Source organism: Burkholderia sp. Bp9099 (assembly GCF_003857805.1).
In the GTDB taxonomy this organism is placed as follows: domain Bacteria; phylum Pseudomonadota; class Gammaproteobacteria; order Burkholderiales; family Burkholderiaceae; genus Burkholderia.
In genome coordinates this window covers 171,714-228,023 of the sequence record NZ_QTPU01000006.1, presented here as the reverse complement: position 1 = coordinate 228,023, position 56,310 = coordinate 171,714, and the positions used below count along the sequence as shown (strand labels likewise).

At 68.0% G+C, this 56,310-nt stretch carries 57 protein-coding genes (2 of these 57 running past the window's edge); 37 read left to right on the top strand and 20 right to left on the bottom strand.

What is annotated here, in order from left to right:
- The 4 genes from DIE17_RS08865 to DIE17_RS08845 all read left to right on the top strand — a co-directional run.
- Window positions 1–474: the 3' portion of a ribonucleoside-diphosphate reductase subunit alpha gene (locus DIE17_RS08865; RefSeq protein WP_124520011.1), read on the top strand. It extends 2,523 nt beyond the left edge of the window; the window shows 474 of its 2,997 coding nt (coding positions 2,524–2,997); its start codon lies beyond the left edge, outside the window; the stop codon is at window positions 472–474.
- A 363-nt stretch (window positions 475–837) separates the two neighbouring features.
- Complete coding sequence (locus tag DIE17_RS08855) at window positions 838–2,049, top strand: ribonucleotide-diphosphate reductase subunit beta (RefSeq protein ID WP_044844206.1); 1,212 nt, start codon at window positions 838–840, stop codon at window positions 2,047–2,049.
- Between the two features lie 83 nt (window positions 2,050–2,132).
- On the top strand, window positions 2,133–2,459 hold the full coding sequence (locus DIE17_RS08850; protein ID WP_082088468.1) for a hypothetical protein: 327 nt from the start codon (window positions 2,133–2,135) through the stop codon (window positions 2,457–2,459).
- Between the two features lie 28 nt (window positions 2,460–2,487).
- Complete coding sequence (locus tag DIE17_RS08845; protein WP_124520267.1) at window positions 2,488–3,195, top strand: histone H1-like DNA-binding protein; 708 nt, start codon at window positions 2,488–2,490, stop codon at window positions 3,193–3,195.
- A gap of 215 nt (window positions 3,196–3,410) precedes the next feature.
- Here the strand turns inward: DIE17_RS08845 and DIE17_RS08835 are convergent, their stop codons facing one another.
- From DIE17_RS08835 to DIE17_RS08790, 10 genes are all read right to left on the bottom strand, one after another.
- Window positions 3,411–3,884 (bottom strand): glycine zipper 2TM domain-containing protein, encoded by a 474-nt coding sequence (locus DIE17_RS08835; RefSeq protein ID WP_011883213.1) that lies wholly within the window; start codon window positions 3,882–3,884, stop codon window positions 3,411–3,413.
- Window positions 3,885–3,903: 19 nt separating this feature from the next.
- Complete coding sequence (locus tag DIE17_RS08830) at window positions 3,904–4,842, bottom strand: carbohydrate kinase family protein (RefSeq protein WP_044844204.1); 939 nt, start codon at window positions 4,840–4,842, stop codon at window positions 3,904–3,906.
- A gap of 94 nt (window positions 4,843–4,936) precedes the next feature.
- Complete coding sequence (tpx, locus tag DIE17_RS08825) at window positions 4,937–5,440, bottom strand: thiol peroxidase (protein ID WP_044844203.1); 504 nt, start codon at window positions 5,438–5,440, stop codon at window positions 4,937–4,939.
- A 72-nt stretch (window positions 5,441–5,512) separates the two neighbouring features.
- Entirely contained in the window at window positions 5,513–6,904 is a 1,392-nt protein-coding gene (locus DIE17_RS08820) for a DUF3426 domain-containing protein (RefSeq protein WP_124520007.1), read from the bottom strand.
- A gap of 45 nt (window positions 6,905–6,949) precedes the next feature.
- Window positions 6,950–7,852 carry a 50S ribosomal protein L11 methyltransferase gene (prmA, locus tag DIE17_RS08815; protein ID WP_124488236.1) on the bottom strand — a complete coding sequence of 301 codons (903 nt, stop codon included), beginning with the start codon at window positions 7,850–7,852 and terminating at the stop codon, window positions 6,950–6,952.
- 2 nt (window positions 7,853–7,854) lie between these two features.
- Window positions 7,855–9,222 (bottom strand): acetyl-CoA carboxylase biotin carboxylase subunit, encoded by a 1,368-nt coding sequence (accC, locus tag DIE17_RS08810; RefSeq protein WP_044844200.1) that lies wholly within the window; start codon window positions 9,220–9,222, stop codon window positions 7,855–7,857.
- Between the two features lie 85 nt (window positions 9,223–9,307).
- The gene (accB, locus tag DIE17_RS08805) at window positions 9,308–9,781 is read right to left on the bottom strand and encodes an acetyl-CoA carboxylase biotin carboxyl carrier protein (protein ID WP_044844199.1); all 474 of its coding nucleotides are present in this window, start codon (window positions 9,779–9,781) and stop codon (window positions 9,308–9,310) included.
- Window positions 9,782–9,845: 64 nt separating this feature from the next.
- Window positions 9,846–10,298, bottom strand: coding sequence for a type II 3-dehydroquinate dehydratase (aroQ, locus tag DIE17_RS08800; RefSeq protein WP_040143361.1), 453 nt, complete (start codon window positions 10,296–10,298; stop codon window positions 9,846–9,848).
- Between the two features lie 194 nt (window positions 10,299–10,492).
- Entirely contained in the window at window positions 10,493–11,047 is a 555-nt protein-coding gene (locus DIE17_RS08795) for a TlpA disulfide reductase family protein (RefSeq protein ID WP_124488238.1), read from the bottom strand.
- A gap of 7 nt (window positions 11,048–11,054) precedes the next feature.
- Entirely contained in the window at window positions 11,055–11,699 is a 645-nt protein-coding gene (locus tag DIE17_RS08790) for a UDP-N-acetylmuramate--alanine ligase (protein ID WP_124488239.1), read from the bottom strand.
- Between the two features lie 232 nt (window positions 11,700–11,931).
- On the opposite strand from DIE17_RS08790, the gene mpl reads away from it, so the two are divergent.
- From mpl to DIE17_RS08695, 18 genes are all read left to right on the top strand, one after another.
- A complete protein-coding gene (mpl, locus tag DIE17_RS08785) occupies window positions 11,932–13,317 on the top strand; it encodes a UDP-N-acetylmuramate:L-alanyl-gamma-D-glutamyl-meso-diaminopimelate ligase (RefSeq protein WP_059689100.1) in 1,386 nt (461 codons plus the stop codon).
- The gene (locus DIE17_RS08780; protein WP_044844196.1) at window positions 13,314–13,883 is read left to right on the top strand and encodes a YqiA/YcfP family alpha/beta fold hydrolase; all 570 of its coding nucleotides are present in this window, start codon (window positions 13,314–13,316) and stop codon (window positions 13,881–13,883) included. Before mpl ends, DIE17_RS08780 begins: the two co-directional genes overlap by 4 nt.
- Before the next feature lie 81 nt (window positions 13,884–13,964).
- On the top strand, window positions 13,965–16,055 hold the full coding sequence (locus DIE17_RS08775) for an RNB domain-containing ribonuclease (protein WP_124520005.1): 2,091 nt from the start codon (window positions 13,965–13,967) through the stop codon (window positions 16,053–16,055).
- Window positions 16,052–16,918 (top strand): shikimate dehydrogenase, encoded by an 867-nt coding sequence (gene aroE / locus DIE17_RS08770; RefSeq protein ID WP_124488241.1) that lies wholly within the window; start codon window positions 16,052–16,054, stop codon window positions 16,916–16,918. The genes DIE17_RS08775 and aroE overlap by 4 nt, the downstream gene beginning before the upstream one ends.
- A gap of 14 nt (window positions 16,919–16,932) precedes the next feature.
- The gene (gene mtgA, locus DIE17_RS08765; RefSeq protein WP_124520003.1) at window positions 16,933–17,670 is read left to right on the top strand and encodes a monofunctional biosynthetic peptidoglycan transglycosylase; all 738 of its coding nucleotides are present in this window, start codon (window positions 16,933–16,935) and stop codon (window positions 17,668–17,670) included.
- A 428-nt stretch (window positions 17,671–18,098) separates the two neighbouring features.
- Window positions 18,099–19,709: a S10 family peptidase gene (locus DIE17_RS08760; RefSeq protein WP_124520001.1), complete on the top strand. Its 1,611-nt coding sequence runs from the start codon at window positions 18,099–18,101 to the stop codon at window positions 19,707–19,709.
- 84 nt (window positions 19,710–19,793) lie between these two features.
- The gene (locus tag DIE17_RS08755) at window positions 19,794–20,198 is read left to right on the top strand and encodes a hypothetical protein (protein ID WP_044844191.1); all 405 of its coding nucleotides are present in this window, start codon (window positions 19,794–19,796) and stop codon (window positions 20,196–20,198) included.
- 347 nt (window positions 20,199–20,545) lie between these two features.
- A complete protein-coding gene (locus DIE17_RS08745; protein WP_044844190.1) occupies window positions 20,546–21,445 on the top strand; it encodes an IclR family transcriptional regulator in 900 nt (299 codons plus the stop codon).
- Window positions 21,442–22,467 (top strand): 2-dehydro-3-deoxygalactonokinase, encoded by a 1,026-nt coding sequence (locus tag DIE17_RS08740; protein ID WP_124519999.1) that lies wholly within the window; start codon window positions 21,442–21,444, stop codon window positions 22,465–22,467. The genes DIE17_RS08745 and DIE17_RS08740 overlap by 4 nt, the downstream gene beginning before the upstream one ends.
- Window positions 22,468–22,489: 22 nt before the next feature.
- On the top strand, window positions 22,490–23,167 hold the full coding sequence (locus DIE17_RS08735; RefSeq protein WP_044844188.1) for a 2-dehydro-3-deoxy-6-phosphogalactonate aldolase: 678 nt from the start codon (window positions 22,490–22,492) through the stop codon (window positions 23,165–23,167).
- Window positions 23,167–23,946, top strand: a complete 780-nt coding sequence (locus DIE17_RS08730) for an SDR family oxidoreductase (RefSeq protein WP_124520043.1) — start codon at window positions 23,167–23,169, stop codon at window positions 23,944–23,946. Before DIE17_RS08735 ends, DIE17_RS08730 begins: the two co-directional genes overlap by 1 nt.
- Window positions 23,947–24,048: 102 nt before the next feature.
- Window positions 24,049–25,044 (top strand): arabinose ABC transporter substrate-binding protein, encoded by a 996-nt coding sequence (locus DIE17_RS08725; RefSeq protein ID WP_044844187.1) that lies wholly within the window; start codon window positions 24,049–24,051, stop codon window positions 25,042–25,044.
- 67 nt (window positions 25,045–25,111) lie between these two features.
- Entirely contained in the window at window positions 25,112–26,632 is a 1,521-nt protein-coding gene (gene araG / locus DIE17_RS08720; RefSeq protein WP_044844186.1) for an L-arabinose ABC transporter ATP-binding protein AraG, read from the top strand.
- An 80-nt stretch (window positions 26,633–26,712) separates the two neighbouring features.
- Complete coding sequence (gene araH / locus DIE17_RS08715) at window positions 26,713–27,729, top strand: L-arabinose ABC transporter permease AraH (protein WP_044844185.1); 1,017 nt, start codon at window positions 26,713–26,715, stop codon at window positions 27,727–27,729.
- Window positions 27,730–27,752: 23 nt separating this feature from the next.
- Window positions 27,753–28,568 carry an SDR family NAD(P)-dependent oxidoreductase gene (locus tag DIE17_RS08710; protein WP_124488247.1) on the top strand — a complete coding sequence of 272 codons (816 nt, stop codon included), beginning with the start codon at window positions 27,753–27,755 and terminating at the stop codon, window positions 28,566–28,568.
- Window positions 28,569–28,642: 74 nt separating this feature from the next.
- Window positions 28,643–29,707, top strand: coding sequence for an aldose 1-epimerase (locus DIE17_RS08705; RefSeq protein ID WP_124519997.1), 1,065 nt, complete (start codon window positions 28,643–28,645; stop codon window positions 29,705–29,707).
- A 39-nt stretch (window positions 29,708–29,746) separates the two neighbouring features.
- A complete protein-coding gene (pyrF, locus tag DIE17_RS08700; RefSeq protein ID WP_124488249.1) occupies window positions 29,747–30,574 on the top strand; it encodes an orotidine-5'-phosphate decarboxylase in 828 nt (275 codons plus the stop codon).
- Window positions 30,575–30,782: 208 nt separating this feature from the next.
- Window positions 30,783–31,841, top strand: a complete 1,059-nt coding sequence (locus tag DIE17_RS08695) for a haloacid dehalogenase-like hydrolase (protein WP_124519995.1) — start codon at window positions 30,783–30,785, stop codon at window positions 31,839–31,841.
- Between the two features lie 42 nt (window positions 31,842–31,883).
- Here DIE17_RS08695 and DIE17_RS08690 read toward each other — a convergent pair whose 3' ends face one another.
- From DIE17_RS08690 to thiL, 3 genes are read right to left on the bottom strand one after another with little or no spacing between them, the layout of a single operon-like run.
- Complete coding sequence (locus DIE17_RS08690; protein ID WP_044844180.1) at window positions 31,884–32,384, bottom strand: CinA family protein; 501 nt, start codon at window positions 32,382–32,384, stop codon at window positions 31,884–31,886.
- Window positions 32,385–32,415: 31 nt separating this feature from the next.
- Window positions 32,416–32,961: a phosphatidylglycerophosphatase A gene (locus DIE17_RS08685; RefSeq protein WP_124488251.1), complete on the bottom strand. Its 546-nt coding sequence runs from the start codon at window positions 32,959–32,961 to the stop codon at window positions 32,416–32,418.
- Entirely contained in the window at window positions 32,951–33,985 is a 1,035-nt protein-coding gene (gene thiL / locus DIE17_RS08680) for a thiamine-phosphate kinase (RefSeq protein ID WP_124519993.1), read from the bottom strand. The genes DIE17_RS08685 and thiL overlap by 11 nt, the downstream gene beginning before the upstream one ends.
- A gap of 100 nt (window positions 33,986–34,085) precedes the next feature.
- On the opposite strand from thiL, the gene DIE17_RS08675 reads away from it, so the two are divergent.
- From DIE17_RS08675 to DIE17_RS08665, 3 genes are all read left to right on the top strand, one after another.
- On the top strand, window positions 34,086–36,428 hold the full coding sequence (locus DIE17_RS08675; RefSeq protein WP_311766318.1) for an NADP-dependent malic enzyme: 2,343 nt from the start codon (window positions 34,086–34,088) through the stop codon (window positions 36,426–36,428).
- 375 nt (window positions 36,429–36,803) lie between these two features.
- Window positions 36,804–37,235: a ribonuclease gene (locus tag DIE17_RS08670; protein ID WP_124519991.1), complete on the top strand. Its 432-nt coding sequence runs from the start codon at window positions 36,804–36,806 to the stop codon at window positions 37,233–37,235.
- Window positions 37,236–37,251: 16 nt separating this feature from the next.
- The gene (locus DIE17_RS08665; protein ID WP_044844247.1) at window positions 37,252–37,815 is read left to right on the top strand and encodes a barstar family protein; all 564 of its coding nucleotides are present in this window, start codon (window positions 37,252–37,254) and stop codon (window positions 37,813–37,815) included.
- 191 nt (window positions 37,816–38,006) lie between these two features.
- On the opposite strand, the gene DIE17_RS08660 is transcribed toward DIE17_RS08665, so the two are convergent.
- From DIE17_RS08660 to speE, 3 genes are all read right to left on the bottom strand, one after another.
- Window positions 38,007–38,774: a 16S rRNA (uracil(1498)-N(3))-methyltransferase gene (locus DIE17_RS08660; protein WP_124519989.1), complete on the bottom strand. Its 768-nt coding sequence runs from the start codon at window positions 38,772–38,774 to the stop codon at window positions 38,007–38,009.
- Between the two features lie 17 nt (window positions 38,775–38,791).
- Entirely contained in the window at window positions 38,792–39,208 is a 417-nt protein-coding gene (locus DIE17_RS08655) for a VOC family protein (protein WP_044844175.1), read from the bottom strand.
- A gap of 215 nt (window positions 39,209–39,423) precedes the next feature.
- Window positions 39,424–40,281: a polyamine aminopropyltransferase gene (speE, locus tag DIE17_RS08650; protein ID WP_044844174.1), complete on the bottom strand. Its 858-nt coding sequence runs from the start codon at window positions 40,279–40,281 to the stop codon at window positions 39,424–39,426.
- A 215-nt stretch (window positions 40,282–40,496) separates the two neighbouring features.
- Between speE and tkt the strand changes: the two genes are divergently transcribed.
- Window positions 40,497–42,569, top strand: coding sequence for a transketolase (gene tkt, locus DIE17_RS08645; RefSeq protein ID WP_044844173.1), 2,073 nt, complete (start codon window positions 40,497–40,499; stop codon window positions 42,567–42,569).
- Between the two features lie 87 nt (window positions 42,570–42,656).
- Window positions 42,657–43,667: a type I glyceraldehyde-3-phosphate dehydrogenase gene (gap, locus tag DIE17_RS08640; protein ID WP_006485712.1), complete on the top strand. Its 1,011-nt coding sequence runs from the start codon at window positions 42,657–42,659 to the stop codon at window positions 43,665–43,667.
- Window positions 43,668–43,746: 79 nt separating this feature from the next.
- Here gap and DIE17_RS08635 read toward each other — a convergent pair whose 3' ends face one another.
- On the bottom strand, window positions 43,747–44,637 hold the full coding sequence (locus tag DIE17_RS08635; protein WP_124488256.1) for a LysR family transcriptional regulator: 891 nt from the start codon (window positions 44,635–44,637) through the stop codon (window positions 43,747–43,749).
- Between the two features lie 150 nt (window positions 44,638–44,787).
- Here DIE17_RS08635 and DIE17_RS08630 point away from each other — a divergent pair, with 150 nt between their 5' ends.
- The gene (locus DIE17_RS08630; RefSeq protein WP_124519987.1) at window positions 44,788–45,561 is read left to right on the top strand and encodes an SDR family NAD(P)-dependent oxidoreductase; all 774 of its coding nucleotides are present in this window, start codon (window positions 44,788–44,790) and stop codon (window positions 45,559–45,561) included.
- A 15-nt stretch (window positions 45,562–45,576) separates the two neighbouring features.
- Complete coding sequence (locus tag DIE17_RS08625; protein WP_124519985.1) at window positions 45,577–46,635, top strand: L-idonate 5-dehydrogenase; 1,059 nt, start codon at window positions 45,577–45,579, stop codon at window positions 46,633–46,635.
- A gap of 95 nt (window positions 46,636–46,730) precedes the next feature.
- Here the strand turns inward: DIE17_RS08625 and DIE17_RS08620 are convergent, their stop codons facing one another.
- Entirely contained in the window at window positions 46,731–47,930 is a 1,200-nt protein-coding gene (locus tag DIE17_RS08620) for an MFS transporter (RefSeq protein ID WP_124519983.1), read from the bottom strand.
- Between the two features lie 314 nt (window positions 47,931–48,244).
- On the opposite strand from DIE17_RS08620, the gene cynR reads away from it, so the two are divergent.
- Window positions 48,245–49,135 carry a transcriptional regulator CynR gene (cynR, locus tag DIE17_RS08615; RefSeq protein ID WP_124519981.1) on the top strand — a complete coding sequence of 297 codons (891 nt, stop codon included), beginning with the start codon at window positions 48,245–48,247 and terminating at the stop codon, window positions 49,133–49,135.
- 57 nt (window positions 49,136–49,192) lie between these two features.
- On the opposite strand, the gene DIE17_RS08610 is transcribed toward cynR, so the two are convergent.
- A complete protein-coding gene (locus tag DIE17_RS08610; RefSeq protein WP_185500313.1) occupies window positions 49,193–49,915 on the bottom strand; it encodes a FadR/GntR family transcriptional regulator in 723 nt (240 codons plus the stop codon).
- 203 nt (window positions 49,916–50,118) lie between these two features.
- On the opposite strand from DIE17_RS08610, the gene DIE17_RS08605 reads away from it, so the two are divergent.
- The 3 genes from DIE17_RS08605 (at window position 50,119) to DIE17_RS08595 (ending at window position 53,088) form a co-directional block, all read left to right on the top strand.
- Window positions 50,119–51,438: a C4-dicarboxylate transporter DctA gene (locus DIE17_RS08605; protein ID WP_124488262.1), complete on the top strand. Its 1,320-nt coding sequence runs from the start codon at window positions 50,119–50,121 to the stop codon at window positions 51,436–51,438.
- A 103-nt stretch (window positions 51,439–51,541) separates the two neighbouring features.
- Entirely contained in the window at window positions 51,542–52,549 is a 1,008-nt protein-coding gene (gene alc / locus DIE17_RS08600; protein ID WP_124488263.1) for an allantoicase, read from the top strand.
- Between the two features lie 14 nt (window positions 52,550–52,563).
- Complete coding sequence (locus DIE17_RS08595; RefSeq protein ID WP_044844245.1) at window positions 52,564–53,088, top strand: ureidoglycolate lyase; 525 nt, start codon at window positions 52,564–52,566, stop codon at window positions 53,086–53,088.
- A gap of 210 nt (window positions 53,089–53,298) precedes the next feature.
- Here DIE17_RS08595 and fur read toward each other — a convergent pair whose 3' ends face one another.
- Window positions 53,299–53,727, bottom strand: coding sequence for a ferric iron uptake transcriptional regulator (gene fur, locus DIE17_RS08590; protein WP_011350926.1), 429 nt, complete (start codon window positions 53,725–53,727; stop codon window positions 53,299–53,301).
- Window positions 53,728–53,869: 142 nt separating this feature from the next.
- Here fur and DIE17_RS08585 point away from each other — a divergent pair, with 142 nt between their 5' ends.
- The 4 genes from DIE17_RS08585 to DIE17_RS08570 form a co-directional block, all read left to right on the top strand.
- Window positions 53,870–54,676 carry an outer membrane protein assembly factor BamE gene (locus DIE17_RS08585; protein WP_124488264.1) on the top strand — a complete coding sequence of 269 codons (807 nt, stop codon included), beginning with the start codon at window positions 53,870–53,872 and terminating at the stop codon, window positions 54,674–54,676.
- Between the two features lie 65 nt (window positions 54,677–54,741).
- The gene (gene dapB, locus DIE17_RS08580) at window positions 54,742–55,539 is read left to right on the top strand and encodes a 4-hydroxy-tetrahydrodipicolinate reductase (protein ID WP_124488265.1); all 798 of its coding nucleotides are present in this window, start codon (window positions 54,742–54,744) and stop codon (window positions 55,537–55,539) included.
- A gap of 19 nt (window positions 55,540–55,558) precedes the next feature.
- On the top strand, window positions 55,559–56,227 hold the full coding sequence (locus DIE17_RS08575; protein WP_044844160.1) for a MotA/TolQ/ExbB proton channel family protein: 669 nt from the start codon (window positions 55,559–55,561) through the stop codon (window positions 56,225–56,227).
- 22 nt (window positions 56,228–56,249) lie between these two features.
- Window positions 56,250–56,310, top strand: partial view of a biopolymer transporter ExbD gene (locus DIE17_RS08570; RefSeq protein ID WP_044844159.1) — the beginning only. Its footprint extends 395 nt past the window's final position; the window shows 61 of its 456 coding nt (coding positions 1–61); it begins with the start codon at window positions 56,250–56,252; its stop codon lies off the right edge, out of view.

The window sequence follows — 56,310 nt, the reverse complement described above, 5'->3', positions numbered from 1 at the left end:
CTGTCGCGCATCGACCGTATCCCGGCCGACCTGCGCGCGATCTACGCGACCGCGTTCGAAGTCGACCCGACGTGGCTGGTCGAAGCGGCATCGCGTCGCCAGAAGTGGATCGACCAGGCGCAGTCGCTGAACATCTACATGGGCGGCGCGTCGGGCAAGAAGCTCGACGAGGTCTACAAGCTCGCGTGGCTGCGCGGTCTGAAGACGACCTACTACCTCCGCACGATGGCAGCGACGCACGTCGAGAAGTCGACGGTCGCACACGGCGCGCTGAACGCGGTGCCGACGAGCGGCGGCTCGAGCAGCGGCGGCGCGCAAGGCGCGGCAGGCGGCTTCGGTGCAGCGGGCGGCGCAGCGTCGTCGTCGGGCGCAGTCGACGCGGCACCGGCACTCGCGCCGGTTGAAGCGGACGGTCCGGTATGCACGATGCGCCCGGGCGATCCCGGCTTCGACGAGTGCGAAGCCTGCCAGTAACGCGGCGCGCATGACCTGAAGAAGGTTCGGGCGGCGCGCACGACAACCGATCGAGGTTGAAGTGTGCGCCGCTCTCAACTAAAAAAATGATAAGGAATCTGTAACGCGGCACTCGCGTTGCAGGCAGTGACAAGCGATCGAAACATCCCCGACGACGTCGCGTTTCGATCAGCGTTCGATGCGTCGAGCGCACCTCGCGATACACGTGCGACACACGTCGCGCGCTGCATGAACGACGATGCGTTGCTCAAAGTGTTGTATCGAGGTCGCAACGCGAATCGAAAAAAGGATTTTTCGTGAGCGAGCCCTTTTATCGCTCAGGAAAAGATGGTACAAACCGTTCTAAATTGATGGTGAGAATTTATGCTCAACTGGGATGACGAGAAGACTGCCGTAACCCCCGCGAGCGGAGCGCAGCAAAACGCGTTGCGCACCTCCGCAGGGATGGCTGTCGGAATGCAGGCTGCAACGCCTGCCGCCCATCAGGTCCGCGACATTTTCGAAGGCGATCTTGCGGTGCCGCCGCAAGCATCGGCTGTTCCCGCCGGCGGTTCGGAAGCGCGGGTCAACGTTGCAGACAAGCGCATCATCAACGGCCAGACTGACGTCAATCAGCTGGTGCCGTTCAAGTACAAGTGGGCGTGGGAAAAGTATCTGGCGGGTTGCGCGAACCACTGGATGCCGCAGGAAATCAACATGTCCCGCGACATCGCCCTGTGGAAGGATCCGAACGGTCTGACCGAGGACGAGCGCCGCATCGTCAAGCGCAACCTCGGCTTCTTCGTGACGGCCGATTCGCTCGCCGCGAACAACATCGTGCTCGGCACGTACCGCCACATCACGGCGCCCGAGTGCCGGCAGTTCCTGCTGCGCCAGGCGTTCGAAGAGGCGATCCACACGCACGCGTACCAATACATCGTCGAATCGCTCGGTCTCGACGAAGGCGAGATCTTCAACGCGTACCACGAGGTCACGTCGATCCGCGCGAAGGACGAATTCCTGATCCCGTTCATCCACACGCTGACGGACCCGGCCTTTAAGACCGGCACGCTCGAAGCGGATCAGAAGCTGCTGAAGTCGCTGATCGTGTTCGCCTGCATCATGGAAGGCCTGTTCTTCTATGTCGGCTTCACGCAGATTCTCGCGCTCGGCCGCCAGAACAAGATGACGGGTGCTGCAGAGCAATATCAGTACATCCTGCGCGACGAGTCGATGCACTGCAATTTCGGCATCGACCTGATCAACCAGATCAAGCTCGAGAACCCGCATCTCTGGACCGCGGAATTCCGCGCCGAGATCCGCGAGCTGTTCAAGCAGGCTGTCGAACTCGAATACCGCTACGCCGAGGACACGATGCCGCGCGGCGTGCTGGGTCTGAACGCGTCGATGTTCAAGAGCTATCTGCGCTTCATCAGCAACCGCCGTTGCCAGCAGATCGGCCTCGACCCGCTGTTCCCGAACGAGGAAAACCCGTTCCCGTGGATGAGCGAGATGATCGACCTGAAGAAGGAACGCAACTTCTTCGAGACGCGTGTGATCGAGTATCAGACGGGCGGCGCGCTGTCCTGGGAATAACCCGCAGCAGCGAACCCGTCACATGATGTGAGCAGCCGGCGGCCTCTCGGCCCCGGCCCAAGGTTTAGGAGCAAGAACGCCTGATGCAAAGCATGCCCGGTGCCTTAACGGCCCAACGACATGATCGGCACTTTGCGAACCCTTCAGTGGGATGGGCAAACTTCCCTCCGGAAAAAGCGGACGGCCGTGTGGCGGTCCGCTTGATCAAGCGATTAGGGGTGGCGGCGCGAGGCGCGCCGGCTACCGACTTGATTTGGCGCGCGAGGCCATGGGGTCACGCGCGCCATACCGTATTCATTAGCGTAAGCGCGTGGTATCCGCGTACGCCGATGAATAGCCCGCTTCGAAGCGCACGTCCTGAACAGCGTCCGCGGGAAGCGGGTTTTGACGAAGGGTGTAGTTTGAACTGACTCTCATCTGAACCTGAAGGAGAACAACATGGCTACTGCCAAGAAGAAACCGGCTGCTAAGAAGGTTGCTGCCAAGAAGACCGTTGCGAAGAAGGCTGCTGCTCCGGCGAAGAAGGCCGCTGCGGTGAAGAAGGTTGCTGCGAAGAAGGTCGCGGTGAAGAAGGTTGCCGCGAAGAAGGCAGCACCGGCGAAGAAGGCTGCTGCGAAGAAGGTCGCGGCAAAGAAGGTCGCAACGAAGAAGGTTGCTGCGAAGAAAGTCGCGGTGAAGAAGGTTGCCGCGAAGAAGGCAGCACCGGCGAAGAAGGCCGCTGCGAAGAAGGTTGCAGCCAAGAAAGTCGCGGTGAAGAAGGTTGCTGCGAAGAAGGCAGCACCGGCGAAGAAGGCCGCTGCCAAGAAGGCCGCGCCGGCGAAGAAGGCTGCCGCCAAGAAGGCTGCGCCTGCGAAGAAGGCTGCTGCGAAGAAGGCTGCGCCTGCCAAGAAGGCTGCCCCTGCGAAGAAGGCTGCCGCTGCACCGAAGGCTGCTGCTGCACCGAAGGCTGCCGCTGTTCCGAAGGCTGCCGCACCGGCGAAGAAGGCCGCTGCTCCGAAGAAGGCTGCTGCTCCGAAGAAGGCCGTCGTGAAGAAGGCTGCACCGGCAACCACCGCGTCGACCGCATCGGTCGCGCCGGCATCGGGCGTGAAGACCGCGCTCAACCCGGCAGCGGCATGGCCGTTCCCGACCGGCAGCCGTCCGTAATCGCGGCTGACCAGCACTACCCGGACACTCACGCGGTGTCCGCGGGTTGAGTAGCGCTACTCAATCGATCCCGCCATCTGGCTCAGGTGGCGGGATTTTTTTCGTCCCTCTGCATCGATGGGCCGGCCGGCTGCCGGGCACGGACGAAAAAAAACGCATGTGCAGCTTCGCACATGCGTTCGACCGCGGCTTGCGCCGCGTGCTGAGGATGCTCGTTAGTGCGTGACGCGCGTGACGCCGCCGCTCGACAGCAGTCGCACCCGTTCGCCGGCGCGGAACACTTCGCCGCTCGCCGCCTGCGTGATCGAGCGCAGGTCGCCGTTGTCGAGGCGCACGGTGATTTCGACACCGTTCGCCGTGCTGAGGTTTTCGCCGACCGCGTTGCCTGCGACCGCGCCGACGAGACCGCCCGCGATGGCCGTCAGGATCGATCCCTTGCCGCCGCCGATCGCGCTGCCCGCGACTGCGCCGAGCGCGCCGCCGCCGAGCGTGCCGATCGCGCTGCCGCCGCCATCGGACTGGATGCGCACCGCACGGACGCTTTCGACGGTGCCCATGCGCACGGTTTGCTCGCGCTGCGCCTGGCCGACGCTATAGACATCTGCCGAGCCCGGCGCCGTGAAGCAGCCGGCGAGCGTCAGCGTGGCCGTCAGCATGGCAGCGAGCGTGAGGGTTTTCTTGGTCAACATCTTTGCTCTCCCACAATATTCATTTGAGACTGTACCCGAAGGCAGCCTCGAAGCGCGCGTCGATTTCGGCGCGCGTCAGTGCGTAAGTTTGAGGCCCCTGGTGGGCGATCTTGATCGAGCCCATCAGGCTCGCGAGGCGGCCCGTGGTTGCCCAGTCGAGGCCATTCTCGATGCCGTACAGCAGGCCGCCCCGGAAGGCGTCGCCGCAGCCGGTCGGATCGACGACACGCTCGGCTTGCACGACCGGAATCTGTTCTTCGCCGTTTTTGTGAAGAATGGTGGCGCCGCGCTCGCCGCGCGTGATGATCAACGCCTGAACCCGGCTGGCGATTTCCTGTTCGGACCAGCCCGTCTTGTCGCTGACGAGCTTGCCCTCGTAGTCGTTGACCGCAACGAAGGTGGCGAGTTCAATGATGCGGCGCAGCGTCGCACCGTCGAACAGCGGCAGGCCCTGGCCCGGATCGAAGATGAACGGGATGCCGGCCTTCGCGAATTGCTCGGCGTGCTGGACCATCCCGTCGAAGCCGTCCGGCGCGACGATGCCGAGCTTCACGCCCGACACTTCGTCCGCGCGGTTCAGGTGCGACTGCATCATCGCGCCCGGGTGGAATGCGGTGATCTGGTTGTTCTCGAGATCGGTCGTGATCATCGCCTGCGCGGTGTGCGTTTCGGGCACCACGCGTATGCTGGCCTTCGACAGGCCGAGGCTGTCGAGACGCTCGAGATAGCGATCGGCGTCGTTCGCGCCGACCGTCGCCATGATACGCGCGTCGCCGCCGAGCATGTGCAGCGCGTAGGCGATGTTCCCCGCGCAACCGCCGAATTCGCGACGCATCGTCGGCACGAGGAAGCTCACGTTCAGAAGGTGAACCTGGTCGGGCAGGATGTGCTCGCGAAACCGGCCTTCGAAGGTCATGATGTTGTCGTAGGCGAGCGAGCCGCAAATCAGCGTAGTCAAGGCGTGCGTTCCTGTAGAGAGCAAAGGGAGGCGGCTGCCCGGCCGGCGCGCGCAGGCCGTCGGGCCTCGCGCGGCAGGGACGGGCGGCTGCGGGTTACTTCAGTGCGGCGAGCGCTGCGTCGTAGTTCGGCTCGTCCTTGATCTCGCCGACGAGTTCCGCGTGGAGCACCTTGTCCTGCGCGTCGAGCACGACGACCGCGCGGGCCGTCAGGCCGTTCAGCGGGCCGCTCGTCACGTCGACGCCGTATGCGTTCGCGAACGCGCGGCCGCCGCGGAACGTCGAAGCCGTCACGACGTTCGCGAGGCCTTCGGTCGTGCAGAAGCGCGTGGCGGCGAACGGCAGGTCGCCGGACACGACCACCACGACCGTGTTGTCGAGCGACGACGCGGCTTCGTTGAACTTGCGGGTAGACGTCGCGCAGGTGGGCGTATCGAGGCTCGGGACGATGTTCAGCACCTTGCGCTTGCCGGCGAAGCTGGCGAGCGACAGGTCGGCGAGGTCCTTGCCGACCAGCTTGAAGTCGGGGGCTTGCGAGCCGACGGCCGGGAACGTGCCGGCGAGATCGATCGGGTTGCCACCCAGCGTAACTTTGCTCATGTTCGTGCTCCGAAATAGCGCGCCGCAGCGGCGCGCGGGTTGAGACGGCGCGCATGCGCGCGCCGCGGGGCGTCACGGATAGAAGATCTGGACGCGGAAATTCGAGGCGGGCGCGCCGTTCGTGTCGAGACGGACGACCATCGTCTGCGTCGTGCCGGGCGGCAGCCCGGCGTCGATCGGCATGCCCGGGCGCACGTAGTCGCGCGGCGCGAGCACGCGGCGCACGGTCACGTGATTCGTGTCGTCGAGCAGCGTCAGCTCGAGCGACGGGTAGGCGAGCGCGACGCGGTAGCGGTTCGTCAGCGGCACCTTCAACTCCAGCACGCGCGGGCCGTCGATCTGGCGCAGGTCGGCCGCGTCGAGCCGCAGGCCGTCGATCGCGCGCGGCGGCGTCACCTTGCAGCCGAGCGGCGCGCACGCCTGCCGGAACCAGCCCTGCGTGACGGGCCAGTAGATCATCACGGGTTCGCGCTGCCACCACGCGAGCTGCGCGACGAGCAGCACCGCGAGCACGGCCGCGACGAGGCCGCCGAAAAAGCCGCCGAGCGTTCCACGTCGCTGCTGCGCGCGCGGCTCGCGCGTCACGGCGAAGGGCGGGCGGTCGTCGTCGGACAGTGCGGCGGGGAAGGGGACGGCCGGCTGGGCGACCGGCTCGGCGGCCGGTTGTACGTCCGGTTCGGCACCGGGTTCGCTGGCGGCTGCGGCCGGTGCGGCGGCACGTTCGGCGTGGGTGTCGGGTTCGGATTTCGGTTCGAGTCCGGGCTCGGCTTGTACCGGCCTGAACGCGAAGCGCGGTTCGCGTGGCGCGTGCTCGTCGTCGGGCACGGCGAAGCGCGCGTTGCCGACCGGTTCGACGGGCGCTGCTGCGGCGGGTTCGATCGACGGCGTGGGCGCGACGAAGCGCGGTTCACGCAGGTCGGGTTCGGTGAGCGGCGTGAGCGGCGTGAGCGGTTCGTCGGTTTCGGGCGGCACTGCATCCGGTCCGGCCGATCGCGCGGCGACGGCGTGCAACTCGGCCGGCTGCGATGCGATCGGCGCCGGCGTGCCGGACAGGTGAACCACACCGGATTCCGTCGACGGCAGCGCAAGCGGGATCAGCGGCTCGGCGCGCACGGTCTCGACACTGTGCTGCAGGGACGGGTCGACGCCGCCATCGAGCCACGGCGCCCACATGTCCCAGCCTTCCGGCTGGTAATCGGAACCCGCTGCCGGTTCGACCGGTGCGTCGGAGGTGAAGAGCCGCGCGGGCGGGGCGTCGTGTTGCGGGTTGGCGGCGGCCGGCTCGACCGGCGCCGCTTCGGTCAGCGCGGATTCCGGCGGTGCCGGATCGGGTACGAGCGACTGCGATGCGTTGAAGACCTGCTGACAGTGTCCGCAACGCACGAGCCCGTCATGCAGCGCGAGCTGTTCCTGCTGCAGCCGGAAGACGGTTTCGCAATGAGGGCAGCGCGTCGCAAGAAGCATGTCGAGCCGGGCGGCCTGCTGGCCAGAGTGAAGGACAGCGCTATTCTAATGGCTTTCCCGCCGCGTTCCGGCGAGGCATACCCAACCTTCGTGTTCGCGCCAGACCGAGATGTCGACGTAGCGCGCATAGACGGCCGCGACTTCGTCCGCCTGGCGCGCGAGCACGCCCGACAGCGCGATGCGCCCGCCCGGTTTCACCTTCGATGCGAGCATCGATGCCATCAGTTTCAGCGGGTTCGACAGGATGTTGGCGACGACGATGTCGAATTCGCCGGCCGGGCACGCATCGGGCAGCCCGTACGTGACTTCCGCATGGTTGCGTTCGCTGTTCTGGCGCGCCGATTCGACCGCCTGCGGATCGATGTCGATGCCGACCACGGGGTTCGCCCCGCATTTCCGCGCGAGGATCGCGAGAATGCCAGAGCCGCAGCCGTAGTCGAGCACCGACTGGCCGGGCTTCACCGACTGTTCGAGCCATTCCATGCACAGGCGGGTGGTCGGGTGGCTGCCGGTGCCGAACGCGAGACCGGGGTCGAGTTCGAGGATCAGCGCGTCGGGGTCCGGCGCGTCGTGCCACGACGGCACGACCCAGATCCGCTCGCCGATCGGAATCGGCTCGAACTGCGACTGCGTGAGCCGCACCCAGTCCTGTTCCTCGACTTCGCGCACGTCGAACTTCGGCGTCTCGGCGACGCCGATCTCGTTCGCGGCCGCCGCGAGCAGCACGGCCGGGTCGTGATCGGGCGACAGCAGCGCGATCACGCGCGAGTGCTGCCACGCGGTGCGTTCGGGAACGAGGCCGGGCTCGCCGAAGAGCGGCTGTTCGTCGGGCGTGTCGGCGTCGGCGTCCTCGACGGACACCGACAGCGCGCCGAGGTCGAGCAGCGCGTCGGACAGCGCCTCCGCATGCTCACGGGCCAGTTCGACGACGAGTTCGCGATAGCTCATGCTTACGCTTCTTCCGGTGCGACCTGCTGCTTCTGGGCGAGCCGGTGTTCGAGATAGTGGATGCTGGTGCCGCCTTCGACGAACTTCGAGTCGATCATCAGCTCGCGGTGCAGCGGGATGTTGGTCTGGATGCCTTCGACGACCATTTCCGACAGCGCTATGCGCATCCGGCGGATCGCCTGGTCGCGCGTCGCGCCGTAGGTGATCAGCTTGCCGATCATCGAATCATAGTTCGGCGGCACGAAATAGCCATTGTACGCATGCGAGTCGACGCGCACGCCGGGGCCGCCCGGCGTATGCCACGACGTGATCCGGCCCGGCGACGGCGTGAACTTGAACGGATCTTCCGCGTTGATCCGGCATTCGATCGCATGTCCGCGGAACTCGATGTCGCGCTGGCGCAGCGCGAGCTTCTCGCCCGCTGCGATGCGGATCTGTTCCTGCACGATGTCGACGCCCGTGATCATCTCCGACACCGGGTGCTCGACCTGCACGCGCGTGTTCATCTCGATGAAGTAGAACTCGTTGTTCTCGTACAGGAATTCGAACGTGCCCGCGCCGAGATAGCCCATCTTCTTGCACGCGTCCGCGCAGCGGTCGCCGATGCGCTCGATCAGGCGGCGCGGAATGCCGGGCGCCGGCGCTTCCTCGATCACCTTCTGGTGACGGCGCTGCATCGAGCAGTCGCGCTCGCCGAGCCAGATCGCGTTCTTGTGCGCGTCCGACAGCACCTGGATTTCGATGTGGCGCGGGTTCTCGAGGAACTTCTCCATGTACACCTGCGGGTTGCCGAACGCACGGCCGGCTTCCTCGCGGGTCATGTTGACCGCGTTCACGAGCGCGGCCTCGGTGTGCACGACGCGCATCCCGCGCCCGCCGCCGCCGCCCGCTGCCTTGATGATGACCGGATAGCCGATCGCGCGCGCAATCTTCACGATCTCCTTCGGATCGTCCGGCAACGCGCCTTCCGAGCCCGGCACGCACGGCACGCCGGTCTTGATCATCGTCTGCTTCGCGGTGACCTTGTCGCCCATCATCCGGATCGTTTCCGGGCGCGGGCCGATGAACGTGAAGCCCGACTGCTCGACGCGTTCGGCGAAATCGGCGTTCTCGGACAGGAAGCCGTAGCCGGGGTGGATCGCCTCGGCATCGGTGACTTCCGCGGCGCTGATCAGCGCCGGCATGTTCAGGTAGCTCAGGTTCGACGGGGCCGGGCCGATACAGACGGCTTCGTCCGCGAGGCGCACGTACTTGGCTTCCTTGTCGGCTTCCGAGTAGACGACCACCGTCTTGACGCCGAGCTCGCGGCACGCGCGCTGGATGCGCAGCGCGATTTCACCGCGGTTGGCAATGAGGATTTTTTCAAACATAGCGAGTATTCGTCTCTTCGAGGGGCGCGCGAACGGCGCCTGGCGAGCATCGGCGGCGCGCGGCCGGACGGGCCGCGCGGCGGACTTAGCCGATCACGAAAAGCGGCTGGCCGTATTCGACGGCCTGGCCGTTCTCGACGAGGATTTCCTTGATCACGCCGGCCTTGTCCGACTCGATCTCGTTGAGCAGCTTCATCGCTTCGATGATGCAGATCGTCTGGCCTTCCTTGACCGTGTCGCCCACCTGGACGAACGGGTCCGCGCCCGGCGACGGCGCGCGATAGAACGTGCCGACCATCGGCGACGTCACGACGTGGCCTTGCGGGGCGGCCGGTGCGGCGGCGGCGCCTGCTGCCGGCGCGGCAGCGCCTTCGGTCGGCAGCGCGACCGACGGAGCGGGCGCGCTGACTTGCGGGGCATACCCAGCCGTCGGCTGCACGTAGACCGGCGGCGCGTTCTTGACGATACGCACCTTGCCTTCGCCTTCCGTGACTTCCAGCTCGGAGATGCCGGATTCGGAAACGAGGTCGATCAGAGTTTTCAGCTTACGAAGATCCATCGGGAATTCCCCTTTCAATACGTGAAAGCGCCGGTGGGACCGGCGCTGAATCTAGATCGCGAAATCAGCCGCGCGACGCGCCTTGCAGCTTGTCCAGCGCGTACTCGAGCGCGTACAGATAACCTTTCCAGCCGAGCCCGCAGATCACGCCTTCGGCCTGGTCGGAAAAGTAGGAGTGATGCCTGAACGCTTCGCGGCGGTGCACGTTCGACAGATGAACCTCGACGAACGGGATGCCGACGCCGGCGATCGCGTCCCGGATCGCGACGCTCGTGTGCGTATACGCGGCGGGATTGATCAGGATGAAATCGGTCTGTTCCTCCCGCGCGGCCTGAATGCGGTCGACGAGCGCGCCTTCATGGTTGCTCTGGAACGACGACAGTTCGGCGCCGGCTTCCTGGGCTCGCGCGGCAAGCGCCTGATCGATCTGCGCAAGCGTGACGCGGCCGTACACCTCCGGTTCCCGGGTGCCGAGAAGGTTCAGGTTGGGGCCGTGCAGCACCAGCAATCGTGTCATGGTCGCTTCTATTTCTGCGGAATTGCGCGAACTTTAGCGCTATTTAGAGAAATTTGTCTAGTTTTGCCGAACGGCCGGGCGCGCCGGACCTGCAAGAATTACCGGTGCGGCTGCAAAGTATCAGCGAATTCACGTGAAATTGCGGCGATCGACGTACAAATCGCTGCCAACGTGCGGGCCGCCGTTCAGGGCGATCACAACGCGTCGAGGGTCTTTTTCAGCTCGGCCGGTTGGATTTGTCCTAATTTTGTCTCGCGAATCTTGCCGGTTTCGTCGATGACGACCGTAAACGGCAGCGCGCCGGCGGTATTTCCGAAATTACGGGCCAGATCGGCGCCCGCATAACCGCTGACGAAAACCGGATAGTCGACCTTCACCTTCTGCAGAAAGTTCTTCACGTTCTGGTCGGAATCGACGCCGATCCCGATGAAGCGGATGCCTTTCTGCTTGTATTGGTGCGACAGCGCGACGAGCTCCGGCATCTCCTCGACGCACGGGCCGCACCACGACGCCCAGAAATTGACCACGACTTTCTGGCCCTTGAAGGAAGCGAGCGACGCCGGCTTGCCGTCGACGCCGGTCAGCGACGCGGCCCACAGCTGGTCGACCGGGCTGCCCTGCGCAGCGGGCGCGGCGACGGCGACGCCGTCATCGGCGCTGCCGCCGCGGAACCAGTGGCCGGCGGCGAGCCCGCCGGCGACGGCGGCGGCAGCGACCACCGCGAGCGGCAACATGCGTTTCATCATCATCGTTGAATCATTCCGGTTCGGAAGGGGCGTTGCTGGCTTCGACGAGCGCACGCAATGCGGCGGCGTCCGCGCGGGCGACCCGGCCGCGCGCGTCGGCCTTGACCGCGCCGCGCAGGTCGTCGCTCGCGTAGAGCGCGACGTGAATGCCGATCGCGTCCACGTCGCGCCGCGGGCGCCACAGGAAGCTGAGCGTCTCGACGTCGGCGCGACCGGCGAAATGCCGCGTCTCGGACACGTCGTACTGAACGTTCTGGTTCAGCAGGTAGATCGCGACGTCCTTCGGGTTGTCGGTGAATATCTGCAAATGGATGTCCGAATGCGCGTTCGCGGTGCCGTTCAGCACCGCGCCCGTCACGTACGGATTGAACTCGGCGAGCCGGCGCATCCAGTCGAGCGCGATCTCGCGCAGGCGGCGCAGTTCGTCCGGCTGCGTGTCGCTCTGGAACAGGGCGAGGTACTCGCGCAGTTCTTCCTCGATCAGGTCGTTATCCGGCAGCCATTCGCCGGCAACGCGCGTATCGCCGAACAGCTGGCGCGCGGCCTTGCGCTTCGCGCTGGCGTAATCGAGGCCGTCCTCCGCGATCAGGCGGGCGGCGGACTGGGCGATTTCCTCGCGGGCGCGCCGCGGGTCGACAAGAGGTTTGCGAGACATGATCCGGCAATCATACTCGATCGCGCGGCGGCCGAACGCGGTGCGGCCGCGCGTCGTCCGCCGTTCCGCGCGGCATCCGGATCCGTCGTTCGGGCCGCCGGGCACGGCGGGCCGTCAGTTACAATGACGGTCTTTGTGTCGCGGCGAAAGTCGTTGGCCGGGCGGCCTGTCCGGCGTGCCGCAGACCATCTTTCCGAATCGACGGCGCCCGGCGGCGCGAAAGCATTCATCTATGCACATCCACATTCTTGGCATCTGCGGCACCTTCATGGGCGGTCTCGCCGTGCTCGCGCGCGAGGCCGGCCACACGGTGACGGGTTGCGACGCGGGCGTCTATCCGCCGATGAGCACGCAGCTCGAGGCGCAGGGCATCACGCTGATCGAGGGCTACGGCGCCGAGCAGATCGACCTGAAGCCAGACCTGTTCGTGATCGGCAACGTCGTCACGCGCGGCAACCCGCTGATGGAGGCGATCCTCGATCGCGGCCTGCCTTATGTATCCGGCCCACAATGGCTCGGCGAACACGTGCTGGCAGGCAAGTGGGTGCTGGCGGTCGCGGGCACGCACGGCAAGACGACCACGTCGTCGATGCTCGCGTGGCTGCTGGAAGATGCCGGCCTGAACCCGGGCTTCCTGATCGGCGGCGTGCCGCTGAACTTCGGCGTGTCGGCGCGGCTGACCGATTCGAGTTTCTTCGTGATCGAGGCCGACGAATACGACACGGCGTTCTTCGACAAGCGCTCGAAGTTCGTCCATTACCGGCCGCGCACCGCGGTGCTCAACAATCTCGAATTCGATCACGCCGACATCTTCCCGGATCTCGCCGCGATCGAAACGCAATTCCATCATCTCGTGCGCACCGTGCCGGGCGTCGGCCGGATCGTGACCAACGGCCGCTCGGACGCGCTCGAGCGCGTGCTCGCGCGCGGCTGCTGGAGCGAGGTCGAGCGCTTCGGCGTCGATGGCGGCTGGCAGGCACTGCCGGCCGAGGACGGCGTACCGGTCGACGAGCGCTTCGCGGTGTATTCGCAGGCCGAGCGTGTCGGTGAGGTCGCGTGGCAGGTGCAGGGCGACCACAACCGGATGAACGCGCTCGCGGCGATCGCCGCCGCCCGCCACGTCGGCGTGCCGCCCGCGCAGGCCGCCGAATCGCTCGCATCGTTTCGCAACGTGAAGCGGCGCATGGAAGTGCGCGGCAGCGTGGATGGGGTAACCGTCTACGACGACTTCGCGCACCATCCGACCGCGATCGAAACCACGATCGCCGGCCTTCGTGCACGCATCGGCCGCCAAAACTCCCGTATTCTCGCCGTGCTCGAGCCGCGTTCGAACACGATGAAGCTCGGCGTGATGAAGGCGCAACTGCCGGCCAGTCTCGCCGACGCCGACCTGGTGTTCGGCTACGGCGCACCGACCGGGCGCGACGCGCTCGGCTGGAACCTCGGCGACGCGCTCGCGCCGCTCGGCGACAAGGCCCGCGCGTTCGACGATCTCCATCTCTTGGTGAAGTCGGTCGTCGAGGCCGCGCGTCCGGGCGACCACGTGCTCGTGATGAGCAACGGCGGCTTCGGCGGCGTGCACCAGAAGCTGCTCGACGCGCTCGGGAGCCGCGCGTGATCCTGTACCTGCACGGGTTCCGGTCGTCGCCGGAGTCGCAGAAGTCGCGGCTCCTCGCCGCGCGCATGGCCGAGCTCGGCCGCACGCCCGAATGGCGCTGCCCGTCGCTGTCGGTGTCGCCGCTCGAGGCGATCGCCGTCGCGGAAGCCGCGGTGGCCGGGGTGCGCGACGTGACGGTGATCGGCAGCTCGCTCGGCGGCTACTACGCGACCTGGCTCGCCGAAAAGCACGGCTGGAAGGCGGTGCTGCTGAATCCGGCGATCGTGCCGCAGCGCGACCTCGAGCAGCATCTGGGCGAACAGCCGCTGTGGCACGGCGGCGGCTCGATCGTCGTCGAACGCCATCACCTGCAGGAGCTCGACGCGCTGCGCGTGCCGGCGATTTCGCGGCCCGAACGCTACTATCTGTTCGCGGCGACGGGCGACGAAGTGCTGGACTACCGCGAGATGCTCGCCCACTACCCGGGCGCGAAAACGCGCGTGATCGAAGGCAGCGACCACGGAATCAGCGAATTTGCCGACTATGTCGACGACGTTCTCGCTTTTTGCGACGACCGAACGTCATGAACCCGGCGTCATGCCGATCGAATTCCCATCATCATGCGGCGCCGCCGATGCGGCGCCCGGCAGTCTGAACGAGAGTACTGAGTGAACGTTTTCTTCGAGGAATCGGGCAGTTTCAAGGCGGGCAGCGTGCTGTCGCGCCAGGGCGACGCGTTTCAAGTCGAGTTGCCCGGCGGGCGGCGGGCGAAGGTGCGCGCGAAAGACGTGCTGATCGAATTCGAGAAGCCGGCCGCGAGCGAGCTGATGCAGGAAGCCGACACGGCCGCGCAGCAGATCGACCTGGATTTCCTGTGGGAATGCGCGCCGGCCGACGAATTCGCGTATACGGCGCTGGCCGCGGAATACTTCGGCGCGACCTACGGCCCGGTCGAGCGCGCGGCGCTGGTGCTGCGGCTGCACGGCTCGCCCGTCTACTTCCGCCGCAAGGGGCGCGGCCAGTATCAGCGCGCGCCGGAAGAGCAGCTCAAGATGGCGCTCGCGTCGCTCGAGCGCAAGCGCCAGCAGGCGCTCGTCCAGGCGCAGTACGAAGAGGAGCTGAAGGCCGGCAAGCTGCCGGAAGCGTTCGCGGGCAAGGTGCTCGGGCTGCTCACGCGGCCGGACAAGAATGCGATCGAATACAAGGCGATGGAAGCGGCGGCCGGCGCGCGCGGCGTGTCGCCGGCGCGGCTGATGCTCGACTGCGGCGGCATCGCGTCGCCGCGTGCGCTGCACGAGGCGCGCTTCCTCGCGGAATTCTTCCCGCACGGCACGGGCTTCCCGGCCGTCACGGTCGGCCCGCTGCCGGACGACCTGCCGCGCGCGGACGTCGAGGCGTTCTCGATCGACGACATCACGACGACCGAAATCGACGACGCGTTCTCGGTCGAGCACCTGTCCGACGGTCGCGTGCGGATCGGCGTGCACATCGCGGCGCCGGCGCTCGGCATCGTGCGCGGCGACGCAGTCGACGCGATCGCGCGCGCGCGCCTGTCGACCGTCTACATGCCGGGCGACAAGATCACGATGCTGCCGGACGACGTGGTCGACGTGTTCACGCTGAAGGAAGGCGACTACCGCCCGGCGCTGTCGCTGTACATCATCGTCAACCGCGAGACGCAGGAGATCGTCGCGAACGAGACGCGCGCCGAACTGGTGTTCGTGAAGAACAACCTGCGCCACAACACGCTCGACGAGCTCGTCAACGAAGAGACGCTCGCCGCCGGCACCGGCGACTATCCGCACAAGGACGACATCGCCGTGCTGTGGCCGCTCGCGCAGGCGCTGTTCGAGAAGCGCCAGGTCGCGCGCGCGGGCTACGGCCTGAAGCGCGAAGTGCAGCGCAACACCGACTACAACTTCTACGTCGAAGGCGAGCACGTGACGATCACGCCGCGCCGCCGCGGCTCGCCGCTCGACCTGATCGTGTCGGAGCTCGCGATCCTCGCGAACTCGACGTGGGGCGCGTTCCTGCACGATCACACGGTGCCCGGCATCTATCGCTCGCAGCGCGGCTTCGGCGCGCCGGGCCCGAAGCGCACGCGGATGCAGACGACGGCCGCGCCGCACGAAGGCCTCGGTGTCGCGCAATACGCGTGGAGCACGTCGCCGCTGCGCCGTTACGTCGACCTCGTGAACCAGTGGCAACTGCTGGCATGCGTGCAGCACGGCGTCACCGCGAAGCTCGCCGCGCCGTTCAAGCCGAAGGACGCCGACCTGTACGCGGTCGTGCAGGGCTTCGACGACACCTATACCGCGTACGCCGACTACCAGCGCCGGATGGAGTACTTCTGGTGCCTGCGCTGGCTCGCGCAGGAGCAGAAGAAGCAGGTCGTCGCGAGCGTCGTGAAGGGCGACCTGGTGCGCCTCGAGGAAATTCCGCTGCTGCTGCACGTGCCGGGGCTCGGCGTGCATGCGCGCGGCACGCGCGTGCTGCTCGACGTGATGTCGCTCGACGAGCTGACGATCGAGGCGTCGGTGCGGCTGCTTAACGTGCTCGACGCGCCGACCGTGACGAGCGGCGACGCGTCCGACGACGAAGACGAGAACGAAGGCGGCGACGACACGCTGGTCGATGCGCAGGACGCGTCGGCGCAAGCCGAGGCTGAAGCACTGGCCGAAGCGGACGGCGCGACGGCCGCGGGCGACGAGGCCGCGACCGCCAACGGCCAAGATAGCGAAGAGGGGCGCGCATCGTGAACGCAGCCGCGTCGACGAGCGGCGCCGACCGCTATGTGGTGTTCGGCAACCCGGTGGCGCACAGCAAGTCGCCGTTCATCCACGCGCAGTTCGCCGCGCAGACGGGCGAGGCGATCGTCTACGAGCACCGGCTCGCGCCGGTCGACGGCTTCGAGGCCGCCGTGCGCGCGTTCATCGCCGAAGGCGGACGCGGTGCGAACGTGACGGTGCCGTTCAAGCTCGACGCGCACGCGCTCGCCGACACGCTGTCGCCGCGCGCGGCGGCGGCGGGCGCGGTGAACACGCTGCGCATCGATGCCGACGGCGGCATCTACGGCGACAACACGGACGGCGTCGGCCTCGTGCGCGACATCGAATCGAATCTCGGCGTGTCGCTCGCGGGCGCGCGCATCCTGCTGCTCGGCGCGGGCGGCGCGGCGCGTGGCGTCGTGCTGCCGATGCTCGAGCGCGCGCCGCTGTCGATCACGATCGTGAACCGCACCGCGAGCAAGGCCGAGGCGCTCGTCGGCCAGTTCACGCAGGCCGCGCACGATGCGGGCTGCGTACTGTCGGGCGGCGGCCCGGACGCCGTGCGTGCCGAGCCGTACGACGTGATCGTCAACGCGACGGCAGGCAGCCTCGATGCGGCGCTGCCGGCGTGCGACGCGGCCGCGTTCGGCGCGGGCACGCTCGCGTACGACATGATGTACGGCGCGCAGCCGACGGTGTTCATGCAGCATGCGGCGTCGCTCGGCGCGCGCACGGCCGACGGGCTCGGGATGCTGGTCGAGCAGGCGGCCGAATCGTTCTTCATCTGGCGCGGCGTGCGGCCGGACGGCGCACCGGTGCTGGCCGCGCTGCGCCAGGCGCTCGCGGCTGCCTGAGCGGAGCGCGGCACGTGGTGGCGGTAAGCGGCACGCAGCGCACGCGCACGGTCGGCGCGACGCGCTGGCTCGTCTATGCGGGTTCGGTGTTCGCGGGCGCATGGCTCGCGACGCAGCTGTTCTATCTCGTGCAGATCGCCGCGTGGTCGTTCATCAATCCCGGTTCGACCGCGTTCATGCGGACCGACGCATGGTGGCTGTCGCGCGACAAGCCGCCCGCGCGGATCCAGCACCAGTGGGTGCCGTACGACCAGATCTCGCGCAACCTGAAGCGCGCGCTGATCGCGTCGGAGGATTCGACCTTCGCGACCAACAACGGCTACGACGTCGACGCGATCCTGCAGGCATGGGAGAAGAACAAGGCGCGCGGCCGGATCGTCGCGGGCGGTTCGACGATCACCCAGCAGCTCGCGCGCAACCTGTTCCTGTCGCGCGAGAAGAGCTACATCCGCAAGGGGCAGGAGCTGATCATCACGTGGATGCTCGAGACGGTGCTCGACAAGGAGCGGATCTTCGAGATCTACCTGAATTCGGTCGAATGGGGTCGCGGCGTGTACGGCGCCGAGGCCGCCGCCCGTTATTACTACAGGATTCCCGCGAGCCGGCTCGGCGCATGGCAGTCGGCGCGCCTCGCGGTGATGCTGCCGAAGCCGCGCTGGTTCGACGCGCACCGCGGCTCGGCCTACCAGGCGCAGCGCGCGGCCGTCATTGCCCGCCGGATGGGCGCGGCCGAACTTCCGCAATCGCAGTGAGCGGCGCACGCGCGCCGTCGCATTGTCCGTTCCGTCGCCGGTGCGCCATTGGTGCACTGCAGCGCATTCGTGATGCCCGCATTTCGGGCCGCATCCATTAGACGAATTCGTCTATTTCGCTTTGCTGAGCAATGCCCGCACGCGCGGAATTTTGTTTGTCGATATGGCACGAAATCCGCGTGATTTTTAGTGCTCCGGAGTAAACACGAAAGCAATCGAAAGGCGACTGAAAAGCGACGGTTCGCGAATCGAAGCATTCCTGAAAGGTGTGCACTGCACCGGCCATCGATCGAATATTTCCAAATTTTTCAAAGCCGACCCGCTCGCGTATATTGGCCGGCGCCTCGGCTTATCGGCCGCAATCGAGGCGGGGGGCGGCTCACCCGGCTGCTCGACACAAAAAAACATTCGAGAGAAGGAAAGCAACGATGCCAGCGAGCAAAGCGAAGCTGTTGTTGGGAGTTGTGTTCTCTTCGCTGATTCTGACGGCCTGCAACGACGACGTGACCCCGTCCTCGGCAGCAGGTACCGACAATTCAGCCGATCCCGCCGCTCAGGTGGACAGGCCGTACAACGATCCCAACAGTTATTCATCGAGCGCGAGCGCGTCGCTCGACGCGTCCGCCGCGGTCGAAAAGGCCGCCGTCACCCATCACCAGATCACGCTGAACGGCAAGACGATTCGCTACACGGCCACCGCCGGCCATCTCGTCGCGCGCAATCCGCAGACGGGCGCGCCCGAAGCCTCGTTCTTCTACATCGCGTACACCGCGGACAACCAGCCCGCGGCGAAGCGGCCCGTCACGTTCCTGTACAACGGCGGCCCCGGTTCCGCATCGGTGTGGCTGCATCTCGGCTCGTTCGGTCCGAAGCGGATCCAGACGGGCGACCCGAACGCGAATACCTCGACGTTCCCGTTCGTCGACAACGCGGAAAGCCTGCTCGATACGACCGACCTCGTGTTCGTCGATGCGATCGGGACCGGCTTCTCGGAGGCGATCGCGCCGAACACGAACCAGACGTTCTGGGGTGTCGACCAGGACGGCGGCGCGTTCCGCGACTTCGTGATGCGCTACATCGCCGTGAACCAGCGCAACGATTCGCCGAAATACCTGTTCGGCGAGTCGTACGGCACGCCGCGCACCGACGTGCTCGCGAACCTGCTCGAGACGGCCGGCGTGAAGCTCGACGGCATCGTGCTGCAGTCGTCGATCCTGAACTACAACGCGAACTGCGACATGGCGAGCGACTATGTCGGCAACTCGAACAACGGGGCGAGCCCGGTGAGCTGCGCGGGCTTCGTGCCGTCCTACGGCACCGTCGGCGCGTACTACCAGCTCGACAATCCGAACCCGTCGAGCCTGCCGCAGTACGCGGACCAGATGCGCCGGCTGACGGCCGGCAGCTACACGCCCGCCGTGAACGCCTATCTCGCGAGCCACACGCCGCCTGCGCCTGCGCTCGTCACGACGATGGTGAATTCGACCGGCGTGAAGCAGTCGCTGTGGAATGCTGACTTCAACGTGGTCCCGACCTTCTTCGACAACAGCTTCCAGGTGGCGCTGATCCCGGGCACGCTGATCGGCCGCTACGACGCACGCGTGAACGTGCCGTCGTCGAGCCCGCTCGCGGCGGACGGGGACCCGTCGAGCACGTTCATCACGAAGCCGTTCACCGACACGATCGGCAACTACCTGCCGAACGTGCTGAAGTACAGCGCGCAGTCGGCGTATTCGCTCAGCAGCAATGCGATCGAGACCTGGGACTGGACGCACGACGGCCTCGCGATGCCCGACACGATTCCCGATCTCGCGGCTGCGCTGACGCTGAATCCGTCGCTGAAGGTGCTGTCGCTGAACGGGTATCACGACATCGCGACGCCGTTCTACCAGACCGAGCTCGACCTCGCGCGGCTCGGCACGCAACCGAACCTGACGATCAAGGACTATCAGGGTGGACACATGGTCTATCTCGACGATACGTCGCGTCCGCAGGAGAAAGCCGACCTCGTGACTTTCTACAACGCGGCCGCGCACTGATGCGATGTGCGGGCCTGGCGACGCGCGCCCGCGGCGGCGCCGTTCGCCGGCCGTCGACGACCTCATTCCAGACTGGAGCCTGACATGAAGAAACGTTTCATCGTCGTTGCCGCGGCGCTCGCATGCGCCGGGGTTGCAGCATCCGCATCGGTGTCCGCGTTCGCTCAGGCGAGCGACGCCGCCACCCCGGCGCGCGCGCGCCAGGCGCAGCTCGGCGATCCATACGTGCCGCCGGCCGCGCGCAAGCCGACCGCCGGCACGCAGACGACGGGCGCCGCGCTGCACGCGCAGGTGGTGCGCAAGCTCGCGCGGCAGTTCGGCGCGGCCGACACGCAGAACACCGGCTCGATCACCGAAGCGCAGGCGCGCGCGGCCGGCCTCGGCTACGTCGCGAACCACTTCCGGCAGATCGACGCGAACGGTAGCGGCCGCGTGTCGTTCTCCGACGTGCAGCGCTACATGCAGGCGCGCAGCACGAACCAGCAGTAAGCGCGCCGCGCGCGGATAACGGGGGCGGGACCCGCAACGTGTCGGGTTCCGCCCCCGTGCGCATGGCGCGGCGGTTCCGCGCCGAATGCCGCGGCTTCCGTCGCTTTTCTCATTATCTGGACAACGCACTCAAATATTGGAGGCGAGTGCGTGCGCTCCTACAATCCGAAGCACATCGACAGCTTCGGACCCACGCATCGCGCGGCGCCCGACGCACACGGAGACACCTTCCATGACGTTCGCCGGGCGCTTTCCTCGGTGCATCGACCGCCGCGTTGCCGCGACGCCGGACTTCGTTCCGGCCTCGCGACAGCGGCTAGACCGATTCCGCTGAAGAAGCCCGTTCCATGACCAAGATGCCCGATACCCTTGCTCTCGACGCCCGGCGCGCGACGCCGGACGATGCGCCGCTGACCGACAGCATCGGCGCGACCAGCACGCCGCTCGACCTCGCCGCGCAGCAGGCCGGCACGCAGACGCTGCTGCGCGGCCTCGCGATCCTCGAAGCGATCGCGAACGGCGCGCGCGACATGCGCGCGATCGGCGCCGCGCTCGGCACGACGCGCAGCACGACGCACCGTCTCGTCAGCAGCCTCGTGCAGGCGCGCTACCTGCGCCAGGTGCAGGGCGGCTACCTGCTCGGCCCGAAGCTGATCGAACTCGGCACGATCGCGCTCGAGCAGATGCCGCTCACGGCGGTTGCACGGCCGCACCTCGAGGCGCTCGCCGAAGCGACGCTCGACACGATCCACCTCGGTGTGCGCGACGGCGACGACGTGCTGTACATCGACAAGATTCCCGGCACGCGCGGCCTCGAGATGCGTTCGCGTGTCGGCCACCGGATGCCGCTCGCGTCGACCGGCATCGGCAAGGCGATGATGCTCGACCTCGATCCGGACCGGTGGCGCTCGCTGTTCGAAGCCGCGCGGCGCGCGCTGGCCGGCGTCAATTTCAAGCCGGACAACCGGCCCGAGACGAGCGCGTTCCTGCAGCGCATGGCGCATTACGCGGCCGGCGGCTACACGTTCGACCTCGAGGAAAACGAAGCATCGATCCGTTGCGTGGCCGCACCGATCCGCGACGCGTCGGGCGCGATCGTCGCCGCCGTATCGGTCGCGAGCACGATCCCGTACATGCCGCACGACCGGATGGACGAACTGATTCCGCTCGTGCAGCGCGAAGCGCGAGCCATTTCCGCGGAACTGGGCTGGAGCCCGCCGCAGGGTACCCGCAGGATCAAACGATGACCCACTCGACCCGGACCGCTCCGGACGCCAACACCGCCACCCCGTCGCTGATCGCGCTCGACTGGGGCACGACGTCGCTGCGCGCGTATCTGTTCGACGCGCACGGCGCGCTGCTCGACACGCGCAGCCGCGCGGCAGGCGTGATGCACGTGCCGGCCGGCGGCGCGCGTGCCTTCGACGTCGTGTTCGAGGAAGCGTGCGGCGACTGGCTCGACCGCGCGCCGGGCGTGCCGGTGCTGGCGGCCGGGATGGTCGGCAGCGCGCAGGGCTGGCGCGAGGCGCCGTACGTCGCGGTGCCGGCCGGCGCCGACGCGCTCGTCGCGGGGCTCGTCACGGTGACGACGGCGCGCGGCACGACGGTGTCGATCGTGCCGGGCGTGATCGCGACGGGCGAATTGCCCGACGTGATGCGCGGCGAAGAAACGCAGATATTCGGCGCACTCGCGAACGATCCGATGCTTGATGCCGATCGTTCAGGGGTACTGATCGGCTTGCCGGGCACGCATGCGAAGTGGGCATGGGTGAAGGACGGGCTCATCGAGCGCTTCCAGACTTTCATGACGGGCGAGCTGTTCGCGGCGCTGCGCGATCACACGATCCTCGGCCGCACGATGCGCGCGAGCGCGTCGCCAGATCGCGCGGCGTTCGCGCGCGGTGTCGCGGTGGCCCGCGGCGCGCAGCGCGCGGGGCTGCTCGCAACGATCTTCAGCACGCGCACGCTCGGCCTGACCGACCGGCTCGCGCCCGATGCGCAGGGCGACTATCTGTCCGGGCTGCTGATCGGCCATGAGCTGAACGCGCTCGACGCGATGCTCGCGGAGCGCGGTGTCGCGCTCGCGAACCAGCCGCTGCTGCTGATCGGCGACGACGGATTGTGCGCGCGCTACGTCGACGCGCTGAGCGTATTCGGCTGCACGCATGCACGCGTCGTCGCACAGGCGACCGAGCGCGGCATGTGGTGGATCGCGTCGCGTGCCGGACTCGTGCGCGCGGATGGCGAACCCGTCTGCGCCGACCAATGAACCGATTGAAGAGGAACCGCCGATGTCGTCCGACCTTACGCTGCCCGCGCCGTACACGCCGCACGCCGCGCTGATGCGCGCGTTCGACGCGTGCCCGCTGATCGCGATCATGCGCGGCATCGCGCCCGCGGAAGCTGTCGACCACGGCCTTGCGCTGCATGAAGCCGGCTTCCGGATCGTCGAGGTGCCGCTGAACTCGCCCGATCCGTTCGGCAGCATCGCGGCGCTGCGCCGCGCGCTGCCCGACGACATGATCGTCGGCGCGGGCACCGTGCTGCGCGCCGAATTCGTCGACCGCGTGCAGGACGCGGGCGGCACGCTGATCGTGATGCCGCACAGCGACGCGGCGGTGATCCGCCGCGCGCGCGAGCGCGGGCTCGCGAGCGCACCGGGCGTCGCGACGCCGACCGAGGCCTTCGCCGCGCTCGCGAACGGCGCCGACGTGCTGAAGATGTTCCCGGCCGAGCAGCTCGGCGTGCCCGTCGTGAAGGCGTGGCGCGCGGTGATCGACCGCGCGGTGCCGCTGCTTCCGGTCGGCGGGATTACGCCGGACAACATGCAGCCGTTCCTCGCGGCAGGCGCCAACGGCTTCGGCCTGGGTTCGGCGCTGTACCGGCCCGGCCAGTCGGCGGACACGACCGCGGCGAACGCACGCGCGTTCCAGGCCGGCCTGCGCGCGGCGCGCGGCGGAGCCGCATGATGGAACGCCTCGCGGGCAAGGTCGCGATGGTGACGGGCGCGGGCCGCGGGATCGGCGCTGCGATCGCGCAGGCGTTCGCGCGCGAGGGCGCGGCCGTCGCGCTCGTCGACCTCGACTTCGCGCAGGCGCAGCGCACGGCCGCGGCGATCACCGACGACATCGACGGCGCGCGCGTGCTGGCGCTGCATGCGGACGTCGCGCGGCAGGACTCGGTACGCGACGCGCTCGCGCAGACCGAAGCGGCTTTCGGCCCGCTCGACGTGCTGGTGAACAACGCGGGCATCAACGTGTTCGCCGATCCGCTGACGATGACGGACGACGACTGGCGCCGCTGCTTCGCGGTCGACCTCGACGGCGTGTGGCACGGCTGCCGCGCGGCGCTGCCGGGCATGGTCGAGCGCGGCCGCGGCAGCATCGTGAACATCGCGTCGACGCATGCGTTCCGGATCATCCCGGGCTGCTTTCCGTATCCGGTCGCGAAACACGGCGTGCTGGGCCTCACGCGTGCGCTTGGCATCGAATACGCGGCGCGCAACGTGCGCGTGAATGCGATCGCGCCCGGCTACATCGAGACGCAGCTCACGCGCGACTGGTGGGATGCGCAGGCCGACCCGGCCGCGGCGCGCGCCGAGACGCTCGCGCTGCAGCCGATGAAGCGGATCGGCAAACCGGAGGAAGTCGCGATGACGGCCGTGTTCCTCGCGTCCGACGAGGCGCCGTTCATCAATGCCGCGTGCATCACCGTCGACGGCGGGCGCGCGGCGCTGTACCACGACTGACGCAACGATTCGACAGACCGCACGTGCGACGGCCGCGCGCACGCTGCGTCGAAACCAACAAGCGGCTGCATTCCGTTCGATGAAGACAAGGAGACACTGGAGATGAAACGCAGAACGTTCGTAACGCTGGCCGCCGCGGCCGCGGTGGTGATGGGAAGCCCGGTGGCGCACGCGGCCGACCCGGTCAAGATCGGCTTCCTCGTGAAGCAGCCGGAAGAGCCGTGGTTCCAGGACGAATGGAAGTTCGCCGAGATCGCGGCGAAGGACAAGGGCTTCACGCTCGTGAAGATCGGCGCGCCGTCGGGCGAGAAGGTGATGAGCGCGATCGACAACCTGTCCGCGCAGAAGGCGCAGGGCTTCATCATCTGCACGCCTGACGTGAAGCTCGGGCCGGGCATCGTCGCGAAGGCGAAGTCGCACAACCTGAAGATGATGACGGTCGACGACCGCCTCGTCGACGGCGCGGGCAAGCCGATCGAGGCGGTGCCGCACATGGGGATCTCCGCGTACAACATCGGCAAGCAGGTCGGCGACGGCATCGCGGCCGAGATCAAGAAGCGCGGCTGGAACATGAAGGACGTCGGCGCGATCGACATCACCTACGAGCAACTGCCGACCGCGCACGACCGCACGAGCGGCGCGACCGATGCGCTGGTGGCCGCCGGCTTTCCGAAGGCGAACGTGATCGCGGCGCCGCAGGCGAAGACCGATACCGAGAACGCGTTCAACGCGGCGAACATCGCGCTCACCAAGAACCCGCAGTTCAAGCACTGGGTCGCCTACGGCCTGAACGACGAGGCCGTGCTCGGCGCGGTGCGCGCGGCCGAAGGGCGCGGCTTCAAGGCGGACAACATGATCGGCATCGGCATCGGCGGTTCCGATTCGGCGTTGAACGAGTTCAAGAAGCCGCAGCCGACGGGCTTCTACGGCACCGTGATCATCAGCCCGAAGCGCCACGGCGAGGAAACCTCCGAGCTGATGTACACGTGGATCACGCAGGGCAAGGCGCCGGCGCCGCTCACGCTGACCACCGGCATGCTCGCGACGCGCGACAACGTGTCGAAGGTGCGCGAGGAGATGGGGCTTGCCTCGAAGTAAGCGGCACGCCGGCCGCCGCAGCGATGCGGCGGCCGGCGATCGATGGATCTGCAAGTGGGGAGACGACGTGTCAGCGGCACTGCGTTTTGACAATATCGGCAAGGTATTTCCCGGCGTGCGCGCACTCGACGGCATCTCGTTCGACGTGCACGCGGGCGAGGTGCATGGCCTGATGGGCGAGAACGGCGCGGGCAAGTCGACGCTGCTGAAGATTCTCGGCGGCGAATACCAGCCCGATGCGGGCAGCGTGCTGGTCGACGGCCAGCCCGTGCATTTCTCGAGTGCGGCCGCGTCGATCGCGGCCGGCATCGCGGTGATTCACCAGGAACTGCAGTACGTGCCCGACCTGACGGTCGCGGAGAACCTGCTGCTCGGCCGCCTGCCGAATGCGCTCGGCTGGGTGAGGAAGGGCGAGGCGAAGCGCCACGTGCGCGAGCGGCTCGCGGCGATGGGCGTCGATCTCGATCCGGATGCTAAGCTCGGCCGGCTGTCGATCGCGCAGCGGCAGATGGTCGAGATCTGCAAGGCGCTGATGCGCAATGCGCGCGTGATCGCGCTCGACGAGCCGACGAGCTCGCTGTCGCATCGCGAGACCGAGGTGCTGTTCAAGCTCGTCGACGACCTGCGCGCGCAGGGCCGCGCGCTGATCTACATCTCGCACCGGATGGACGAGATCTACCGGCTGTGCGATGCGTGCACGATCTTTCGCGACGGGCGCAAGATCGCGTCGCACGAATCGCTCGCCGACGTGCCGCGCGAGCGGCTGGTCGCCGAGATGGTCGGGCGCGAAATTTCGGATATCTACCATTACGCGCCGCGCGCGCTCGGCGACGTGCGGTTGTCGGCGGAAGGCGTCGATGGCCCGGCGCTGCGCGAACCCGCGAGCTTCTCGGTGCGCGCGGGCGAGATCGTCGGGTTCTTCGGCCTCGTCGGCGCGGGACGCAGCGAGCTGATGCGGCTCGTGTACGGCGCCGACCGCCGGCGCGCGGGCACGCTGACGCTCGACGGCCGGCGTATCGACGTGAAGCGCACCGGCGACGCGATCCGTCACGGCATCGTGCTGTGTCCGGAAGACCGCAAGGAGGAAGGGATCATCGCGATGGCGTCGGTCGCGGAGAACATCAACATCAGCTGCCGCCGTCATTCGCTGCGTGCGGGCCTGTTCATCGACCGCAAGACCGAGAGCGAAACGGCCGACCGCTTCATCCAGCGGCTGAAGATCAAGACGCCGAACCGGCGGCAGAAGATCCGCTTCCTGTCGGGCGGCAACCAGCAGAAGGCGATCCTGTCGCGCTGGCTCGCGGAGCCCGACCTGAAGGTCGTGATCCTCGACGAGCCGACGCGCGGCATCGACGTCGGCGCGAAGCACGAGATCTACGACGTGATCTACCGGCTCGCGGAGCGCGGCTGCGCGATCGTGATGGTGTCGTCGGAGCTGCCGGAAGTGCTCGGCGTGTCCGACCGCATCGTCGTGATGCGCGAAGGGCGGATCGCGGGCGAGCTGCCGCGCGAACGGGCGAACGAGCATGCGGTGCTGAGCCTCGCGCTGCCGCAGACGAGCGTCGTCGAGGCGGCTGACGCAGTGTGAGGTCGCCGCGGGCGACGCAGGACATTCGAATCGATCACGCGCGGCGCGGGCCGCGCGATGCAGGAGCAGGAGACACAACCATGCAAGTCAGGGAAAACCTCGCCAGCGCAGCCGTGAAGCCGTCGGCCGACGCGCTGGTTCCGCAGCAGAGCGACCGCCAGAAGTGGTGGCAGCACCTCACCGAATACAGCCTCATTGCGATCTTCGCGGTGATGTTCTTGACGATGTCGCTGACGGTCGATCACTTCTTCTCGATCGACAACATGCTCGGCCTCGCGCTGTCGATCTCGCAGATCGGGATGGTCGCGTGCACGATGATGTTCTGTCTGGCGTCGCGCGACTTCGACCTGTCGATCGGCTCGACCGTCGCGTTCTCGGGCGTGCTGTGCGCGATGGTGCTGAACGCGACCGACAACACGTTCGTCGCGATCGTCGCGGCGGTCGCGGCAGGCGCCGCGATCGGCTTCGTGAACGGCGCGGTGATCGCGTACCTGCGCATCAACGCGCTGATCACGACGCTCGCGACGATGGAAATCGTGCGCGGGCTCGGCTTCATCGTGTCGAAGGGGCAGGCGGTCGGCGTGTCGTCGGATACCTTCATCGCGCTCGGCGGGCTCACGCTCTTCGGCGTGTCGCTGCCGATCTGGGTCACGCTGCTGTGCTTCATCGTGTTCGGCGTGCTGCTGAACCAGACCGTGTACGGCCGCAACACGCTCGCGATCGGCGGCAACCCCGAGGCGTCGCGTCTCGCGGGGATCAACGTCGAACGCACGCGCGTGTACATCTTCCTGATCCAGGGCGCGGTGACGGCGCTCGCCGGCGTGATCCTCGCGTCGCGCATCACGTCGGGCCAGCCGAACGCCGCGCAGGGCTTCGAGCTGAACGTGATCTCCGCGTGCGTGCTCGGCGGCGTGTCGCTGATGGGCGGCCGCGCGACGATCTCGGGCGTCGTGATCGGCGTGCTGATCATGGGCACCGTCGAGAACGTGATGAACCTGCTGAACATCGACGCGTTCTACCAGTACCTGGTGCGCGGCGCGATCCTGCTCGCGGCCGTGCTGCTCGACCAGCTGAAGAACCGCGGCGTACGCGACTGACCGATTCCACGGAGACGATTCGCATGACCATCGAAACTTCCGCGCCGGATCCGCGCGCCGCGAGCGACGCGCGTTATGCGCGCTACCCGAGCCTCGAGGATCGCGCGGTGCTGATCACGGGCGGCGCGACCGGCATCGGCGCGGCGTTCGTCGAGCACTTCGCGCGGCAGGGCGCGCGCGTGGCGTTCGTCGATCTCGACGCACAGGCGGGCCAGGCGCTCGCGGAAAGCCTCGCGCAGGCGCCGGACGTACGTCACGCGCCGCTGTTCCTCCCGTGCGACCTCACCGACATCGACGCGCTGCGCCATGCGATCGACACGATCCGCGTACGGATCGGCGCGATCGCGGTGCTCGTGAACAACGCGGCGAACGACACGCGCCACGCGATCGGCGACGTGACGCCCGCGTCGTTCGACGCGGGCATCGCGGTGAACCTGCGCCACCAGTTCTTCGCCGCGCAGGCGGTGATCGACGACATGAAGCAGCGCGGCGGCGGCGCGATCATCAATCTCGGCTCGATCAGCTGGATGCTGAAGAACGGCGGTTATCCCGTCTACGTGATGGCGAAGGCCGCCGTGCAGGGCCTCACCCGCGGGCTCGCGCGCGATCTCGGCCCGTTCGGGATCCGCGTGAATTCGCTGGTGCCCGGCTGGGTGATGACCGACAAGCAGCGCAGGCTGTGGCTCGACGACGCGGGCCGGGCGGCGATCAAGGCCGGCCAGTGCATCGACGCCGAGCTGCTGCCGGACGATCTCGCCCGGATGGCGCTGTTTCTCGCGGCCGACGACAGCCGGATGATCACCGCGCAGGACGTGGTGGTCGACGGCGGCTGGGCCTGATTGCCGATGTCCGTGTTCGCGCGGCACCGCGCGACGATCCGTATCGCTTCATCGACGAAGCAAAGGAGTTCACCATGACCGCCACGTCCTCGCGCGCATCGTCGTCGTCCACGAGCCAGTCGCGCCGTGCGCGCCTGGCTGCCGCCGCGCAGCCGGTCAGCGCCGGCCCGCAGACCGCCACGTTCGCGCAGGGCGTCGGCGCCGCGCATGCGGCGGGCGTCACGCTGTCGAACGCGGCGCTGCGGCTCGACGTGCTGCCCCACCTCGGCGGCGGCATCGCGCGCTTCGACTGGCGCGGCGACCACGGTGCGCTGGTACCGGTGTTCCGACGCTGCGAACACCCGGAGACGGCGACGGACCCGAACGCACTCGCGTGCTATCCGCTGCTGCCGTATTCGAACCGGATCGGCAACGGTCGCTTCGAATGCGACGGGCGCAGCGTCGCGGTGCCGCGCAACCGCCGCGACGAGCCGCTGCCGATCCACGGCGACGGCTGGCTCGCGCCGTGGCAGGTGGACGACGCGACCGACACCACGCTGCAGCTGTCGCTCGATCGCGCGAGCGGCGCGCCGTACGCGTTTCGTGCGATCCAGTCGTTCGCGCTCGACGACACGACGCTGTCGATCGCGCTGACGATCGAGAATGCTGGGCGCGCACGGCTGCCGTTCGGGCTCGGCTTGCACCCGTTCCTGGTGCGCGACGACGCGACCGAGCTGGCTGCGGCCGCGGGCGGCCTGTGGCTGTCGGGCGCGGATTTCCTGCCGGTGCGGCACGTGTGCGTGCCGCCGGCCTGGCAGTTCGGCGTCGCGTATCCGTTGCCGGCGACGCTCGTCAATCACGCGTTCACCGGCTGGGGCGGCCACGCGACGGTGAGCTGGCCGCGCCGCGGGCTGTTGCTGACGATCGCGGCCGACGCCGATGCGTACGTGCTCTATACGCCGCCCGGCGAGTCGTTCTTCTGCTTCGAGCCGGTCGATCATCCGATCAATGCGGTGAACCTGCCGGGCGGCGCGGCCGCGCACGGGATGACGCTGCTCGCGCCGGGCGAGCGGCTCACGCGGCGTTTCGCGTTCACCGTCGAGCGGGCCGATGCACGGGTCGACGCCGCCGTGCGCGAAGGCCGCCGGCGACGCGGGTAAAATACGCGGTCTATCAACGGTTTGCCGCGAGTATCCGCCATGTCTTCCCCGCTTACTTTCATCGAATCGCTGCGCGCCGCGTGGCAGCGCACGAATTCGCTGCTGTGCGTCGGCCTCGATCCCGAGCCGTCGCGTTTTCCCGTGCAGTTCGACGGCCAGCCCGACGCGATCTTCGAGTTCTGCCGGCAGATCGTCGACGCGACCGCGCAGTACGCGAGCGCGTTCAAGCCGCAGATCGCGTACTTCGCCGCGCATCGCGCGGAAGATCAGCTCGAGCGGCTGATCGCGCACATCCACCTCCAGCATCCGGGCCTGCCCGTGATCCTCGACGCGAAGCGCGGCGACATCGGCAGCACCGCCGAGCAGTACGCGCGCGAAGCGTTCGAGCGCTATCGCGCGGACGCGGTCACCGTGAACCCGTACATGGGCTACGACTCGGTCGAGCCGTACTTCGAGCATGAAGGCAAGGGCGTGATCGTGCTGTGCCGCACGTCGAACCCGGGCGGGTCGGACCTGCAGTTCCTCGAAACGGGTGGCCGGCCGCTGTACCAGGTCGTGGCCGACCTCGCGGCGAACAAGTGGAATGCGAAGAACGGCCAGCTCGGCCTCGTGGTCGGCGCGACGTTCCCGAAGGAGATCGAGATCGTGCGCGGGATCGTCGGCGACATGCCGCTCCTGATCCCCGGCATCGGCGCGCAGGGCGGCGACGTGCAGGCGACCGTCAACGCGGGCCGCACCGCCGACGGCAGCGGGATGATGATCAACTCGTCGCGCGCGATCCTGTACGCGAGCAAGGGCGAGGATTTCGCCGAAGCCGCCGCGCTCGCCGCGCAGAAGACGCGCGATACGATCAACGCGCATCGCTGAAATATCGCTGAGCCACAGGCCGCCCGCCCGGGCGGCCCTTCAATGCCGAACCCGCATCTGCGGGCCGCGCGCCTGCCTCGCGTGTTTGCCGTCCTGGCGCACGCGAACAACTTCCCGTCGCTTGCGCACCGCATGCCCGCGCCACAATCGCGCGATGCTGCCGCTTGTCATCGATCCGTCACCAGAATGTCATAAAAGGAGCGGCGCCATGCCCAAGCTGTCCCGACGTCTTCTGAGCGCGCTTGCCGCGTCGTTGTGCATGTCGTTCGCCCACGCGGCGGACCTGTCGCACTGGCCGGCGGACAGCGCGAAGGCGCTGAACGCGATGATCGCCGCGCACGCGAACCGCGGCGACTACGCGGTGTTCGACGCCGACAACACGACCTATCGCTACGATCTCGAGGAGTCGCTGCTGCCGTATCTCGAGAACCGCGGCGTGCTGACGCGCGACTCGCTCGATCCGTCGCTGAAGCTGATCCCGTTCAAGGATTCGGCCGACTACAAGGAGTCGCTGACGAGCTACTACTACCGGCTCTGCGAGATCGACGACCTGGTCTGCTACCCGTGGATCGCGCAGGCGTTCGCGGGGCTGTCGCTGGCCGACCTGAAGCGCCATGTCGACGCGATGCTCGCCGACGGCAAGCCGGTGCCGATCCGCTACTGGCAGGGCGACAAGGTCGTCGACGGCACCGCGAACCCGCCGCGCTTCTTCCGCGGCATGCAGGAGCTGTACAACGCGCTGCACGAGAACGGTATCGAGGTGTACGTGATGACCGCCGCGCACGAGGAGCTCGCGCGGCTTGTGCTGTCCGATCCGAAATACGGCTACAACGTGAAGCCGCAGAACGTGATCGGCGTGACGACGCTGCTGCGCGACCCGGCGACGGGCGCGCTGACCACGTCGCGGCTGCAGATCAAGGCCGGCAAGTACGACGAGGCCGCGAACCGCAATCTCGTGATCACGCCGTTCCTGATGAATCCGATGACGTGGTACGAAGGCAAGCTCGGCTCGATCGCCGGCTGGATCGACCAGTGGAAGAAGCCGGTGCTCGTCGCGGGCGACACGCCGAAATCCGACGGCTACATGCTGCTGAACGCGACCGACGTCGCGCGCGGCGGCGTGCGCGTGTGGGTGAACAAGAAGGACAAGCAGATGGCGCAGATCCGCGCATGGTCGGACGAATCGGCCGCGCAGCAGAAGGCGCTCGGCCTGCCGGTCACGGCGGACAAGAACTGGATCGTCGTGAAGCCCGACGCGATCCAGTAAGCGGCGAGGGGCGGCGGCCGCCCCTGCCGTCGCGCGGGGGAATCAGCCTTCGCGTTCGTCGAGCAGCTTGAGCAGCCCGCGCAGCGCATGCGCGGCCGCCTGCGTGCGGATCTGCTCGCGGTCGCCCTTGAACACGAGCGTTTCGACGTCGGTATGCAGCCGGTTGCTCCATGCGAACGACACGGTGCCGACCGGCTTCTTCTCGCTGCCGCCCGCCGGGCCGGCGATGCCGGTGACCGACAGCGCGACCTGCGCGCGGCTGTTGCGCAGCGCGCCCTCGGCCATCGCGCGCGCGACCGGCTCGCTGACGGCGCCGTGTTTCTCGATCAGGTCGGGCGGCACGCCGATCATCTCGATCTTGGCCTGGTTCGAGTAGGTGACGAAGCCGCGCTCGAACCACTGGCTGCTGCCGGAGATGTCGGTGATCGCGGCGGCGATCATGCCGCCCGTGCAGGATTCGGCGGTGGCGAGCGACAGGTGCTCGTCACGCAGCTTGTTGCCTGCGCGGATCGCAAGCTGATGGACGACGGAATCGGTTGGCATGCGCGTCGGGAAACGGGAGTCGGGAAATCGGTCAGCCGACGACGGAGCGCCAGAACGCGATCACGAGCAGCGTCATGAACGCGGCGATCAGGTCGTCGACCATGATGCCGAGCCCGCCTTTCACGCGACGGTCGAAATAGCGGATCGGCGGCGGCTTGAGCATGTCGAAGCAGCGGAACACGACGAACGCCCACAACTGGCCGATGAAGGTCGCGGGCGTGACGAACAGCATCACGAGCCAGATCGCGACGATCTCGTCCCAGACGACGGCGCCCGGATCGCTCGTGCCCATCCTGCGTGCGGTGAAACCGGTGACCCACGTGCCCGCCGCGAAACCGACCGCGATCAGCGCCCACCATTCGGGCACCGTCAGGTAGCGGTTGAGCACGACGAACGCGAGCCAGCCGAACAGCGTGCCGAACGTGCCGGGCATGAACGGCGCGAGCCCGCTGCCGAAGCCGAGCGACACGATGTGCGCCGGGTGCGACAGCATGAAGCGCACGGTGGCGCGCCGCGGCGCGTTGCGGGCGGCGCCTGGCGCGGCCGCGGATTGCGCGGTCGTCGGGTCAGTCTGCATGGAAGTGGTCGAAACCGTGCAACGTGAGAGTCAGGGGCGCGCCGGCGGCGTCGTGCCACGCGATCGCGGGCTGCTCCGACGGCGAGGACAACGCATGTATTGTACCGACTCGCGTGACCGGAACCCCGGCGCTCGCGCCCGCTGCCTCGACCGCGGCGCGGGCCGCGGCCGGCGCGGTGAAGCACAGCTCGTAGTCGTCGCCGCCGGCCAGCGTGCAGCTTCGCTGCACGTCGGGCGGCAGCGTCGCGAGCGCGGCCGAGCGCGGAACCGCGTCGGCGTCGATCTCGGCGCGCACGTTCGAGCGGGTCAGGATGTGCCGCAGGTCGCCGGCGAGGCCGTCCGAGATGTCGAGCGCCGCATGCGCGACGCCCGCGAGCGCGAGCCCGAGCGCAATGCGCGGCTCCGGGCGCTCGAGTGCCTGCCGGAACGCGGCGGCTTCGGCCGCGCCGGCGCTCCATTCGCCGCGCGCGAGCCCGAGCCCCGCGCGCGCGTCGCCGAGCGTGCCGGACACCCAGACGTCGTCGCCGTCGCGCGCGGCGTCGCGCCGCAGCGCCGCATCCGGCGCGACTTCGCCGAACACGGTCACGCACAGGTTCAGCGGCCCGCTCGTCGTGTCGCCGCCGATCAGCTCGCAGCCGAACCGCTCGGCGAGCGCGAACAGGCCGTTGCTGAACGCCTCGAGCCACGCCGCGTCGGCGCGCGGCAGCGCGCACGCGAGCGTGAACGCGCGCGGCTCGGCGCCCATCGCCGCGAGATCCGACAGGTTGACCGCGAGCGTCTTGTGGCCGAGCGCGTCGGGCGCGACGTCAGGGAAGAAGTGGCGGCCCTCGACCAGCATGTCCGTCGAAATGGCCAGCAATTTTCCGGATCGCGGCGCGATCAGCGCGCAATCGTCACCGATGCCGAGCGTCGACGCACGCGCCCCCCGGGCCGCGCGGCGCGCGAAGAAGCGATCGATCAGCGAAAACTCGGACAGGGCGGCTGGCACGGCGGAGGAACCCGGAAGCGGTGAAAGGAATGGCATTGTACGCAGCGAGCGGTGCCGTTCCTGCACCGTTCAGTACATTTATGTCGCGGCTGTCGCACCCGAATCGCCGGTCTGACGGCCTTCGATTGGCGCTACAATGCCGTCGAACAGTCATTCTAATCCGCCCGCCACGAGACACATGTCGACCCAAGCCTCCTCCAAAGCCAAGCTCCGCGAAGCCGCTCTCGACTATCACGAATTCCCGACTCCGGGGAAGATCGCGATCGCACCGACCAAGCAGATGATCAACCAGCGCGACCTCGCGCTCGCGTATTCGCCGGGTGTCGCGTATGCGTGCGAGGAGATCGTCGAGAACCCGCTGAACGCCGCGCGCTTCACCGCGCGCAGCAACCTGGTCGGCGTCGTCACGAACGGCACGGCGGTGCTGGGGCTCGGCAACATCGGCCCGCTCGCGTCGAAGCCGGTGATGGAAGGCAAGGCGGTACTGTTCAAGAAGTTCGCCGGCATCGACGTGTTCGACATCGAGCTGAACGAGTCGGACCCGCACAAGCTGGTCGACGTGATCGCCGCGCTGGAGCCGACCTTCGGCGGGATCAACCTGGAAGACATCAAGGCGCCGGACTGCTTCATCGTCGAGCGCGAAGCGCGCAAGCGGATGAAGATCCCGGTGTTCCACGACGACCAGCACGGCACCGCGATCGTCGTGGCCGCGGCCGTCACGAACGGCCTGAAGGTCGTCGGCAAGGACATCAAGAAGGTGAAACTCGTCGCGTCGGGCGCTGGCGCGGCCGCGCTGGCCTGCCTGGACCTGCTGGTCGACATCGGCCTGCCGCTCGAGAACATCACGGTGACCGACCTGGCCGGCGTGGTCTACAAGGGCCGCACCGAGCTGATGGATCCGGACAAGGAGCGTTTCGCCCGGGAAACCGAAGCCCGCACGCTGGCCGAGGTGATCGACGGCGCGGACATCTTCCTCGGCCTGTCGGCCGCCGGCGTGCTGAAGCAGGAGATGGTGAAGGGCATGGCCGAGCGCCCGCTGATCCTCGCGCTCGCGAACCCGACGCCGGAAATCCTGCCGGAACTGGCGCTCGAAGTGCGCCCCGACGCGATTCTCGCGACCGGCCGCACCGACTACCCGAACCAGGTCAACAACGTCCTGTGCTTCCCGTTCATCTTTCGCGGCGCGCTCGACGTCGGCGCGACGACGATCACGCGTGAAATGGAAATCGCGGCCGTCAACGCGATCGCCGAACTCGCGCAGCACGAGCAGAGCGACATCGTCGCGACTGCCTACGGGATCCAGGACCTGTCGTTCGGGCCCGAATACCTGATTCCGAAGCCGTTCGATCCGCGCCTGATCGTCAAGATCGCGCCGGCCGTCGCGCAGGCCGCGATGGACGGCGGCGTCGCGACGCGCCCGATCGAGGACATGGAAGCCTACAAGCAGCACCTGCAGCAATTCGTGTATCACAGCGGCACGACGATGAAGCCGATCTTCCAGCTCGCGCGCAGCGCGCCGGCGGAGAAGAAGCGGGTCGTGTTCGCGGAAGGCGAGGAAGAGCGCGTGCTGCGCGCCGTCCAGATCATCGTCGACGAGAAACTCGCGAAGCCGATCCTGATCGGCCGTCCGTCGGTGATCGAGCACCGTATCCAGCGTTACGGCCTGCGCCTCACGCCGGGTACCGACTTCACGGTCGTCAACACCGAGCACGACGAGCGCTACCGCGATTTCTGGCAGACGTACCACAAGATGATGGCGCGCAAGGGCATCAGCGAGCAGCTGGCCCGTGTCGAGATGCGCCGCCGCACGACGCTGATCGGCTCGATGCTGGTGAAGAAGGGCGAGGCGGACGGGATGATCTGCGGCACGATCAGCACCACGCACCGCCACCTGCACTTCATCGACCAGGTGATCGGCAAGCGCCCGGGCTGCAGCGTGTACGCGGCGATGAACGGCCTCGTGCTGCCGGGCCGCCAGATCTTCCTGGTCGACACGCACGTGAACGTGGATCCGACCCCGGAGCAACTCGCCGAGATCACGATCATGGCTGCCGAGGAAGTGCGCCGCTTCGGCATCGAACCGAAGGTCGCGCTGCTGTCGCACTCGAACTTCGGCACGAGCAACGCGCCTTCGGCGCAGAAGATGCGCGATACGCTCGCGATCCTGCAGGAACGTGCGCCGGAATTGAAGGTCGACGGCGAAATGCACGGCGACGTCGCGCTCGACGCGGCGCTGCGCAAGGAAATCCTGCCGGAATCGACGCTGGAAGGCGACGCGAACCTGCTGATCCTGCCGAACATCGATGCCGCGAACATCGCGTACAACCTGCTGAAGACGGCGGCCGGCAACAACATCGCGATCGGGCCGATCCTGCTGGGCGCGGCCCAGCCGGTGCACGTGCTGACCGAATCGGCGACCGTTCGCCGCATCGTCAACATGGCGGCGCTGCTGGTCGCCGACGTGAACGCCGCACGCTGAGCGGAATGAACGCGCGGCGCCGGTCGAACCGCTGCCGCGCGGCGGGCAAAATTGTAAACAAAAGCAAAAAGAGGCGTGCCCGCAATGGGCACGCCGCGGGCAGGGCGCAAACGCGCTTCCCATAAGCAACAGCGGCATCTCTCCCCCTAGGCTAGCGAGCGTGGCAAGGAGGCAGGTCTTGCCATGCGAGAGATGCCGCGGATATTTTATCTCATGTAAGATAAATGTAGTCTTTTTTCGGTGAAAAATGCGCGATTCCGGGCGGAGCCAGCCTTTCGGTTCCCAAACGAACATTGATTCGCGCGGACAATAGCGCTACGCTAACGCCTTTGGTTGGTCGTCAACTACTTGATTTAACAGCGGGAACCCTGGTTCATGGCACGCAAGTGGCTCCGCAACGGCGCGCTCGCGTCCGTCTTCGCGATGTTCGCGATGGGTATCGTCGGTACACCGACGGGCAGTCTGGTTTCCGCCGCTTTCGCACGGCAGGCCGTTTCGGCCGACCTGGCCGTCGGCGGGGTCGATACGATCCCGACCGCCCGCCTGCCGCGCGAGGCCGTGACCACGCTTGGCCTGATCGGCGCCGGTGGCCCCTATCCGTACGAGAAGGACGGCGTCGTCTTCGGCAACCGCGAGCGGATCCTGCCGAAGGCGAAGCGCGGCTACTACCACGAGTACACGGTGCCGACGCCGCGCGCGCGCAATCGCGGCGCGCGCCGGATCGTCTGTGGCGGGCCATTGCGCCGGATCGACAACTGTTATTACACGGACGACCACTACAACAGTTTTAAACGTATTGTTGAATGACTTCGGGATGAACGGCATGAGCGACTCCATCTACGCGCACGATACGGCGGCGGCGGAACTGTTCGCGGCCGGCGACGGCAACCTGTTTCAGCGCGTGATCCAACTTCACGCGGCGGCACAGGCAGGCGTCGCGGCGGAGCAACAGGAAGCCGAGCCCGGGCTTTCATCGAACGAGGAGCCTATGAGCCTTTTCACGACCGTGCGACCCAATCTCGTGCAGTCGATCCGCGCGTTCCGCGTGCAGGATCTCGCCGACGAAGCCGGCCGGCTCGGCCAGCATTTCCTGTACGCGTATTGCGGTGCCGCGCAGTCGAAGCAGGAAGTGATGGAGACGATCGCGACGTCGTTCCTGTTTCCGAAGCATTTCGGCAAGAACTACGACGCGCTGTACGACTGCCTGACCGACCTCGTCGCGAAGGCCGGCGCGCAGCCAGGTTTCGTGATCGTTCTCGAAGGGTTGCCGATCGCGCAGAAATTCGACAAGGAAGGGCGCGAGACGCTGCTCGACGTGTTCCGCGAAGCCGCCGAGTTCTGGGCCGAGCGCAAGGTCGCGTTCCGCGTGTTCTATTCGTTCGCGTAAAGCGCGGATCCACTGGCCGCCCGAGCGCGGCCGATTCGGCAAAAAGCCCGCATCGCGCGGGCTTTTTTGCGTCTGCGTTCCGGCCGATGGGCGCCGGGAAGTCACGCGCGGCGTCGGTCCGAACGTGCGTCAGGCATCGGGCCGGCGTCGGTCGTTTCGGGCGCATGCCACGCCGGCCGCGCCCCGACGCATCACCATCCGCCCCAGCGCGCGGCCAGCGCCGCCAGCACGGCCGCGCCGGCCGTCTCGGTGCGCAGCACGCGCGGGCCGAGCGACAACGCGGTGAACCCGTGCGCGCGGGCCGCGTGTTCCTCGTCGGGCGACAGCCCGCCTTCGGGCCCGATCAGCAGCGTGACGGCCGCCGCGGGCGGCGCGTCGGGCAGCGACGCAAACGGGATGCTCGCGCGCGGCGACAGCAGCAACCGCAGCTCGCCGTCGGCCGGCGCGGCCGGCAGCGTATCGAGCCACGCGCCGAAGCCGCGTACCGGCGCGACGTCGGGCACGCGGTTGCGCCCGCATTGCTCGCACGACGCGCGCACGACGCCGCGCCAGTGCGCGACGCGCTTGTCCGCGCGCTCGCCGGACAGTTTCACGACGCCGCGCGCCGTCGACAGCGGCACGACCGCCGCGACGCCGAGCTCGACGGCCTTCTCGATCACCCAGTCCATCTTGTCGCCGCCGGCGATGCCTTGCGCCAGCGTCACGCGATAGGGCGGCTCGGCCTCGGCCGGATCGAACCCTTCGAGCTGCGCGAGCGCGCCGCGCTTGTCGATCTCGACGAGCCGCGCGCGGTACTGGCCGCCGCTGCCGTCGAACAGCGCGAGCGCGTCGCCGGGCTGCAGCCGCAGCACTTGCGCGTGCCGCGCGACGTCGGCCGGCAACGCGAGCGTCGTATCGGCGCGCAGCGCCGCTTCGACGAAGAAACGCGGCACGGCCGCGGTGGTGGTGGCTTCACTCATGCGTATCGCGGCTCCGTTCATGCAGCCAGGCGGCGCGCGAGCGCCCAGCGGTAGCCGTCGAGATCCTCGATCTGGGCGAAGCGGTCGCCCCAGAACTGATCTTGCGGCGAGGTCAGCGATTGCGCGCCCGCGTCGAGCGCGCGCTGCCAGGTTGCGTCGACGTCGTCGACATACAGGTAGAAAGACTGCGGAGCGGTTGCGTGCGCACTCTTCGGCGTGAGCGCGATCGAGCCGAATGCGCCTTCGGGCGCGAACATCACGATCAGCTGCCCGCGGTAGGTCATCTCGACGTGCATGATCGCGCCGTCCTCGTCGAGGACGTCGCGCAATTCGAAGCCGAAAGCGGCCTTGAAGAACTCGATGGTCGCGTGCGCATTGCGCACGGCCAGGTAAGGCGTCAACCAAGGCACGTTGGCCGGACGTGGATCGGTCATGAAATCTCCTGTCGAACGGGGTTGGCGCTTGAGCGGTGACTCCGGTCCCATGCTTTGCAGTCCAACGGATATTGGCGCGCGGGTGCCCGGGGCGGCACCGCGCCGGGCAGAGGATACGCAGGCGGGCCGCCTGCGTCGCGCCGGGCCCGCGCGTGGCGGGTCGGGCGCGCGAGAAAGCGCGGCCCGCCCGCGGAGCGATGCGTCCGCCCGGAAGCTCAGCGGCGAACGCCCAGTGTATCGCGCAGCGCGCGCGGCAGGGCAAAGAGGGCCGCATGGAGTCGCGCGTCGTAGTAGCGCAAGCCCTGCACGCGGCGTGCGGCGAGCCGTTCGTCGATGTCGTGAGCAAACAGAGCGGCCGCGTCGAGCGTGTCGCTCGCGATCGCCATCAGCCACTGGGATCCGTACAGCGGCACGTGCGCGGACAGCGGATCGACGACCGCGAAGCTCGCGCGCAGGTCGTCGAGCAGCGCGGCGATGCGCGCCGTGTGGAACACCGGCGAGCCGAGATGCATCGAGATCGCGCCGCACGGCGTGAGGATCCGCTTGAGCCGCGCGTAGAACTCGCGCGTATAGAGGCCGGCCGCCGGCGAGTCGGGCGGCGTGAGGTCGAACACGACGAGATCGAAATGCTCGACGGTCGACGCGACGAAATGCGCGGCGTCGCCGATCACGATCGCGACGCGCGGGTCGTCGAGCGCGCCCTGGTGCACGTCGTCGAGATAGCGGCGCGCCATGCCGACGACCTCGTCGTCGAGCTCCGCGACGACGATCCGCTCGATGCACGCGTGCTTGAGCAGCTGACGCGCGGCACCGCCGTCGCCCCCGCCGAGCACGAGCGCCTTCCTCGGGCACGGGTGCGCGAGCGCGGCCGGGTGCGTCATGCACTCGTGGTACACGTATTCGTCGCCGACCGACGTCATCGGCCGGCCGTCCAGCGTGAACAGGCGGCCGAGCTGCGGGGTTTCCCAGACCTCGATGTGCTGGTGCGGCGACGCGACGTGCGCGAGCCGGCGTGCGTTCGGGAAGCCGTACGCGACGTCGGGCGTGGGATGGAAGAGAAGGGTCGTGTTCACGGGCGGGCCGCTCGGGCAGACAGTTCCGACGTCTGAATTATAGGAGGCGGGCGGTTTGGCGGAAAACCGTGCCGGAACACTACGCGCCGACAAGGGAAATGTCAGCCCATCTGTTAAAATGACGAGCTTTGCAGCCCCGTCCGTAGGCTCCGTCCGCTTCGCGTCCGTCAGGCGCCGCACTGCGCGCCGGGAACGATTGACGCTCGAGCTTCCGGATGCCGCCGTGCCCCCGTTTCCTCGACTCGTTCTCCGGACTCGACATGACGACTTCGTCTCCCGCCTCCACCACCCTGATGGCCAATGCGATCCGTGCGCTCGCGATGGACGCCGTCCAGCAAGCGAACTCCGGCCACCCCGGCATGCCGATGGGCATGGCCGAAATCGGCGTCGCGCTCTGGTCGCGCCACCTGAAGCACAACCCGACGAACCCGCACTGGGCGGACCGCGACCGCTTCGTGCTGTCGAACGGCCATGGCTCGATGCTGCTGTACTCGCTGCTGCACCTGACCGGCTACGACCTGCCGATGGAAGAGCTGAAGAACTTCCGCCAGCTGCACTCGAAGACGCCGGGCCACCCGGAATACGGCATCACGCCGGGCGTCGAGACGACCACCGGCCCGCTCGGCCAGGGTCTCGCGAACGCGGTCGGCATGGCGCTCGGCGAAGCGCTGATGGCCGACGAGTTCAACCGTGACGGCGCGAAGATCGTCGATCACCACACGTACGTGTTCCTCGGCGACGGCTGCCTGATGGAAGGCATCTCGCACGAAGCCTGCTCGCTCGCGGGCACGCTGAAGCTGAACAAGCTGATCGCGCTGTACGACGACAACGGCATCTCGATCGACGGCGACGTCGTGAACTGGTTCCACGACGACACGCCGAAGCGCTTCGAAGCGTACGGCTGGAACGTGATCCCGAACGTGAACGGCCATGACGTCGACGCGGTCGACGCGGCGATCGCGAAGGCGAAGCTGTCGGACAAGCCGACGCTGATCTGCTGCAAGACGGTGATCGGCAAGGGCGCCGCGACCAAGGCGGGCGGCCACGACGTGCACGGCGCGGCGCTCGGTGCGGAAGAAATCGCGAAGACGCGCGCGGCGCTCGGCTGGACCTGGGAGCCGTTCGTGATTCCGCAGGAAGTCTATGCGGCATGGGACGCGAAGGAAGCCGGCAAGCGCGCCGAGACCGAATGGGACGCGACGTTCGCCGCCTATCGCGCGAAGTTCCCGGCAGAAGCCGCCGAATTCGAGCGCCGGATGGCCAACAAGCTGCCGGCCGACTGGGCCGAGAAGGCTGCGGCGATCATCGCCGGTGCGAACGAGCGCGCCGAGACGGTCGCGACCCGCAAGGCGTCGCAGCAGGCGATCGAAGGGCTCGCTGCCGCACTGCCGGAGCTGCTCGGCGGCTCGGCCGATCTGACCGGCTCGAACCTGACCAACTGGAAGGCATCGAAGGCGGTCCGCGCGAATCCGGAAGGCGCGGGCGTGCTGCTCGGCAACCACATCAACTACGGCGTGCGCGAATTCGGCATGAGCGCCGCGATCAACGGCCTCGCGCTGCACGGCGGCCACAAGCCGTTCGGCGGCACGTTCCTGACGTTCTCCGACTACAGCCGCAACGCGCTGCGCGTCGCGTCGCTGATGAAGGTCCCGTCGATCTTCGTGTTCACGCACGACTCGATCGGCCTCGGCGAAGACGGCCCGACGCACCAGTCGATCGAGCACGTGTCGAGCCTGCGCCTGATCCCGAACCATGACGTCTGGCGTCCGGCCGACACGGTCGAGACGGCCGTCGCCTGGACCCACGCGGTTGCCGCCGATCGTCCGTCGAGCCTGATCTTCAGCCGCCAGAACCTCGCGTTCAACCCGCGCACCGACGCGCAGATCGCCAACATCGAGAAGGGCGGTTACGTGCTGAAGGACTGGGACGAAGAGATCGTCGCGCGCAAGATCATCCTGATCGCGACGGGCTCGGAAGTCGAACTCGCGATGAAGGCCGTCGAGCCGCTCGCGCAGCAGGGCATCGCGGCCCGCGTCGTGTCGATGCCGTCGACCAACGTGTTCGACCGCCAGGACGCCGAATACCGCGAACGCGTGCTGCCGCACGGCGTGCGCCGCGTCGCGATCGAAGCGGGCGTGACCGCGTTCTGGCACAAGTACGTCGGCCTCGAAGGCGGCGTCGTCGGGATCGACACGTTCGGCGAATCGGCGCCGGCCGGCGTGCTGTTCAAGTACTTCGGCTTCACCGTCGAGCACGTCGTCGAGACCGCGAAGGCCGTGCTGGCCTAAAAGCATTCGCGACGCGCGCCACCCCTCGCGCGCGTCGCACCGTGAAGCTGCACGAAACGAATTTTTTCAGCCATCAGGAGATAGACCATGACGATTCGCGTCGCAATCAACGGCTACGGCCGTATCGGCCGCAACACGCTGCGCGCGTTCTATGAAAACGGCAAGAAGCACGATCTCGAGATCGTCGCGATCAACGACCTGGGCGATGCGAAGACCAACGCGCACCTGACCCAGTACGACACCGCGCACGGCAAGTTCCCGGGCGAAGTGTCGGTCGACGGCGACTACCTCGTCGTGAACGGCGACAAGATCCGCGTGCTGGCGAACCGCAACCCGGCAGAACTGCCGTGGGGCGAGCTGGGCGTCGACGTCGTGATGGAATGCACGGGCTTCTTCACGACGAAGGAAAAGGCGAGCGCGCACCTGAAGGGCGGCGCGAAGAAGGTCATCATCTCGGCGCCGGGCGGCAAGGACGTCGACGCGACGATCGTCTACGGCGTGAACCACGACGTGCTGAAGGCCGAGCACACCGTCATCTCGAACGCATCGTGCACGACGAACTGCCTCGCGCCGCTCGTCAAGCCGCTGAACGACAAGATCGGCCTCGAAACCGGCCTGATGACGACGATCCACGCATACACGAACGACCAGGTGCTGACGGACGTCTACCACGAAGACCTGCGTCGCGCGCGTTCGGCCACCCACAGCCAGATCCCGACCAAGACGGGCGCTGCGTCGGCCGTCGGCCTCGTGCTGCCGGAACTGAACGGCAAGCTCGACGGCTACGCGATCCGCGTCCCGACGATCAACGTGTCGATCGTCGACCTGTCGTTCATCGCGAAGCGCGACACGACGGTCGAGGAAGTCAACGCGATCATGAAGGAAGCATCGGAAGGCGCGCTGAAGGGCATCCTCGGCTACAACGACGCACCGCTGGTGTCGATCGACTTCAACCACAACCCGGCCTCGTCGACGTTCGACGCAACGCTGACCAAGGTGTCGGGCCGCCTCGTCAAGGTGTCGAGCTGGTACGACAACGAGTGGGGTTTCTCGAACCGCATGCTGGATACGGCAGTCGCATTCGCGAACGCGAAGTAATCCCGCACGTCGCGCGGCCGCCGCACGGCGGCCTGCGTGGCGAACGAGCCCGGCCCGGAATTTTTCCCGGCCGGGTTTTTTATTGCGCGGCGTTCGCCGTCACCTGCTCGAGCGCGTCGACGAACGCGCGCTTCAGCGGGCTGTCGAGGTCGGTCCACGCGAGGCCGATGCCGCTGCGGTGGCCGGCCAGGTCGAGCGGCCGCGCGAGCACGTTCGGCGGCAGCGCGCTCGCGGCTTCCGCCGGGATCAGCCCGATCCCCATGCCGGCCGCGACGAGTGCGAGCATCGTCGTGAATTCCCCGAACTCCTGCGCGATCTCGAGCGTCGTGCCCGCGCGACTCAGCGCGAGCAGCATGTCGTCGTGAAAGCCGGGCGCGTAGCGGCGCGCGAGCACGAACGCGGGCTGGCCGCGCAACGCGGACGGTGAAATCGTGTCGTGCGCGGCGAGCGGATGGTCGAGCGGCAGCGCGACCACGAAGCCCTCCTCGAGCACCACGCGCGTGTCGATGCCCGCATACGCGGCCGGCAGCCGGATCATCCCGAAATCGATGCGCCGGTCGCGCAGCGCGGCGATCTGGTCGGGCGTCGGCAAATCCTTCAGTTCGAGCGCGATCAGCGGATAACGCTCGCGCATCGTGCGCAGCACGGCCGGCAGCAGCGCCGGCAGCACCGACGACACGAACGCGATGCGCAGCGTGCCGATCTCGCCGCGGCTCGACAGCCGCGCCATCTGCTCCGCGCGCGCGGCCTGCTGCAGCGTCGCCCGCGCTTCGGGCAGGAACACGCGCCCCGTATCGCTGAGCTCGACCTTGTGACGGTCGCGCTCGAACAGGCGTGCGCCCAGCTCCTCCTCGAGCGCCTTGATCTGCATGCTCAGCGCGGACTGCACGATGAACAGGCGCTGTGCAGCGCGCCCGAAATGCAGTTCTTCCGCGAGCGTGACGAAGGCGCGCAATTGCTTGAGTTCCATTGTGGGCGGGCGGCAGCGAACGGTGATCGGATTTCATGATAACCGGATCAAAAATGACCATTGGCGCGACGCCCGGCCGAGCGCCGAAGATACCCTCGACGCGAGACCGGCCGCGACCGGCGGTGGGCTCGATGGCACGGGGAGAGATGGATGAACAACGCACTTGACCGGTTCCGCCTGGATGGCCGCCGCGCACTGATCACGGGTTCCGGACGCGGGATCGGCCTGACGCTCGCCCGCGGGCTCGCGGAGGCCGGTGCGGCGATTGTGATCAACGATCGCAATGAGGAGAAGGCCGCGACGCTCGCGCGCCATTTCCGCGAGGAAGGCTTCGCGGCCGACTACGCGGTGTTCGACGTCGCCGAGCACGCGCAGGTGCGCGCGGCGGTCGACGATTTCGAGGCGCGCGTCGGTGCGATCGACATCCTCGTGAACAACGCGGGCATCCAGCGCCGCGCGCCGCTCGACGCGTTCGACCCGGACGACTGGCACGCGCTGATGCGGGTGAACCTCGACGGCGTGTTCAACGTCGCGCAGGCGGTGGCGCGCCACATGATCGCGCGCGGCCGCGGCAAGATCATCAACATCTGCTCGGTGCAGAGCGAGCTCGCCCGGCCGACGATCGCGCCGTATGCTGCGACCAAGGGCGCGGTGCGGATGCTGACGAAAGGCATGTGCGCCGACTGGGCGCGCCACGGCATCCAGGCGAACGGCCTCGCGCCCGGCTATTTCGAGACCGAGCTGAATCGCGCGCTGGTCGACGACGCGGCGTTCTCCGACTGGCTGTGCAAGCGCACGCCGGCCGGCCGCTGGGGGCAGGTCGACGAGCTGTGCGGCGCGGCGATCTTCCTCGCGTCGGCCGCATCCGATTTCGTGAACGGCCAGACGCTGTTCGTCGACGGCGGGCTGACCAGCGCCGTCTAGAAAAGGAGGAACGTCATGCGTATGCGTTGCATGTGTCTCGTGATCCACGGGCCGAACGACCTGCGGCTCGAGGAGCAGGACGCGGGCGAGATCGGCCCGGGCCAGGTGCGCGTCGAGGTCGCGATGGGCGGCATCTGCGGCTCCGATCTCCATTACTTCCGGCACGGCGGCTTCGGCGCGATCCGGCTGCAGCAGCCGATGGTGCTCGGCCATGAAGTCGCCGGCACGGTGGCGGCGGTCGCGCCGGACGTGACGTCGGTGAAGGTCGGCGATCGCGTCGCGGTGAATCCGAGCCGCCCGTGCGGCGCATGCCGCTACTGCCTCGAAGGGCTGCCGAACCAGTGTCTCGACATGCGCTTCTACGGCAGCGCGATGCGCATGCCGCACGTGCAAGGCGCGTTTCGCAACGCGCTCGTGTGCGATGCCGCGCAGTGCGTGAAGGTGGCGGACCATGTGCCGCTGTCGCTCGCGGCGCTCGCCGAGCCGTTCGCGGTCGGGCTGCATGCGGTGTCGCGCGCGGGCCCGTTGATCGGGCGGCGCGTGCTCGTGTCGGGGTGCGGGCCGATCGGCGTGCTGGCGGTCGCGGCGGCGCGGGTGCACGGCGCGGCGGAGATCGTCGCGACCGACGTGGTCGATGCGCCGCTCGAGATCGCCCGCGCGCTCGGCGCCGACCGTACGATCAACGCGGCGGCCGATACCGGCTGGGTCGCGCGCTACGGTGCCGACAAGGGCACGTTCGACGTGATGATCGAGTGTTCGGGCAATGCGCGCGCGCTGCGCGACGGTCTCGACGTGATGCGGCCGCGCGGCGTCGTCGTGCAGCTCGGGCTCGGCGGCGACGTCAGCCTGCCGCAGAACGTCGTGGTCGCGAAGGAGCTGTCGATCTGCGGCTCGTTCCGCTTCCATGCGGAATTCGCGCTCGCGGTGCAGCTGATCAATGCCGAGCGCGTCGACCTGCGCCCGGCCGTGACGGGCGTGTTCCCGATGCGCGACGCGAACCGCGCGTTCGAGCTGGCCGGCGACCGGCAGCGCGCGATGAAGGTGCTGATCGATTTCGCGGACGCGGCGGCATGATCTCCTGCTGATGGCGCGCGACGGCGAACAAGGCAAGGAAGGCACGCCCACGATTGGCGGAGCGTGCCTTTTTCATCGGCTGGTGCGAAACCGGATCATTGCGTGACTTGACGCGCGCCGATGCGCTGCGACGCGAGCCACAGGGCGATCAGCACGCCCGCGAGCGCGGCGCCCGCGATGCACACGCCGCGCCAGCCGTCGATGCCGTACGCGACGCTCGCCGCGAACGATCCGAATGCGCCGCCGACGAAGTAGCTCGTCAGGTAGATGGTCGTCACGCGGCTGCGCGCGTGGCCCGCGAGTGCATAGATCACGCTCTGGTTCGAGATGTGCATGCCCTGCACGCCGACGTCGAGCAGCAGGATCCCCGCGATCAGCGCGACGAGCGAATGCGCGCCGGCCGCGATCAGCGCGAACGACGCGAGCACGGCCGCCGCGAACAGGCCGGTCGCCGCGTTGCCGTGGCCGCGATCGACGAGCCGGCCGGCCGACGTCGCCGCGAGCGCGCCCACCGCGCCGACGATCCCGAACAGGCCGATCTGCCCTTCGGAATAGCTGTACGGCGGCTGGCTCAACAGGAACGTGAGGCCGGTCCAGAGCAGGCTGAAGCACGCGAACACGAGCGCGCCGTAGGCCGAGCGCAGCGCGATCAGCGGCTGCGCGCGCACCAGCGCGACGAGCGAGCGCATCAGCGCCGCGTAGTCGAGCCGCGCGTGGCGGCGATCCTTCGGCAGCTTCACCGCGAGCACGCCGGTCAGCGCGAGGATCATCGCCGCGGCGATGCCGTACACCGCGCGCCAGCCGAACCCGTCGGCGATCGCGCCGGCCGCGACGCGCGCGAGCAGGATGCCGAGCAGCAGCCCGCTCATCACGGTGCCGACCGCGCGGCCGCGCGTGCGCGCGTCGGCGAGCGACGCGGCGAACGGCACGAGCAGCTGCGTCGAGCAGGTGACGAAGCCGAGCGCGATGTTCGCGACGACGAACATCGTGAAGTTCGTGCTGAACGCGACGGCGGCCAGCGCGATCACGTTGAGCACGAGCAGCCGCACGATCAGCGTGTGGCGGTTGACCGCGTCGCCGAGCGGGACGATCAGCAGCAGGCTCGCCGCATAGCCAAGCTGCGTCAGCGTGACGAGATAGCCGAGTTCGGCGGGCGGGCGGCCGAAGCTGTGTGCGATCGCGGCGAGCAGCGGCTGCGCGTAATAGATGTTGCCGATGACGATGCCGCACGCGCAGGCGAACAGCAGCGTCATCGCGCGGGTCAGGGGAGGATGGTTGTCTTGATGCGGTTCCATGGTCGCGAAAGAAACAGCGGTGCCGGCCGGCGGCGCGGGCCGTCGGCAACGCGGGGTTGCGGAAATCGGGGCCGGCGTCGACGGAACGGCGATGCGCGCGATGCGCGCCGGGCGGCGCGTGGCCGGTGCCCGGTCGAGGCGGCGGCACAACGTCGTGCCGCGGGCGGGGGAAGGCGGGCCCGGGCGGGCCGCTCCGGTGCGGCGGCCAGGCGGCGTGCTCGGGAGCGGATGTGCGTATGATGCGGGAACCGCACCATAGCGTCCAAGACTGGATCCTTATGGTATCCATTGGTTCTACCAATACCCGGGCCGCCATGCTACTCCGCCACATCCGCTATTTCCTGGCCGTCGCCGAGCAGCGCAGCTTCACGCGCGCGGCCGATGCGCTGCACGTGTCGCAGCCGACGCTGTCGCAGCAGGTCCGCCAGCTGGAGGACATGCTCGGCGTGCAGTTGTTCGACCGCTCGGGCCGCACGGTGCGGCTCACCGAATTCGGCGAGGTCTATGCGCGCCACGCGCGCGCGGCGCTGCACGAGCTCGACACCGGGCAGCGAGCGCTGCACGACGTTGCCGATCTCGGCAGCGGTTCGCTGCGGCTCGCGATGATGCCGACCTTCGCGGCCTACCTGAGCGGCTCGCTGATCGACGCGTTCCATGCGGATTTCCCGAACGTCGCGCTGACGATCGACGCGATGCCGCAGGAGCGCATCGAGGCGCAGCTTGCCGACGACCGGCTCGATGCGGGCTTCGCGTTCATGCCGCCGCGCGCGCCCGACATCGACGCGCTGCCGCTGTGGGACGAACCGCTCGCCCTGGTGACGGGCCGCGCGCACCGCCTCGCCCGCCACCGCCGCGCGCTGAGCCCGGCCGAACTCGCCGGCGAGCCGCTGGTGCTACTGAGCCGCGCGTTCGCGACGCGCGCGAGCATCGACCGGTATTTCATCGAGCAGGGTGTGCAGCCGAGGATCGCGATCGAGACGAATACGGTCAGCGCGGTGCTCGAACTCGTGCGCCGCGGGCGGCTCGCGACGGTGCTGCCCGACGCGATCGCGCGCGAGAGCGGCGACTTGTGCGCGCTGGAACTCGATCCGCCGCTGCCGTCGCGCACGGCCGCGCTGCTCACGCGCAAGAGCGCGTACCGTAGCGTCGCGGCGCGCGCGTTCATCGAGCGCGCGCTCGCGTATCGCGCTCCTTCGGGGGGATGACCGGTACGACCGGCGAACCGCTGCCGCGCCGGCCGCGACCGTAGGCCGGCGGCTGCGTCAGGTGCCCGGCGTCGGGAAGAAGATGCCCGCGCGCTGCGCGGCGTTCGCGATGTGCATCTCGATCGCGGTGCCGGCCGCGGCCGCATCGCGGGCGATCAGCGCGTCGACGATCGCGCGGTGCTCGTGCCACGTCGACAGCAGCAGCTCGCGCCGGTAGAACGGCATGCGCTGGCTTTCCTTCATGATGTCGGCGCTGCTGCGCAGCACCGACTCGATCGCCGCGTTGCCCGCGAGATGGATGATCCGCATGTGGAAGTCGAAGTCGAGCTGCGACGCTTCGTCGAGCGCGCTGTCGGTCAGCGCGACGTGCAGGTCGGCGAGGTTGTCCTCGAACCACGCGATGTCGTCGTCGGTGACGACGTGCGCGGCCATCCGCGCGGCGAACCCTTCGAGCGCATAGCGCATCTGGTACGTATCGGGCGGCGACGACTGCTCGGCGAATTGCCACGGATGCGCGGCCGACGCCTGCGCGCTTTCGACGTACACGCCCTTGCCGGCGCGGATGCGCAGCATCCCGAGCGCCTCGAGCGTCGACAGCGCCTCGCGCAGCGACGCGCGGCTGATCTCCAGCTCCTCGGAGAGCTGGCGCTGGGCCGGCAGCAGGCTGCCGACCGGATACACGCCTGCCTCGATCCGGTCGCGGATCGTCGCGATGGCGGCGTCGGTCACGGTGTGCGGAACGTTTTTCATGATGTGAACGATGGCCGGTCTGACCGGCATTGTAATCCGCACGCGCGCGGTGCACGACCGGCCTACGGGAAAGCCACGATCCGCCCCCCGCACGGTGCGGGGCACAGGGGCGGGAAATCCCTATTTTGTCCGTCCTTGACTCGACTATATCGGCTTCCTACTATCCACCATAACATCACTGGTCTTACCAGTATGAACAGACGAAACTGCAACCGTTGGATCGGGAGAGCGCCGTGTCGAAATTCCTCAATTCGCTGTTTGGCCGGGTAGTCGTCGCATTGATCCTGGGGGTCGCGCTCGGCGCGTTCTTCCCGCATTTCGCCGAGTCGCTACGGCCGCTCGGCGACGGCTTCCTGAAGCTCATCAAGATGGTCATCGGCCCGATCGTGTTCTGCGTCGTGGTCAGCGGGATGGCCAATGCGGGCGACCTGAAGAAGGTCGGCCGGGTCGGCCTGAAGGCGGTCGTCTACTTCGAGATCATGACGACGCTCGCGCTCGGCATCGGGCTCGTCCTCGCATGGGTCACGCGCCCGGGCGTCGGCATGAACATCGACCTGCGCTCGCTCGACGCGGCCTCGCTCTCGACGTACGCGAAGAACGCCGAAAGCCTGAAGGACACGGCCGGCTACCTGATGAAGATCATCCCCGAGACCGCGATCGACGCGTTCGCGAAGGGCGACATCCTGCAGATCCTCGTGTTCGCGGTGCTGTTCGGCTCGGCGCTGTCGCTGCTCGGCGACAAGGCGCAGCGCGTCAATTCGCTGATCGAGGAACTGTCGCACGTGTTCTTCCGCATCATCGGCTTCATCATCAAGCTCGCGCCGCTCGGCGTGCTCGGCGCGATCGCGTTCACGACCGGCAAGTACGGCGTCGCGTCGCTCAAGCAGCTCGGCTACCTCGTCGCGGTGTTCTACCTGAGCTGCTTCGTGTTCGTCACGGTCGTGCTCGGCGCGGTGATGCGTCTCGCGGGCTTCTCGGTGTTCAAGCTGATCCGCTACCTGCGCGAGGAACTGTCGATCGTGCTCGGCACGGCGTCGTCGGACGCGGTGCTGCCGCAGGTGATGAGCAAGCTCGAATACATGGGCATCAAGGATTCGACGGTCGGCCTCGTGATCCCGACCGGCTATTCGTTCAACCTCGACGGCTTCTCGATCTACCTGACGCTTGCGGTGCTGTTCATCGCGCAGGCCACCAACACGCCGCTGTCCACGCACGACCTGATCGTCGTGCTGCTCGTGTCGCTCGTCACGTCGAAGGGCGCGCACGGGATTCCCGGTTCGGCGATCGTGATCCTCGCGGCGACGCTGTCGGCGATTCCCGCGATTCCGGTGCTCGGCCTCGTGCTGATCCTGCCGGTCGACTGGTTCGTCGGCATTGCCCGCGCGCTGACCAACCTGATCGGCAACTGCGTCGCGACGGTGGTCGTCGCCGTGTGGGAGAACGACATCGACCGGGCCCGTGCGAAGCGCGTGCTGAACCGCGAACTGCGCTACGTGGCCGACGAAGCCGGCAGCGCCGCGCCGGTCGCCGGCGACCAGGCCCACGCGCTCTGAGCGCACCCGCGCGCGAAGCGGCCTCCCGGGCTGCTTCGCGCGAACGAATGTCCCGCGGCCGGCGCGTCGATGCGCCGGTCCTTGCCAAAATAATGGAGACGACATGGCAGCCCCCATCCTCGATCCGAACGCGCCGGCCTTCACGCGGCGCTACATGAACCTCGCCGACCCGCGCCTGGGCGCGCAGGCGCTCTTCGCCAGCGACGAATTCTTCGCGCCGAAGGAGCGCATGCTGAATCCCGAGCCGGCCGTCTTCATTCCCGGCAAGTACGACGACCACGGCAAGTGGATGGACGGTTGGGAAACGCGCCGCAAGCGCACCACCGGCCACGACTTCTGCGTGGTCCGGCTCGCGCGGCCGGGCGTGATCTACGGCGTCGATCTCGATACGAGCCACTTCACCGGCAACTTTCCGCCGGCCGCGTCGATCGAGGCCTGTGCGGTGGACGGCGACACGCCGCCGGACGACACCGAATGGCGCACGATCGTCCCCGCGACGACGCTGCAGGGCAATTCGCATCACTACGTGAGCGTCGACGATGCGCAGCCGGTCACGCACCTGCGCGTGAACCTGTATCCGGACGGCGGGCTCGCGCGGCTGCGCGTGTACGGCCAGCCGCAGCGCGACTGGCGCCACGTGCCGGCGGGCGAACTCGTCGATCTCGCGGCGATCGAGAACGGCGGCTACCTGGTGGCCGCGAACAACCAGCACTTCGGTCCGGCCTCGCAGATGCTGATGCCGGGGCGCGGCGCGAACATGGGCGACGGCTGGGAAACGCGGCGCCGCCGCGAGCCCGGCAACGACTGGGCGATCGTCGCGCTGGCGCGGCCGGGCATCATCCGGCGCGTCGAGGTCGATACGGCGTTCTTCAAGGGCAACTTCCCCGACCGCTGTTCGCTGCAGGCCGCGCACGTCGCCGGCGGCACCGACGATTCGCTCGTCACGCAGGCGATGTTCTGGGCCGAACTGCTCGGCGAGCAGAAGCTGCAGATGGACCACGTGCATACGTTCGACCAGCTCGCAACGCTCGGCCCCGTCACGCACGTGCGCTTCAACATCTTCCCGGATGGCGGCGTGTCGCGCCTGCGTCTGTGGGGCGAGCCGGCTTGAAGGAGGGCATCGGCATGAGCGGACCACATATCCTGCGCGTCGAGCGCCTGACCCGCGAGGCCTTCGCGCCGTTCGGCGACGTGATCGCGCTCGAAGGCGCGCGGCACTTCCCGATCAACGGCGGCACCACCGAGCGCTTCCACGATCTCGCGACGATCGACGTCTGCGCGGACGGCGGCCGGCCGCTCGTCAGCGTGTTTCGTGCGCAGCCGCGCGCGCTGCCGGTGGCGATCACGCTGATGGAGCGCCATCCGCACGGCAGCCAGGCGTTCATCCCGCTGGCGGCCGTGTCGCGCTATGCGATCGTCGTCGCGCCGGCCGGCGAGTTCCGGCCCGACGCGATGCGCGCGTTCCTCGCCGAAGGCTGGCAGGGCGTGAACTACGCGAAGGGCGTCTGGCACCATCCGCTGCTCGCGCTCGACGCGGTCAGCGACTTCGTGATCGTCGACCGTGGCGGCCCGCAGCCGAACTGCGACGAGATTCCGCTCGACGACGCGTGGGCGCTCGAGTTCGAGCCGGCGTGCGCGAGCACGGCCTGACGCGCGAAGGTAGGGTCAGGGGTTGAGCGGATTCGAGTGGATCGAGCGCCGCGCGCCGGCGACACGCGGCGCCTCGTCCCGCACAATCGACCGAAAACGTTCCCGACCCGGCCCGCACGCGACGTGCGGGCCGTTTTTCCATCCCGAAAACAACACGGCCCGGGCGGCGAGCTGCCGGCCGGGCCGTCGCGCGTGCGCGCAGGGTGCGGATCAGTGCTTGCGGTGCGGGCAGTTCTCGGTCGTGCAGGAGCCGTACATCGCGAGCGAGTGTTCCTGGAGCCGGAAGCCGCGTTCCTTGGCGATCGCTTGCTGGCGGCCTTCGATCTCGGCATCGAAGAATTCCTCGACGCGGCCGCAATCGAGGCAGACGAGGTGATCGTGGTGCGAACCTTCGTTGAGCTCGAACACGGCCTTGCCGGATTCGAAGTTGCTGCGCGTGAGCAGGCCGGCCTGCTCGAACTGCGTCAGCACGCGGTAAACGGTGGCGAGCCCGATGTCGAGCTGCTCGTTGAGCAGGTTGCGGTAGACATCTTCGGCCGTCAGGTGACGCACCGGGCTTTGCTGGAAGATCTCGAGAATCTTGAGGCGCGGTAGGGTGGCCTTTAGCCCGATATTCTTGAGATCCGTCGGATTGGTCATGGCTAGGCATCCCTAGAGTACAATGCAGGGCTTCAATGTTACCGGCTTTTCGCCGTTCCAGAAACACGCGCGACCCGCGACGCGGGCCAGCTCGGTGACGGAAATGTTCCCGGAATCCCTTTCGCACTATCAGAGGAGTCGCATGCGGAGTGCCATCATCGCTGCCGCCGCCGTTGCCGCGCTGGCTGGTTGTTCGTCGTACGACAGCGTGACGCAGCGCATCGCGCAGAGCATCACGCCCTATCGGATCACTGTCGTGCAGGGCAACTTCGTGTCGCAGGAGAAGGCCGCGCAGCTGCAGGCCGGGATGACGCGCGAGCAGGTGCGCGCGTTGCTCGGCACGCCGCTGCTGTCGGACATGTTCCATGCCGACCGCTGGGATTACCTCTTTTACTTCAAGCGCGGCTCGACGTCCGTCGTCCAGCAGCGCGACCTCGTGCTGACGTTCTCGGGCGATCGCCTCGCGAGCTGGACGGGCGCCGAGAACCTGCCGTCCGAACTCGACCTGCTGGCCGATATCGACGGCGACCGCGGCGGCAAGAAGGCGAAGGCCGCGGCCGCGGCGAAGAAGGCGTCCGAAGCCGCCGCTGCCGCGGCTGCGGCGAGCGCCGCGCAGGCGACCGCTGCCGCGAGCCCGTCCGTCGAGCCGGTTTCCGGCGCGGCGGTCGACCAGGATGCGAACGCCCAGGCGGCGCGCGCGGCGAACCGCGCGACCAACCAGGTGTCCGGGCAGGGCACGACCGCCCGCCGCTTCACGCCGTCCGCGCAGGCCTCGGGCGGCGCGCCGGTGCCGGGCGGCCAGCCGCCGGGCGCCGCGCCGGCGATCCAGCCGCAGTTCCAGTTCCATCGCCCGCCGCAGCCGAACGCGTCGAACGAGGCGTCGCCGCCGGTCGGCCCGCAAGGCTCGGACAACCTGCAGAACCAGCCGCTCACCGCGCCGGCCCAGTAAGCGGCCGGCGTGCGGAAACAGGGCGGCATGCGCCGCCCGCCTTTAGACCTGTCGTGTAGAAAGCCATGAAGATTGCGATTGCCGGTGCATCGGGCCGTATGGGCCGGATGCTGATCGAAGCCGTTCTCAACGATTCCGACGCGCAGCTCGTCGGCGCGCTCGACCGCGCCGATTCGCCGTTCCTCGGCCAGGACGCGGGCGCGTTTCTCGGCAAGGAAACCGGGATCAAGCTGACCGACGACCTCGACGCCGTGTTCGCGCAGGCCGACTATCTGATCGACTTCACGCGGCCGGAAGGCACGATCGCGCACGTCGCGGCCGCGCTGCGCCACGACGTGAAGCTCGTGATCGGCACGACCGGCTTCACCGCCGAGCAGAAGGCCGAGCTGCAGGCCGCGGCAGGCAAGATAGGCATCGTGTTCGCGGCGAACATGAGCGTCGGCGTGAACGTCACGCTGAAGCTGCTCGAATTCGCGGCGAAGCATTTCTCGCACGGCTACGACATCGAGATCATCGAGGCGCACCACCGTCACAAGGTCGACGCACCGTCGGGCACCGCGCTGATGATGGGCGAGGCCGTGGCCGGCGCACTCGGGCGCTCGCTCGACGACTGCGCGGTGTACGGCCGCCATGGCGTGACGGGCGAACGCGACCCGTCGACGATCGGCTTCGCGGCCGTGCGCGGCGGCGACATCGTCGGCGATCACACCGTGCTGTTCGCCGGGATCGGCGAACGGATCGAGATCACGCACAAGTCGTCGAGCCGCGTGTCCTACGCGCAGGGCGCGCTGCGTGCGGTCCGCTTCCTGTCGGCGCGCGGCGCCGGCCTGTTCGACATGCAGGACGTGCTCGGCCTGCGCTGACCCTCACGGGGAAACTCCGATGGCGATTCCCACCGGCGTTGTCCACTACCTCGAAAGCGGCGATGCGATCACGCACGCCGTCGCCTACGTGCTGCTGGCGATGTCCGTCGCCAGCTGGTGCTTCCTCCTCATGAAAGCCTGGCTGCTGGTCCGTGCGAAGCGGCAGGGGCCGCGCGCGCTCGCCGCGTTCTGGCGCGCGCCGTCGCTCGATGCGGGCATCGCCGCGCTCGCCGGCACCGATCGCGAGCGCGTGTTCGTGCCGCTCGCCGAAGCCGCGCGCGATGCGGCCGACGAACACGATCCGGCCGCGCTGGCCGCGCGTGTCGAGCGCAGCGAACGCGTGCTGCGCGCGCTGCGTCACGCGATGCTGCGCTCGCAGCGGCGTCTCGAGTTCGGCCAGGTGCTGCTCGCGTCGATCGGCAGCACCGCGCCGTTCGTCGGGCTGCTCGGCACCGTCTGGGGCATCTACCACGCGCTCGGCAGCATCGCCGCGAGCGGGCAGGCGCAGATCGAGAACGTCGCGGGGCCGGTCGGCGAGGCGCTGATCATGACCGCGTTCGGGCTCGTCGTCGCGATCCCCGCGGTGCTTGCCTACAACATCCTCGGGCGGCTCGTGCGGCAGCTCGCCGAGGAACTCGACGGCTTCGCGCGCGACCTGCACGTATTCGTGTGCGCGCAGGGCGCCTGACGCGCGGCCGGGAGGAACGACCATGGCATTCGGCGGGCTGGAGCACCACAAGACGTCCGCGCCGATGGCGGAGATCAACATGA

Coding starts and splice junctions, on each gene's coding strand:
- DIE17_RS08610 (WP_185500313.1), bottom strand. CDS start 49,915: ATGCCGGTCAGACCGGCCATCGTTCACATCATGAAAAACGTTCCGCAC.
- DIE17_RS08755 (WP_044844191.1), top strand. CDS start 19,794: ATGAAGAAACGTTTCATCGTCGTTGCCGCGGCGCTCGCATGCGCCGGG.
- prmA (WP_124488236.1), bottom strand. CDS start 7,852: ATGAGCTATCGCGAACTCGTCGTCGAACTGGCCCGTGAGCATGCGGAG.
- DIE17_RS08695 (WP_124519995.1), top strand. CDS start 30,783: ATGCCCAAGCTGTCCCGACGTCTTCTGAGCGCGCTTGCCGCGTCGTTG.
- tkt (WP_044844173.1), top strand. CDS start 40,497: ATGCCGCCGTGCCCCCGTTTCCTCGACTCGTTCTCCGGACTCGACATG.
- DIE17_RS08620 (WP_124519983.1), bottom strand. CDS start 47,930: ATGGAACCGCATCAAGACAACCATCCTCCCCTGACCCGCGCGATGACG.
- aroQ (WP_040143361.1), bottom strand. CDS start 10,298: ATGACACGATTGCTGGTGCTGCACGGCCCCAACCTGAACCTTCTCGGC.
- araH (WP_044844185.1), top strand. CDS start 26,713: ATGCAAGTCAGGGAAAACCTCGCCAGCGCAGCCGTGAAGCCGTCGGCC.
- DIE17_RS08835 (WP_011883213.1), bottom strand. CDS start 3,884: ATGTTGACCAAGAAAACCCTCACGCTCGCTGCCATGCTGACGGCCACG.
- DIE17_RS08670 (WP_124519991.1), top strand. CDS start 36,804: ATGGCACGCAAGTGGCTCCGCAACGGCGCGCTCGCGTCCGTCTTCGCG.
- DIE17_RS08745 (WP_044844190.1), top strand. CDS start 20,546: ATGACCAAGATGCCCGATACCCTTGCTCTCGACGCCCGGCGCGCGACG.
- pyrF (WP_124488249.1), top strand. CDS start 29,747: ATGTCTTCCCCGCTTACTTTCATCGAATCGCTGCGCGCCGCGTGGCAG.
- DIE17_RS08665 (WP_044844247.1), top strand. CDS start 37,252: ATGAGCGACTCCATCTACGCGCACGATACGGCGGCGGCGGAACTGTTC.
- DIE17_RS08685 (WP_124488251.1), bottom strand. CDS start 32,961: ATGCAGACTGACCCGACGACCGCGCAATCCGCGGCCGCGCCAGGCGCC.
- fur (WP_011350926.1), bottom strand. CDS start 53,727: ATGACCAATCCGACGGATCTCAAGAATATCGGGCTAAAGGCCACCCTA.
- DIE17_RS08740 (WP_124519999.1), top strand. CDS start 21,442: ATGACCCACTCGACCCGGACCGCTCCGGACGCCAACACCGCCACCCCG.
- DIE17_RS08660 (WP_124519989.1), bottom strand. CDS start 38,774: ATGAGTGAAGCCACCACCACCGCGGCCGTGCCGCGTTTCTTCGTCGAA.
- accC (WP_044844200.1), bottom strand. CDS start 9,222: ATGTTTGAAAAAATCCTCATTGCCAACCGCGGTGAAATCGCGCTGCGC.
- DIE17_RS08675 (WP_311766318.1), top strand. CDS start 34,086: ATGCCGTCGAACAGTCATTCTAATCCGCCCGCCACGAGACACATGTCG.
- DIE17_RS08760 (WP_124520001.1), top strand. CDS start 18,099: ATGCCAGCGAGCAAAGCGAAGCTGTTGTTGGGAGTTGTGTTCTCTTCG.
- DIE17_RS08690 (WP_044844180.1), bottom strand. CDS start 32,384: ATGCCAACCGATTCCGTCGTCCATCAGCTTGCGATCCGCGCAGGCAAC.
- DIE17_RS08730 (WP_124520043.1), top strand. CDS start 23,167: ATGGAACGCCTCGCGGGCAAGGTCGCGATGGTGACGGGCGCGGGCCGC.
- tpx (WP_044844203.1), bottom strand. CDS start 5,440: ATGAGCAAAGTTACGCTGGGTGGCAACCCGATCGATCTCGCCGGCACG.
- DIE17_RS08790 (WP_124488239.1), bottom strand. CDS start 11,699: ATGTCTCGCAAACCTCTTGTCGACCCGCGGCGCGCCCGCGAGGAAATC.
- cynR (WP_124519981.1), top strand. CDS start 48,245: ATGCTACTCCGCCACATCCGCTATTTCCTGGCCGTCGCCGAGCAGCGC.
- DIE17_RS08705 (WP_124519997.1), top strand. CDS start 28,643: ATGACCGCCACGTCCTCGCGCGCATCGTCGTCGTCCACGAGCCAGTCG.
- DIE17_RS08795 (WP_124488238.1), bottom strand. CDS start 11,047: ATGATGATGAAACGCATGTTGCCGCTCGCGGTGGTCGCTGCCGCCGCC.
- DIE17_RS08735 (WP_044844188.1), top strand. CDS start 22,490: ATGTCGTCCGACCTTACGCTGCCCGCGCCGTACACGCCGCACGCCGCG.
- DIE17_RS08585 (WP_124488264.1), top strand. CDS start 53,870: ATGCGGAGTGCCATCATCGCTGCCGCCGCCGTTGCCGCGCTGGCTGGT.
- DIE17_RS08635 (WP_124488256.1), bottom strand. CDS start 44,637: ATGGAACTCAAGCAATTGCGCGCCTTCGTCACGCTCGCGGAAGAACTG.
- DIE17_RS08820 (WP_124520007.1), bottom strand. CDS start 6,904: ATGCTTCTTGCGACGCGCTGCCCTCATTGCGAAACCGTCTTCCGGCTG.
- DIE17_RS08655 (WP_044844175.1), bottom strand. CDS start 39,208: ATGACCGATCCACGTCCGGCCAACGTGCCTTGGTTGACGCCTTACCTG.
- dapB (WP_124488265.1), top strand. CDS start 54,742: ATGAAGATTGCGATTGCCGGTGCATCGGGCCGTATGGGCCGGATGCTG.
- mpl (WP_059689100.1), top strand. CDS start 11,932: ATGCACATCCACATTCTTGGCATCTGCGGCACCTTCATGGGCGGTCTC.
- thiL (WP_124519993.1), bottom strand. CDS start 33,985: ATGCCATTCCTTTCACCGCTTCCGGGTTCCTCCGCCGTGCCAGCCGCC.
- DIE17_RS08710 (WP_124488247.1), top strand. CDS start 27,753: ATGACCATCGAAACTTCCGCGCCGGATCCGCGCGCCGCGAGCGACGCG.
- DIE17_RS08845 (WP_124520267.1), top strand. CDS start 2,488: ATGGCTACTGCCAAGAAGAAACCGGCTGCTAAGAAGGTTGCTGCCAAG.
- DIE17_RS08575 (WP_044844160.1), top strand. CDS start 55,559: ATGGCGATTCCCACCGGCGTTGTCCACTACCTCGAAAGCGGCGATGCG.
- alc (WP_124488263.1), top strand. CDS start 51,542: ATGGCAGCCCCCATCCTCGATCCGAACGCGCCGGCCTTCACGCGGCGC.
- DIE17_RS08725 (WP_044844187.1), top strand. CDS start 24,049: ATGAAACGCAGAACGTTCGTAACGCTGGCCGCCGCGGCCGCGGTGGTG.
- DIE17_RS08855 (WP_044844206.1), top strand. CDS start 838: ATGCTCAACTGGGATGACGAGAAGACTGCCGTAACCCCCGCGAGCGGA.
- DIE17_RS08630 (WP_124519987.1), top strand. CDS start 44,788: ATGAACAACGCACTTGACCGGTTCCGCCTGGATGGCCGCCGCGCACTG.
- DIE17_RS08595 (WP_044844245.1), top strand. CDS start 52,564: ATGAGCGGACCACATATCCTGCGCGTCGAGCGCCTGACCCGCGAGGCC.
- DIE17_RS08625 (WP_124519985.1), top strand. CDS start 45,577: ATGCGTATGCGTTGCATGTGTCTCGTGATCCACGGGCCGAACGACCTG.
- DIE17_RS08850 (WP_082088468.1), top strand. CDS start 2,133: ATGCAAAGCATGCCCGGTGCCTTAACGGCCCAACGACATGATCGGCAC.
- gap (WP_006485712.1), top strand. CDS start 42,657: ATGACGATTCGCGTCGCAATCAACGGCTACGGCCGTATCGGCCGCAAC.
- accB (WP_044844199.1), bottom strand. CDS start 9,781: ATGGATCTTCGTAAGCTGAAAACTCTGATCGACCTCGTTTCCGAATCC.